Source organism: Paenibacillus melissococcoides (genome assembly GCA_944800085.1).
In the GTDB taxonomy this organism is placed as follows: Bacteria; Bacillota; Bacilli; order Paenibacillales; family Paenibacillaceae; genus Paenibacillus_B; species Paenibacillus_B melissococcoides.
In genome coordinates, this window is record CALYLO010000001.1 from 435,527 (window position 1) to 493,197 (window position 57,671).

Below are 57,671 nucleotides of genomic sequence, written 5' to 3' on the forward strand. Positions count from 1 at the left end.
TCCTTCTCATTCATCTGCTCCTGTCCGTCACTGGCATCCGGCTGCGGGCATCCCATCGGCACTTGCGCAAATGCGGGAGTCCGCATCGGAACCGAGAGGCCGGTTGCCGCCAGGCGTGCGGCATATGGCCGCCTTGCCCGGCAGAGCAGTCTTGCGCCAGCCGGCGGGCCGGCGCGATCCATTTCCGAACAAAATAAAAACTCCTCGGCGAAATGTAAATTCCGTCGGAGCTTTCAGTGAAACATATCACAGCTTCCGTAGTCACCTTCATTATACTCTTGCCTACCAGAAGGGGCAATACATGATGCGGGATAGCGGCGAACGGGGAATCGTTCTCTTGTAACGATGCGGCGGGATGGGTATACTTAATACTACAAGGAGGGATTAGAATGATTACAATCAGCGATCAGGCGGTTGAGAAAATAGAGGAAATGATAGCCCAGGAGGAGAATCCGGCTTTGTTCCTGCGCATCGGCGTGCATGCCGGCGGCTGCAGCGGCTTCTCTTACGGCATGGGGCTGGACGATCAGGAGAGCGCCGATGACGTGCATATGACGTTCGGCCAGGTGAAGGTCGTCGTCGACAAAGAGAGCATCCCTTTCTTGAACGGACTCGTTATTGATTACAAGGAGTCGGGAATGTCCGGCGGCTTCACGATCGACAACCCGAACGCCATCGCCACCTGCGGCTGCGGCGCGAGCTTCCGTACCGCTCTGGCGGAAGGCAAGGCGGAGAAGTGCGACGATTAAACGCAGTTGTGCGGTTTATCCAATCGGAGATCTGAACGGTTGCCTTGGCGTTAGCTGAACGTGAAGAAGCGAAAAGGGTGCGCTTCACACGGCGACGGTAAGCAATAACAACCCCGAGATTGTATTAGTAACAACCTTAATTTCGGTGTTTTAGTACTGTTAATCACGGCCTCTCTAGCGGTAGATTCGTTAAACACCGTTACGGGAGGTTTTTATTTGCTAAGTTAACGCTAATTTTTGCGTTAGAACACGGTAGTTATCGTTTGAGCAGATGGTGGAAGGATAATTCTAGTTTACTTCCGTCTGAAAAATAGGATATAATTGCCATGCAATAGAATGGCTTTATGGGCGGTCGGCTAGTCTCCCGGGAGGGAGGTGATGCCTGTGAGCGTATATGAAGCGCTATCCGTTATGTTCCAGTCTGGAATATGGATATTCGCGTTATTGATGTTCGTAATAACGCTGCTGATATACCTGCACACAAAGAAATAGACCGCCCTCCGGAAAAGGTTAACGGTCTATTCCTTTAATACTTGCCACAGCCACCGCCTTTGAAGCGGCTATTGCACTGGAGTCGTGTTACCGCACGGCTCCTTTTCTATTTATATGATAACATAGCGTTTTTTAAACGTCTACTTTATTTGGCACCTGTGCACATCCATGTCGCCTCCCGAGGGGGGCAGCGCCCGCTCGCGAGGTTTTTCGCTCAGATGAAGCAAAAAACCTCCAGCTCCCCGTGAAGAAGGCTGAAGGTTCTTCCGGGGCGGCGAGCTAGCGGACGGCGTTATGGCCGCCCCGGCTCCTTGAGCGTCTTGCCGAGCAGGACCATAAGCCAGATGATGGCGGCGCCCACAATCGCATGCCCCAGTCCGGCCATATGGTTCAGGCCGTTCATGTCCCGGCCGAGCACCTGCAGGATGCCGCGCGCCGCCATCGTCCCGATCGTAATCAGCATGCCCGCATTATACACATAGTACCACGCCGTGAATGAGCGGACCTCGTGGACGCGGAACTGGCGCGCCAGGATGAGGAGCACGAGGAAGAAAAGAAAGCCGAGCACGAGCAGATGGGTATGCAGCGGCTTCAGCATGGTATAGTCCGTAAACCCGTTATGCTTCGTGAACTCTCTGAAAAAAACACCGGCTGCCAGCCCGAGCACAGCATAAATAAATGATGTCACATACAGCTTTTTAATGGTGCAATCCCTCTCTCCATGTCATTTTGGGGAACGGCTTGCCGCCCGGCAGCAGCAAGCCGCCGGGCAGCGGCCGAGGCGGGAGCAAGCCGCCGGATCTCCCATCGCCTCTGCGTTCGCGTTATTGTGGCGGGAGGGCTGCAGGCTCTTCCCCAGATTGTCTTGTCTCGTCTCTACGAGACAGTGTACCTGCCTCATATGAACGGAATATGAACGGAAGGTAACAAATTCAGAGGATCCGATCCGCGCCGCCGCATGGATTGCTGCCTTCCTTCAAGGAAGCGGACGGGCCATGCATGCGCTAAGCGGAAGCGCCGGAAGGCTTGGCCGGCAGCAGCACGGTGAACGCCGTCCCTTCTCCGGCTGCGCTCGCGGCGCGAATCGATCCGCCGTGCAAATGGACGATGCGCTCGGCGATCGAGAGTCCGAGGCCGGTTCCGCTTTGCGAGCCTCGCTCCGGAGAGCTTGATTTATAGAAGCGGTCGAATATATAGGGAAGATCCTCGGCCGGGATTCCTTTGCCGGTATCGCGAATAACGACCTCGGCGCTTCCGTTCCCATTTATTCCACATTGTACATAAAGGCGTCCGCCCGTATCTGTAAACTTGATCGCATTGGCGAGCAGGTTCGTCCACACTTGATGAAGCAAGCCGGCATCGCCGGACATTTCCGTCTTCTCGAGTTCGAGATGGAGCTCCAGCTTCTTCTCCGACCATTGGGGATCCAGCGTAATCAACAGTTCCCGAAGCTGCTCGTCGAGCCGGAACGGCACCCGCTTGAGCGCCTCCTGGCCGCGGTCGAGCGACGCGAGCGTCAGGAGCTGCCGGCTTAGCCCGGACAAACGCTCGCTCTCCACCGCGATAATATGGAGATATTTGCGCTCCTCTTCCGGGGGGAGCGGGTGCTCAAGCAATTGGGCCGCGAGCCCATGAATCGATGTAAGCGGGGACTGGATCTCATGGGAGACGTTGGCGACGAACTGCTTCCGCATCGTGTCGGCCTGCTCGATGGATTGGGCCATGCGCGTGAAGCGGCGGGCCAGCTCCCCGATCTCGTCCTGGCGGTGGACGTCAAGCCGCGTCTCATATTGTCCGCGCTCCAGCTCGGTGGTTGCCTTCGCCAGCCGGTTGACCGGACGGACGATATACCGGGACTTGATGGCGATAAGCACGAGGCTGAATATGAAGGTGACGGCGAGCAGCACAGCGAGCAGCAGGCGGATCTCCTCCGTCTGCTGCACCATATCCGGGCGGATGAACAGCGCGTACCGGCCGTCCTGCGCCTCCAGCGGAAGACCGTAGCTGAACTCCAGCTTGTTCTCGAAAATATTCGGGATGAACCACCGCTGCTTGTTCTCCAGCAGGCCTTTGTAAACTTCGCCTTCAAGCACGCGCCGCACCGCTCCCTCCGGCAAGGTCGCCTCCTTGAAGGCGCGGCCGAACGCGGCGGCTTGCCCGTCCTCATCGAACAAATAGAGCTGGTACCCCATCCCGGAGAGATGCTCCATATAGGAGGCGAGCTTGTCCGGGGACGATTCCGCGGCGAAAAAGGAGAGGGAGCGCCCGATATCCTGCATCTTCTCCTCGTAATTTAGGTTAAGGGTATGGCCGTATGCCAGATTGGCCGTGAGGAGTCCGACCGCGAAGCTGAGGAGCACGATGACGATGGAACTGGTCACAATCGTCGCATATAATGATCTCATGCGCCGCGAACCTCCAGCTTGTAGCCGAGTCCCCGGATGGTGACGATGCGGAAGTCGTCCGTCGCCTCATGCAGCCGATCCCGCAGACGTTTAATATGGACATCGATCGTCCGGCTGTCGCCGGTGAAGTCGGCGCCCCAGATCTGAGCGAGAAGCTGGCCGCGGGTGAACAACCTTCCGGGATGGGCGGCCAACTGCGCCAGCAGCTCGAATTCCTTGCGGGGCAAGGTCCATTCCTGCCCGCCGGTCGTCACGATATAGCTCGCCCTGTCGATGATCGTATCATGGAAGCGTATCGTTGCGGCCGATACAAGCTGATAGCGCCGCAGGAGCGCCTTCATGCGGAACAGAAGCTCCTTCGGCTCGAACGGCTTGACCAGATAATCGTCGGTGCCGGCTTCATAGCCCGCCGCCTTATCCTCCAGCTCGCCGCGGGCCGTGAGCAGAATGACGGGAATATCGTAATGCCGGCGGATATCGGCGCAGAGCGTCCAGCCGTCCACGCCGGGCATCATCACATCGACAACGGCGATATGAACCGTTTCTTTTTCCAACAGAAGAGAAGCATCCAGGCCGTCAGCCGCCTCGATCACCTCATATTGCTCCCGTTCGAGAATCAAGCGCAGCAGGGCCCGAATATGCCGATCGTCGTCCGCGACAAGCACTCGAATGCGCATCCGTATGCACCACCTTGAATGTAATAAATGTAATAATTTTCACATAAACCGGAAACGACGGCTCTCCATATAGGAAATCCTTGGAACCGCGGATGGCGGCTTCCAAGGATCTCGTTGTTCGCTACAGAAACGTTTTGTCGATCATTATCGCAATCAAATAAAAGCAAAATAAGGAAAATAACCAGCATCCTGCCCCAAGCAAACGATGTTGCTTTTTCCAAAATTGAAAGCCGAGTGCCAATATTCCGGCATTGACCAGAACCAGCACCACGGACATGCCGACAATGGCAATCCAATACAGCACTTCAAATACGGCGGCCGTCGTCATGGAAAGTCGCTCCCATCTTCAATATTGCAATCCCTCTTCAACCTTATCCATACGATACCATCCCGCCTATACAATGACAAGACGACGAGGACGGTGAAATGTGTCGAATTGCAGCGCTCCGGAATTGTAAGGCGGAAGCGGGGAAGGCATGTCCCCAAAATAAGGCGCGTGCCGTGGACAATCATCCAAGAATGAGCGGGCGTCATTGAGTATGTATAAACTAGAAGCTCGTAGACGAAAGGGGATAGACGCATGGAAGGACGACAGTTAGCCAGCAAATGGCTGAAGACGGAAGCCTTGCTTGGAAATTCGCAGGTTGCGGATCATATCCCGGCCACGCGGATATACAACACTTCCAATTTGCATCAAATGCTGAACCAGTACGGATTTGTCGTCATCAAGCCGATCGTGGGCGGCGGCGGAACCGGCGTCATCAAAGTCACGATGGAAGGCGGCAATTATGCGTACACCTATATGGCAAAGACGCGCTCCTTTATCGAGTTCGATGCGATGGTCCGCTCGCTCTCCACGGTGAAGAAGAAGCGCAGCTATATTATTCAGCGCGGCATCCGGCTCGCCACGATTGGCGGACGGCCGATCGATTACCGGGTCAAATTCGTGAAAACGAGGGGGAGATGGATTTGCCGGGGCGTTGTCGGCAGATTGGCGCGGCACGGCCTCTTCGTGACGAATCTGTGCCGGGGCGGGACGCAGCTCGGCGGGGCGGAAGGGATTCGCCGCTCCTTGTCCGGCCGGCTGGTCGGAGCGAAAAGAAGAGAGATGCTGCGCCTTTCGCGGATGTGCACCCGAATATTGGAGGGGAAGTACCCTGGCATTAGCCAGCTCGGCTATGATTACGGGATCGACAAATCCGGACATATCTGGATCTTTGAAGTGAATACGCGCCCGCAATAGCGAGCATTCGCGATGCGGGCGGCTTCCGCGCTTGCCGCGAATAGAGTGATAGATTTCATTTGGGGTGAACGGGATTATGATTAAAGATTTTTATCCAAATTTCAGCAAAAATAGATGTGAATAAAGCTATCCACATCATCCCCAGTGATTCAAGTCCTTTTTCGACGGTTATCAACAAGTTAAACACATATCTTCCACAATTGGCTGTGGATAACGGAACGCTTGTTCCTGAGAAAACAACCATGATATGATGATGGGGCATTAAGGAAACTTTTAGGAAAGGTTGTGATTAGGATGGCTTTGCTCTCCGATGAATTGCTTATGGATTCCTATGAGCAGGCAATCAAGCTGGGACTAGATGATGACTTCATCGCGCTGCTGCTTGCCGAAATTCAGAAACGCCGCCTGCATCCGACCCTCTTCCACAAACCGGTGCGCAGATAGAATTGCCGGTTATTCGTGATCCTTACTCCCAAGACAGGCCATTGACGGTTGATGACGTATTACAGTGCTCACAATATAAGATATGCACACACAACCGGCTGCTAGAACGATCCTTGAGATGGAGCGGGAGCGTCTCATTGGCGTCCTCCACTTGGTTATAAGGAGAGTAAGGTCCATAATAATCTTCCAGTTTGCCGCTGTCGACGGCTGGGTTCAAACAGTTCGGACATTGAAAAAGCACGTGACTGGTTATGCCGTTGCATAGTGGACAAACATGAAACAAGGGTATCCTCCTCCGTTAGATACAGATTAGGAGTAGGATACCCTTTCTTTCCTTTTCTCATGACAAGCCGTTAATATTGCGCGATCTGCGCCATTCTGCGCCGCCAGGCCGGCCGCTTACATCTTCATGTTGCTGCTGTGGCCCGGGGACAGCTTGGCCGTCGGATCGATATACACCTTCGCGTTGTTCACCGCTGTCGGCGCTTCGCCGAATCCGACCGCAATCAATTTGAGCTTGCCGGGATATGTCGTAATATCGCCTGCCGCGAATATGCCCGGAATGTTGGTCTCCATCCGGGTGTCGACGACAATCGATCCGCCTTCAATGTTCAAGCCCCATTCGGCAATCGGCCCCAACGAGGATACGAATCCGAAGTTAACGATGACCGCATCGACATCGATATCCATCGAGCCCTTGCTCTTCGTATCGGTGATGGTCACCCGTTCCACGCGACCCGCGTCTCCATGCAGGGCGGTAATCTCCTTCGGCGTCAGCACTTGCACCTTCGAGCTCATCAATTGCTCGACGCTGTGCTCATGAGCGCGGAATTTGTCGCGGCGGTGAATCAAGGTCACCTGCTCCGCGATCGGCTCCAGCATCAAGGCCCAGTCTACGGCGGAATCGCCGCCGCCGCTGATCAGGACGCGCTGACCTTTGAACTGCTGCAGATCGCTGACGAAATAGTGCAGGTTCGACTTCTCGTACTGCGCGGCTTCCGGCAGTTCGAGCCGGCGCGGTTCGAAGGCGCCCACGCCCGCGGTGATGATCACGGCCTTGGCGTGGTGGACCTGCTTATCGGTCGTGATCGCGAAGAGGCGCTCATCGAGCTTCTCGACCTTAAGCACCTTCTCTTCCAAGCGCACATCGGGGTGGAAATGATCCATCTGCTGCTTGAGCTGATTGACCAGCTCCTGGGCCGTAACCTTCGGGAATCCGGCTACGTCGTAAATGTATTTCTCCGGGTACAGGGCTGCCAACTGTCCTCCCAATTGAGGCATGCTCTCGAGCAGCCGCACGGATGCTTGACGCATGCCGCCGTAGAAGGCGGCAAACATTCCGGCAGGACCGCCACCAATAATAAGAATATCTACAATATCTTGTTGTGAAGCTGGCTGTGAATCCAAGGCAGAGCACCTCCAAAATGACGATGTCAGACCACGTGATCATGGTCATTGTGCAATCCGGCACATTATCCATTATAAACCTAGTACGGAGAGAAGGAAACAATGCATTTGAAAATGTTTCAAGTCATGTCAGCGGTTTTCAAAAATAAAATGTGGTACAATATAGGAAAGAAGGAAGAAGACGAAAATATCGACCCATAAATTTACAGTTTAAAAAAACAAACATGTAAAACGCTTACATTTTGGATTCGGTAAAAATGATGCTGTCAATCGTCTGTGAAAATGTCACTTTAACTGTGCTATGAAAATGTCACTTGTGTGATCAGAGGTCAGCCTTACCAGGTGACCTCTGCATAGCTATTATGTTGCGAATACATTGCATCTTGGAACGAACTGTTTTTTGTGGTACGCTTATTTTTAGTGTTATCATACGTGGTTTTCCACGGATGATTCTGGGCGGGTTTGCGTGGCGACGCAGAACTCGCCTTTTTTGATCCAGACGTCTTGCGCTGTGGCTTCTGAGTTTCTTTGAGTGCCCAGGGCTGGCCTTGGTGCCACAACAATACATCCCCTGTTAACGTCTCCCGCACTTCAACCGTCGTTTTTGCATCCAGACGAAGGGAAGCAGGCTGGGCAAGGGTATAGCACTTTCCGTTGTACGAGAGGGTGTTTCCGGTCCCGAGTTGCCGATAATTGCGAAGCGTGAACACATGATTTAAATCGATAGACGGATCAAGCTTCAGGTAAGCCGAATCGGTCATTTTTGGCTCTATGGCAAATTTGTGATTGTGCTTCTGCAATAGGCTGGGCAGAGCCGCGTTCGCCTCTTCCAGCGTCTTGATGCCAAGAAGCCGCAGTTCGATCACCAAGCGATCCTGAAATGTTTGCCAGAGGCGTTCTACCCGTCCCTTGGCTTGCGGTGTAATTGCCTTGATGTGCTCAATATGCAAGTCAGCCATCGCTTTGCCGAAGTGGGAGAGCGGTTTGGTCTCCCCAGCGAGCTCTTGCTCGAGCGTCAGCTTTTCGTTAGGCGACCGGAAAATCGTATGCCGATCACTGTAAAGCCCAAGGGGAACCCCGTATTTTTCTATCCCTTGCTGCATGACTAGAGAGTAGGCCTCCCGGCATTCGTTCGGACGAAAGACGGCACCGACAACGGTACCTGTTGCATCGTCAATCGCAGCATGCAGCGTAAAGGATGAAGCCCGATCCTCCAACCATGCATAAGGAGTTGCGTCAATCTGCCACAGCATGCCGGCTTGCGGTTTGCGTTCCCGTGGCGGATGGGCTTTACTGCGACGCCGCTGCTTGGCTTGCTTGAGCCCACTAGCCAGAAGGATACGTCTCACGCTGGAAGCGCTCAGTGTCAACGATTCATGCTCCTCAAGAAGCTCTGCGAAGTGGCAGCAATTGCTTCCGTAATACTTGGCTGTGTACAGCTCAACGATTCGTTCCTTCACTTCATTGGGAAGGGCGTGATGAGGCTGTTTCCCCCGATTCTTGTGTATAAGTTCTTGTGCTCCTTTTCCGGATTGGTATTTCTTCTTTAGCCGAATGACTTGGCGTTCTGATAAACCCAGCGCTGCCGCTCCCTCCCTATTGGTCATCCGCCCATCTATGATTTTCTCCACAACGAGTACCTTCTTCATTTCTGCTTTCGTCAATGTCAATATCTCCTGTCCCATAGTGACATTATCTCAGAACAGTTATAGGGTGACATTATCACAGAAGAACAACATCGGTAAAAATGATGCTTGTATTTTAGCTGGAAACTCGATATCATTGCATGTGGATTGTATACAAAGTTCGATAAATTGTCGATGATGCAATTCATAGCGGCGCTTCTTTTTTACAACATTGCGCAGCACTAGTTTGTTTTTTTTTGTGGGGATTTTCACATTTCCACAACGACTTATTATAAATGGGCGTCGAAGCACAGCCGATTCTTTTCCTGCGGGTCCACAGAGTCGGCTCAAGTTGATTTACCCGACTGGAAGGAGCAAATTACGATGAGCAACATACCTAAAATCGTCATTTTAGGCGCGGGTTACGGTGGCATCATGGCAGCTCAGCGGCTGCAAAAAGAACTGAATTACAATGAAGCGGATGTAACGCTGGTCAACAAACATGACTACCATTACTTCACGACTCATTTGCATATGCCTGCTGCCGGTACAGACTCCTATGAGAATGCGCGCGTATCGATTTCGAAGCTGATCGACGAGTTCAAGATCGATTTCGTCAAATCGACCGTGAAAGAAATTCGCGTGCAAGACAAGAAGGTCATTTTGGAAGACGGAACGCTGTCCTTTGATTACTTGGTCATCGGCCTAGGCGGCGAGCCGGAGACATTTGGCATTCCGGGTCTGGGCGAGTATGCGTTCAGCATTCGCAGCATCAACTCGGTTCGCGTTATCCGCGAGCATATTGAGCATCAATTCGCTCTGTTCAAGCAGGACGAGAGCAAGAAGGAGCGCCTGAATTTCATCGTCGGCGGAGCGGGCTTCACCGGCATCGAGTTCGTAGGCGAATTGTCCGATCGCGTTCCGCAGCTGTGCAAGCAGTTCGATGTCGATCCGCAGCTGGTCCATATTTATAACATTGAAGCGGCGCCGACAGCGCTCCCGGGCTTCGACCCGGAACTTGTCGAATACGCGATGGACGTGCTGAAGAAGAAGGGCGTCACCTTCAAGCTGGCGACCGCCATCAAGGAATGCACGCCGGAAGGCGTCGTGCTCGCGACCGGCGAAGAGATCAAGGCGTCCACTGTCGTATGGACCGGGGGGATCCGCGGCAACCGTCTTATCGAGCAAGCCGGCTTCGAAGCGATGCGCGGCCGCGTGAAGGTCGATGAATATTTGAGAGCGCCCGGCCATGATAACATCTTTATTATCGGTGACAACTCGCTGATGATTAACCCGGCCAACGATCGTCCATACCCGCCGACGGCGCAAATGGCGATGCAGCAAGGTCCGGTATGCACAAGCAATATCGTTGCTTCCATTCGCAATCAACCGCTTAAGAAATTCGAGTTCCATAATAAAGGGACGGTAGCATCCCTGGGCAAAGGCGAAGCGATCGGGGTCGTCGGCTCGAAGAAGCTGAAAGGCTTCTGGGCGGCGCAGTTGAAAAAAGTGATCGACATTCGCTGGCTGTTCATCATCGGCGGCATTTCCTTGGCGCTTCGCAAAGGGAAGTTCTTCTAAGCGATGCGTCATTGCAGCGTGCAGGTGCGCGGGCTGCTGACCCGCCCCGAATTGGATCGCTACAACGCCTTGATGGAGGTTGGATCGTACCTGGAGCAGCAGAACCGCCACGATCTGGCCTATACAGTTCAAAAAGAAGTCGATCTGCTCATTCAACCGGCGATCGAACGGCTGAAGGAAAAAAGCCGCATGCGGGATCGCATGACGGCGGAATATTTGGCTTCTTTACAGGATGAAGAAGATTGATTCAAGATGGCACATCGTCGCCGCAGCTCGTTGCGGCGGCGTTTTTTTTGACTAGACATAAATATTTTTGATTGAACCTGATATAAAACAACTATTTTTTTGATGTTTATGGTCCGTGCTATAGTGTAACCAATCAACTGATGCCCGTGAGGTCATCCTGATCTGTTCGATTGCCCATGAGGCGGAAATCCAATTTGGAGGTGGAAGCGGTTTGCGTATCACATCAAATGAAAGCGGTGGCAACAACTTGTCGGGCCGCCTGGATCGGCTGCCTGTCAGTTCGCTTCACCGCAAGACGTTAGTGACGCTGGCCATCATTTATTTTTTTGAATATGCGGATTTGAATACGTTTTCTTTCGTCGCCCCGGTATTGAAAAAGGAGTGGGGGATGTCCGTCACGGAGATTGGGTGGATTACATCCAGCTCTTTTCTCGGGATGTTCATCGGTTCGGTATTCGGCGGATGGTTCGCGGACCGATACGGAAGAAAGCGGGCCATTATGATGATGACCTTATTTTTTTCCGTCTTCTCTATGCTGACGAGTGTGGCCTGGAATCCGGTCATCCTCGGAATCTTTCGCTTCTTGACCGGGATGGGAGTGTCCGCGGCTCTGATCAATTCGAGCTCGAGTTCGGAAGCTTCAGCGTATTCGCCTTCATCTCGCTGTGCTGGATCGGTTCGGCGCTTGCCTTGAGCTTCGGTCCCGCCACCAACCGGCGCAGCCTGGATGAATTCGAGAGCGGCGAAGAAGAGATCCAACCGTTCGAGCGCACCCGGGCGGTAACGGCGATGGCCAAGAACGATTGAGCAGGAAGCGAAGAGAAGATAGAGAGAGGCCACCCAGGTTTTGCTCTATCTTCTTTTTGGCGTTTCCAAGTCTCTGTTTTTCATAAAATCCACGAATTCCTTAATGAGCGTCAAATTAAGCGACTCTTTCCGGTAAATCATCCACGATTTCCGCTTCCATGGCTCGCCATGCTTTGAGGTCAAATTAATTTTGTATAAATCCTCCTGACCGCCGAGCACGATAGTCGGCAATATGGCATATCCGAGCCCGTTCAACACCATTTCCTTGCCGGTCTCCATCTTGTCTACCTCCATCGCGATGTTCGGAGGCAGCGAATACCGCTCCTTCCACCAGAGGTCCATCGTATTTTTCAGGGAAGGCTCCGTTTTATAATTGATTCGCGGGAGGCTGGGCAGGTCCTGAAGATGAATTTCATGCTTGGAGACGATGCAAATGTTCTCCTCCATCATTAAATGCTTCCCGTCCGGCCAATCATAATCGCCCCGAAGCATGCCGATATGGACATGCTGGCTGTAGACGGAATGAACGAGATTCGAGCTCCAGTCCGTCATGACCCTCACTTCCACGTCCGGGTATTGCTCCAGAAATTGCTTCAGAATGGAGGGGAGAATAGGTCGCAATACGCCTAAGCGAAGGATTCCCGTGACCTTGTTATCCATATTCCGCAAAAATTCTTTCGTCTGGCGAAGCTGCAGGCGCAAATCGATTATACCTTCGGCCAGGTCAGCCTTGACAAGAACGTCATCGATTATAAAGTCACTTGCGGCAATCTGACGGCGGCGGTCGGACTGTATGCCGCGGAAGAGGGCTACGTTGCCTTGACCGAACCAATCACGGAAGTGAAGATATACAATAGCAATATCGATAAAATAATTATCGCCGAAATTCCGGTGAAGAACGGGGCCATCCAATATGAAGGCCGGTTCAGTATCGTCGACTGCGTCAACACGATTGTCTTTGTCCGCGCGCGGGATGTCGGGCTTGCGGGCACGGAGCTTCGGGAGGGCATCAACGGCAATGCGGCGCTGCTGGACACGCTGGAGCAGGTTCGTGTCGGGGGCGGCATTCTCGCCGGGCTGATACAGCCGGATGAACCGGTCGGCACGGGAACCCATTCGCTCCCCAAGCTCGTCATCGTCGCGGAGCCGGCCGATTATATCACGTCGGCCAAGGAGATGATCCGAGCGGCGGACATCGATATTTTATCGCGCTATATTTCGATGGGAGGCCTTCATAAGGCGCATGCCGTCGGCGGGGCGTTGGCGCTTGCGGCCGCCTGCCAAATACCGGGGACATCCCCAACCGGTTGGCTGCCTCGTCCGGTTCGGCCGTGCGCATCAGCCACCCGTCAGGCACGATGTATGCGGAAGCCGCCGTCGCCCGGACCGCTTTGGATTGGCTTGTCACGCGGGCGGCATGCGGCAGAACCGCCCGCAGATTAATGGCCGGCGACGCCTATATTCCGGCCGCCCTGCTGGCATCCGCTAACTGAGCGGCTCATGGAACCGCAAAAAAACCGGGAAGCCCCTGTGGCTTCCCGGTCTGAATTTTCGTTCCCGGCTATATCACGCTACACCTTCAGCATCTCGTTCAGCTTCTCCGGTGTGAGTAAGTTTCCGACGTAGAAGGATCCGAACTCGCCGAAGCGGGCGCTCACTTCATCGAAGCGCATCTCGTAGACCAGCTTCTTGAATTGGAGCGCGTCGTCGCTGAACAGCGTAACGCCCCATTCCCAGTCGTCCAGGCCGACGGAGCCGGTAATGATCTGCTTCACCTTGCCGGCATAGCTGCGGCCGATCATGCCGTGGCTTCGCATCATGGCGCGCCGATCGTCCATCGACAGCATGTACCAGTTGTCGGAGAGATCGCGCTTCTTGTTCATCGGATAGAAGCAGATATGCTTGCTTTTCGGCAGCGTCGGCTTGAGGCGGGCTGCCACTTCCGGATTATCCATCGGATCGCCGGTCGCCCCCGGCTTCGCCATATAATTGCTAAGCTCGACAATGCTCACGTACGAATAAGTCGGAATCGTATATTGTGCGAAGGAGGTTTTGTTGAAGGCATGCTCCATCGCGTTCAATTCTTCCAAGGTCTCGCGCAGATGGAATTGAACGAGATCGGCCTTCTGCCCGACGATGCTGTATACAGCGGTGCTTCCCCGCTTCTCTTCTTCGGCCTGAGTCCAATCGGACCAGAGCGATTGCAGTTCGTCCAGCGCATGCGCCCGCTCCTCGTCATCCGCCTTGTTCCACTTCGTCCAGTCGATTAAGCGAAAATCATGGAGCGCATACCAGCCTTCCAATGTTAATGCGGCTTCATTCATGTCGTGAACCTCCAATGCTTTATTATATGAAGATGTCTTCATCATCGAACATGCACAAGGCCATTGTAGCTTATCTGTCAGCCCAGGAGCAACTTGGAGGTGATAAATGTCACTGAATGTTCGTTGATTTTTGGCTTCTGTGCCAGTACACTAATACTAATCAAGGCAAATTAGTGAATTTTGGATATGCGGCAGGCCGTCGGAGTATCCACGTGGAGATAGGTTACAGGGGGATGATGATAGACATGATGGGATGGATTATGGTCATCATTTTGATGATGCTGTTCTTCGTCATGATGTTCGGCATCGGGTTTATTTTGAACATGCTGATGAAGACGACCTGGTTCCCAATCGGATTTTATATCGTTATTGTGCTGCCGGCGACCATTTGGATGCTGTGGAAGAGCGAGATGTCCTTTATCGGCAATATCGGAAGCTACGGGCTTGTCGATTATTTGACGGCGTTGGCCGGACTGGCCGGAGCCTTCGTCAGCGGCAAGACGATCGACGTGCTTCGCAAGAGCGGATACAAAATGTTTTGATAAGCTGTGCTGGGCGTGGAACGGGTTCCGCGCCTTTTTGGATCGGCAATAGCGGCCTTTCCGGGCGAAGCGTCCAGGGCTTGCAGTCGCCCCTCAGGCCTTTAAGAAGCACGGATACCGCCGGATGTGGCGCAAATGGTAAGAATCCTGCAAAAGAGCAGTAATTTTTTTACTTATGGAGAAAAATTAAGGATATTACTGCAAAAGTGCAGGAATTCGCCTCTCTCATTCTAATAGAGTCCTTTGTCGGCCGAAATTCATGTAAATTTGCAGGAATCCCCAGTTCGAACATTCGCCTCGGTGACAATCCTGTATTATTGCAGTATTTTCCTAGAATCGCAACGACAAAAGTACGCGCCTACAGCGCCGCATTGTGCCAAACAACGAGTGAAATCCGCGGAAGGAAGCAGGAGCATTAATTTCTCGGACGGATTCTCTCTGAAAATTTTCCTCAAGTAGCTAATTCCACACCTGCAAACTTCAAACTACCTACCTCCGCAGCCGCAAACTTCAAAGTGCTATCTCCATACTACCTATTTTTCGCAGCCGCAAACTTCAAGTAAGTATCTCCAAACTAACTACCTCCTCAGTGGAAAACTTCAAAGCAGTAATCTCCAAAGAAGTTGTCTCCAAAGAAGTTTCTCCAAAGCAGTAATCCTCAAAGCAGTTATCTCCAAAGTACCCTATCTCAAATGCAGCAAACACCAATATCGTTAATCTCTAGGGCGGCAATCTTTAAAGCCGTTATCACTATAGCAGCAAGCTATAAAGCAGTAATTTTCAAAATCATGATCTTCAGAGTTGATCTCTTCTAGGTTGTTCTCTTCAAAGTCTTTCCCCTCATAGCCGTTCCTTTTCAACGTTGCTATCCCCAATGTCGTTATCCCCGTTATACCCAATATAGAATAGTATCCCTGTGTGTAGATATTTATCCTTGTAGCCAGCCCGCCAGGGTGTTTTAGTGGAATGTATAGAGCTTCTGGCAATATTTTGATCGGCGGCAACAGTAGCTCCGGCGGCCAGGAGGGAACGAAGTTGGAGGTGATGCAGCAAGATGAGGATGTTGGCCTTCCGGAAGGCTTGATTCATGTTGATATGAAAAGGAGGAATGTAAGGAAATGAGGGCAGCGAAACGCAAAGCACTGGTTTGTCTCTTCGTGATCGCCTTGCTCTGTTCCGTCTTCCCGGCAAGCGTCTTTGCGGCCCCTGCCTGGGCGCCGAATACCGCTTACCGGGCCGGCGATGTCGTCACCTACGGCGGCGCCGACTACAAGTGCATCCAGCCGCACACATCGCTGAATGGATGGGAGCCGCCGAACGCGCCGGCGCTGTGGACGCCGCATGCAGGCCCCGGACCGGACCCGGAGCCGGATACCGAGCCGCCGACAGCCCCGGCGAATCTGGCCGTGACGGGCTTCACGGCCACGTCCGTCTCGCTGAGCTGGAGCGCAGCGAGCGATAATGTCGGCGTCCCCGGCTACGAGGTATACCGGAACGGGGCGCTCGCGGGAACGACCGCGCTTACATCGTATACCGTGACGGGACTGACGCCGGACACGCCGTATTCGTTCACCGTGAAGGCGAAGGATGCGGCGGGGAACGCATCCGATCCGAGCGCGGCCGTGACCGTCACGACGGCGCCGGACGGGCCGGGGCCGAATCCGATTCCCGGCAAGCTGCTGATCGGCTACTGGCATAACTTCGACAACGGCTCGACCGCCTTGAAGCTGCGCGACGTATCGCCGCAGTATGACGTCATCCATGTCGCCTTCGCTGAGACGGCCGGGGGAGACCGCTCGACCTTGAGCTTCACGCCGTACAACGCCACGGTGGAGGAATTCCGTGCGGATGTCGCCTATTTGCACAGCCAGGGAAAGAAGGTGCTGATCTCCATCGGCGGGCAGAACGGCTCGGTCGAGCTTCACAGCAATCAGGACGTCCAAAATTTCGTGAATTCATTGGAAAACATCATCCGAACCTATGGCTTTGACGGACTGGACATCGATTTGGAGGGGGGCTCCGTCTCGCTGGGCGCGGGTGACACCGATTACCGCCATCCGACGACGCCGAAAATCGTCAACCTCATTGCCGCCGTCCGGCTGCTCAGCGATCGCGTCGGCCCGGATTTCATGCTGACGATGGCGCCGGAGATCGCCTGCGTCCAGGGCGGCATCGTCGCCTACGCCGGGCCATGGGGCGCTTACCTGCCTGTCATTCACGCGCTGCGCGACAAGCTGGATTTCATTCATGTCCAGCATTATAACGCCGGCGGCAACGAGGCGCTGGACGGCCGCGTCTATACGCAGGGGACGGCCGACTTCCAGGTGGCCATGGCGGAAATGCTGCTGCGCGGCTTCCCGATCGGACGCAACCCGAACAATCCGTTCCAGCCGCTGCGGGAAGATCAGGTCGCGATCGGCCTGCCTGCCGTGCCTAGCGCCGCGCCTTCGGGCGGCTACGCCTCGGGGGCGGATATCGCGAAGGCGCTCCGCTACATCGTGAAGGGGACCTCCTACGGCGGTGCGTATAAGCTGCAGCAAGCCGGGGGCTATCCGAACTTCCGCGGCGTGATGACATGGTCGGTCAATTGGGACGCCACGAGCGGCTACGCCTTTGCGAATCAGGTCCGGTCGGCCTTCAACGGATTAAGCGGCGCCGCCGGCCTCGCCGCTGGCCCGGAACAGGCGGTCCGCATCCTCTCGGCGCCGCCAGCCGAAGCGTTGGCAGCCGAAGCGCCACTTTCGGCAGTCGGCGAAGCGTCGCTACCAATAGTCGCCAAATCGCCGACCACTGCTGACGGAGCCCTTGCCGCGGCTGCCGCATGGGCTCCGGGGGTGAGCTACGCCGCCGACGATCTCGTCTCGTATCAAGGGAAGATATACCGCTGCCGGCAGCCGCATACGTCGCTGGCGGGCTGGGAGCCGCCTAACGTCCCGGCGCTGTGGAGCTACGTCCGCGAGGGAGAAGCGCCGGAAGATAACGAACCTCCCAGCGCTCCCGCCGATCTGCGGCTGATCGCCAAGACGGCGACCAGCGTGTCGCTCGCCTGGAGCCCGGCATCAGACAATATCGCGGTGACCGGATACGACGTATACCGGGATCAGACATTGGCCGCCGCGACGAGCCGCACAAGCGCGAATGTGACCGGGCTATCGCCGGAGACGACGTATTCCTTCACGGTGAAGGCGAAGGATGCGGCCGGCAATGTCTCCCCGCCCAGCGCCGCCTTGAGCGTGAAGACCTCCGCTGCCGGCGGGCCAGATATGCTGCCCGGCAAAGTATTGGTCGGCTACTGGCATAACTTCGTGAACGGAGCGGGCTTCCTTCCGCTGCGGGAGGTTTCGGACAATTTCGATGTCATCCATGTCGCATTTGCCGAACCGGCGGACAACAGCGGGAAGATCGAATTCACGCCTTACCAATATGCTGATGCCGACTTCAAGGAAGATGTCGCTTACTTGCAGAGTCTGGGCAAAAAAGTGACCCTCTCGATCGGCGGCCAGAACGGCCACGTCGAACTGACGACTCCCGCCGCCCGCGACCGGTTCGTGCAGTCGGTGATCGCGATTATCGAGAAATACGGCTTCGACGGATTGGACATTGATTTCGAAGGGCAATCGCTGTATTTGAACCAGGGGGACACAGATCTCGATCACCCGACGACACCGGCGGTTATCCATCTGATCGAGGCGCTGCGAACCATTCATGATCATTTCGGATCGGAGCTCCTGCTGACGATGGCGCCGGAGACGTTTTTCGTCCAGGTCGGGTATACGAATTACGGCGCCGGGCAATGGGGCGGCGATCGGCGCGCCGGGGCGTACCTGCCCGTCATCCACGCCTTGCGCGACATCATCGCTTGGGTACAGGTGCAGCATTATAATTCAGGACCGGTGACCGGTCTCGACGATCGGTTCTATTCGATGGGCGGCGCCGACTTCCATGTGGCGATGGCCGACATGCTGGTGACGGGCTTCCCGCTCGCCAAAGATCCGAACCGGGTCTTCCCGGGGCTGCGCCCGGACCAGGTCGTCATCGGCCTGCCGGCCGCCAGCCAGGCGGGCAACGGCTATACGCCCCCCGCAGAAGTGCACAAGGCGCTTGATTATCTCATCAAAGGCCGCTCGTTCGGGGGAAGCTATACTCTGCGGAATCCGTCCGGTTATCCTGAGCTGCGCGGCCTGATGACGTGGTCGATCAATTGGGACCGCTTCAATCAATTCGGGTTCTCCAATCCGCACCGCGCTTATTTGGACCCGTTGAAATAATCGTCCTTCGGCAGGGAAAGAGCCGGGGTGAAGGGGGCTTTTGACAGAAGGCGGCCGCATCGCATAAAATAATGATATGCCTGCCGCAGCGAGACGGGCGGGCCAACATTCGAAGGAAAGGGCAAGGTATACCGCCGATGAACAATTAATCCGAACTGAAGCGAATCATTTTGACGATATCGATTTCAAAATGTACGTTCAGAGAGGATAGATCTGCCTGCTGGCGGATTGTCACCGGCTATGTCTTGACCGAAATTCAAGGATATCATTGCTGCTGCGCGCTTCGGCGCAGTGAGCCCCTGCGCGGGTACGCGCGGCGGGCTGGCTATCCAGCGGCGCAGGCGCTGAGACATGCAACCGGCTTCGGCCGCTTGCGAAGGGACGCTGCCCTTGGGGCATGCGCCGTCTTGCGGCTTGCCGGCATCATGGCCGGCGGTCGGGCATCCTTGAGCATTGCCGTAGCATCTATCCTCTCTGGAATCCAGGGAGGTTTTTTTATGAACCAAAATAGACATTCGGAAGGCAGGCCATTGATCCCTGCCGGCAAGCTAATATTGGAGACGAGCGGACTGGCCGCCGAGGCCGGAGACCGCCGCCTGTTCACGATTCCGGAGACGCTGCGCGTCTATTCCGGCGAACGGATCGGACTGATCGGGGCAAACGGCGCTGGCAAGACGACGCTGATCCGGATATTGGCCGGGCTGCTGGAGCCCGCGCAAGGGAGTGTCCGGCAAATGGCGTCCTGCGCCTTCGTGCCCCAGCTCGACGATATTCGGGATGAAGTCTCGGCCGAGGCGACGCTTAGCGGGGGAGAACGGACGAGACGGCGGCTGGAACAGGCGCTGCAGGGCGGCGCCGAGCTGCTGCTGCTCGACGAGCCGACCAGCCATCTCGATATGGAGCAGATGAAGCGGATGGAAGACCGGCTGCTCGATTTCTCACGGACGGGCACGCTGCTGCTTATCTCGCATGACCGGACGCTCCTGAACCGGGTTTGCACGAAAATATGGGAGATGGAGAACGGGACCCTCCATATTTATGCCGGCGGCTACGACGATTACTGCGTAGAGAAGGAACGGCTGCGTACGGAGCGCCAGCGCGAGTATGACCAGTACATCGCGGAGCGGGACCGGCTGCAGGAGATGATCGTCCAGACGAGGGTCATGGCGCAGGGCGTCGGCACCCCGCGTCCGCGCAAAGGATTGACCAGCAAGGAGATTCGTTCTGCCCGGCCTCACTTCAACCGCAAGCAGGGGAAGATGGATAAGCGGGTCAAGGCGATGGAGACGCGGCTGGAGAAGCTGCCGCAGGTGGAGCGCCCGTTCGAGCTTCCGCCTGTCGCCTTCGATGCGGAATGCCATCGGCCGCTGCGAAGCAAGACCGCGCTTGAGGTCAAGGAGCTGCGGCTGTGCGCCGGGGAGCGGGAGTTAGTGCGGGACGGCAGCTTCCGCATCCGTCCGCAGATGAAGGTGGCCTTGCTCGGGCCGAACGGATCGGGGAAGACGACGCTGCTGCGGCTGCTGAAGCAGCGAAGCGAAGCGCCGGACGGCGGGCCGGAAGAGGGCGCTTCATCCGCTATGATCCGGTTCGCGCCGAATGCGCGTGTCGCCTATTTCGATCAGAAGCTGTACTCGCTTGACCTGCAGGAGAGCGCCTTGGCGAATGTGCAGAAGTCGAGCGCTTACGACCAGACCGCTATTAGCACGGCGCTGGCCCGGCTGCGGCTCCGCCGGGACGAGGCGTTGAAGCCGGTCTGGCAGCTAAGCGGCGGAGAGAAGGTCAAGACGCAGCTCGTCAAGCTGTTCCTGAGCGAAGCCAATGTGCTGCTGCTGGATGAGCCGACGAATTACCTCGACATCGAGGCGCGCGAGGAGTTGGAGCGGGTGCTGGCCGCCTATCCGGGGACACTTCTGTTCGCGACCCATGACCGGATGCTGCTGGAACGGACGGCCACGCATGTCCTCCGCATCAGCGGACAGTCGCTGGAGCTGCTGCCGATCGAGGCGCTGCATGCAGGCAAGGAGACGCCGCCGAAGCAGGACTCGCAAGCCGCTGGCCCGGCCCGGGAGGAAGCGGCCTGGACGAAAGAGCAGCGGATGAAGGTCGAGCTGGAATGGTCCGAGCTGCTGTCCCGGCTGTCCCAGCCGATTCGCCTTGATGAGGCGGAGAAGGAGCGGCTGGAGCGGCGTTATGCCGAACTGCTCGAGCTGCGCCGGGCGATGCGATGAACGGGACATCCCGAATCGGCTGCCGCGGCTGCGGCGGCCGGACCGGACTAGTGCACGGGGCGTCCGCCATAGCCGAACGCCGTATTTTTCCCCGGACGGTTCGTCCCCAAGTATGTTACAATAGGTGAACGTGACGTGCACGGATGAAAAGGAGAGAGTGTCATGCGAATGTCCAACATGCATCATTTTACAGAGCACCATCGGTATGTGGCTTACCGGGAATTCAGCCTCAGCGAGCTGGATCGGAAGATGCTGTCCCACGTCTATCAGCCGATGGTCGGAGCATTCGCGATTGGGTTATATCATTTATTGTATCAGCATGCCCCTGCGGACCGCGTCGGCTATTCGGGCGTCGATGCGCAGCGCCGGCTGTTCCTGCTGCTTGGGCTGGAGCCAAGCGAGAAGGGGCGGACCTACTTCGTCGAACAGACCTCGAAGCTGGAGGCGGTCGGATTGCTGCAGACGTCGCGGATGCTGCTTCCGGACATGGAAGAGTACATGTACGAGTACGAGCTTCAGCCTCCGCTGTCGCCTCATGAATTTTTCCGGACTCAGCATCTGACCCTGCTGCTGCGCGACTTCGTCGGCAAGTACGCCGTGCTGAATCTGAGGGAGCAATTCAGTACCGGCGAGCCGTTCGATGCGACGGTGAAGGAGGCGGAGCGGGAAAATATTTCGATTCCGTTCTATGAACTGTTCCGCCTGAACACGCAGGTGATTGATGTCGAGCTGGAGCAGGCGCTGGATGAAGTGGCGCCGAGCCGAGCGTCCGTCCGCCCTTCGGCGGTGACCGAGGAAGCGGAGGCGCCGGCCTTGAACTACGCCGACATTATTATCCGCTTCCCGAAGCAGTCGGTGAACCGGAGCTGCGTCGAACGGCTGCGCTATGACCGGGAAGGGCTCGGCGTCATCAATTATGTCGTCCGCAAGTTCGGGCTCACGCTGCAGGAGACGGTCCGGCTTCTCGATGAAGACGGCATATTTACGGAGGATGGCCGCATCGTCATCGATGAGCTGCAGCACCGGGCGCATCTTCACTTCCGCCAGAACAAGCGCCGCGGGGAATGGCAGGAGCGGGAGCAGCAGCGCATCGGCCATCTCGCGGAGGAAGCCGCGGCCCCGCAAGAGGAAGTCCCGGTCGAGATGGAGTTCTATGTCGACGTCCCGCCGCAGTTCAGCGGCAAATGCGATATTCACCAATACAATATGATGCTTCGCAACACGCCGTACACCCAACTGCTGGAGCGGTTTTTCCCGGGCGCGGTTCCGGACTCTTTTCTGGATATGTTCACCAAGATGGATATCAATTATAAGCTCCCGGATGAAGTCATTAACGTACTCATTCATTATTTGATGACCATGCTCGCGCAGGGGGCCGAGCAGCGGTTGAACCGCAACTTCGTCGAGGCGATTGTGTCCAATATGCTGGTGAAGCAGGTCCGCACCTACGAGCAAGCGGTAATGTATATCCGCCAGCAATCCCAGCTGCAGGAGCCGGGCGCGGCCCGCTCAGGCGGCAAACCTGCTTCGCAGCGCACGCGCAGCCGCTACGGGAAAACGGCGAAGCCAGCGATCCCGATCGTGACACGCTCGCAGGAGGCGTCTTCGTCGCTGTCGCAGGAGGAGATCGACGCCGCACGGGCGCTGGCCCGCAGATTGGACGGACAAGCTTAGGCCGGCAGGCGTGCTTGCAGGCTTCTACACGATGAATATCGAAGACAGAAGATAAGTCCAGCGGTATGATGTCAAGTCCCTGATTGATGAGAATTGGAAAATTTCCTTGGCGTGCAGCAGGATCAATCCCAAAAAAGGCATCACCAAACTAGACCCAGTCGAAAATTAAGTAAAATACCATAATTTAACTGGGAATTAGAGAAGAAAATTCATGAGCCAAGGCATTATTGCTCTGTCGGCTTCACCTTCCTTCTGGGCGTATAGAGTTGGTCGTTGCGTAGCAGCACATCGACCAGACGCACAAGTTTTCTTGCCGTTAAGACGAGGGCACGTTTGTGTTGATGCTTAGGGACTTCATTGAATTTCTTCCGGTAGTACTCACCGAATTCCGGGTCGCGGTTTTTTACCGAGTTGGCAGCTTCAACAAGGTAGTAGCGAAGGAATCGGTTGCCGGAACGAATGCGCTTTGTATCTTCCGCCTCGAAGGAGCCGGATTGGTGCTTGCGCCACGTCAGACCCGCATACTTGGCCAAGGCGGCTTGATCCGTGAAGCGGTCGATGTCGCCGATCTCGGCCAGGATGCCTGCGGCATAGACCCGATCAATGCCCGGAATGGAACGGAGGCACTGGCTGCTGGAAATGCCGTCTAAAATGCGCTCAATCGCCTTGTCGAGCTCTTTAAGCTGACTCTGGATGCTCCGGATCGACTGAATTGAGGTGCCCAGCACCAAATCAATGGAATCCTCGACAACCTTCGAGAGACGGTACGAGGCCCGAGCCGCCTTTTGAATACAGCGGGCGACGTGTTCGGGATCGGGGAAACGATTTCTCCCCTTGTCCTTGAGATAGTCAGCCAAACGGGCGACATCCATATTCGCCATCTCATCCAGACTATACTTTTCCGAGAGCATTTCCATGATGGCATGGCCGAACACGGAACTGTCCACCTCCGCGCGAAAAGCATTGCACTTGTAGAACAGATTTTGCAAAAAGTATTGCTTCTCGCGGGTAAGGTTGTGTACGAGATGGAATCGCATGCGAGTGAGCCGCTGCAAGGCGATGTACTGTTCCTGCATCACGATAGTCGTCGTGAGTCTGCCAAAACGCAGGCGGTCTGCAATGATCCAGGCATCGATGCGATCGGTTTTGTCCAGGTCGGCATAAGCGTCTTTGAATTTGTTAATCAGCTTCGGATTAATGGTGAACACCTTGGCATTCAATTGTTGAAGGGCCTCATCTTCATGCAAGTACATGGCTGGATGCCAGCTGTAGACGGATGTGGCTTCAAGCCCGATATGAACCTCAGAGCAGGCTGTCTTGACCGCAGCAGAAATGATGCGATCCCGCAAGTAAGAGGCGCCGTGCAGATTGTTGGTGGTCTTGAAGGTCTCCAGGGTGTCGCCATCCGATTTCATCAAACAGGCTTCCAGTTCTTCGGAACTGACGTCAATACCGACAAAAAGCTTCAAGAGAATTCCTCCTTTCTATAAGGGATTCAGGGAACGGACTCTCCGGACTGTCTCCGGCGCACTCGCCGATCAATCACCCTCGCATATGAGAACACGCTTCGGTTCATGAGCTGCCCCGACGCTGCTACAGTCGGGCATGAGTTGCCGAAGGGAACAGCCAGCGGGTAAGAAGTGCAAGCGAGTACCGGAGAAACAGACTTAAAAAGTAGATTGGACTACAGGAGGGAGACGAATTTCCCCGAATGGAACCCTAAGTTCCATTGTCCAGAGACATTCCGGAAAGTCCAGTCCCCATATTAATTTTCAATGTGCAAGCTGGAAATTTTGAAGGCATTCTATGTTCCTATAAAGGACTGGAAAAAGACTCAAAACTGCCTTCAGGAAATACTATACGAGGAGGGCTCCCGCATGGAATCGATAGGCGAACTGTTGAAGCAGCTGCCGCTTGGCAGCCGGCGCGCGCAAGCGGAGCAGAAAATGGCCGAGCTGATGAATCATCCGCTCGTCGCCGAATTCCGCAGCTCCCATCCCGAGCTGGACGAGCGCAGCCTTCGCATGAATATGAATAAATTGTACCAATACGTGAAGGAGGCGGGACATTGCAGCCAATGCCCGGGCCTGGAGCAGTGCCCGAACGATTTCCATGGGCATTACACCCGGCTGAGCGCCGAGACGGTCAACGGCCAGTCGTTCATCTATGACCGCAAAGTCCCGTGCCAGAAGTGGCTTGCGCATGAGCGCCAGCAGTCGATCCATAATCGCGTTCGTTCCTTTTATGTGGATGAGACGGCCCTCAAGCAGGGATATTCCGCCCGGGAGATGCTGGAGATCGACATGGAGCGGGTGCCGGCGGTCAAAAAGGTGATGGAATATGTGATGCAGGCGAAGGAATCCGGGCTGACGCCGCACGGATTGTACCTGGTCGGACCGTTCGGGACCGGGAAGACCTTCCTGATGAGCTATGTGCTGTACGAGCTGGCCCGCGCCGGTTATACCGGGGTCATCGTCTACATGCCGGAATTCGTCGAGGAGCTCAAATCGATGTTCCAGGAGCCGCAGAAGCTGCGGGAGACGATCGAGCTGATGAAGGAGACCGACCTGCTCGTCTTTGACGATATCGGAGCGGAGAATATGTCGGCCTGGGTGCGCGATCATGTGCTTGGCTCGATTTTGAACTACCGCATGAACCGGAAGCCGACCTTCTATACGTCGAATTATGACACGGACTCGCTGCTGAAGCATTTCAGCTACACGCGCGACGGGGAAGATATTTATAAGGCGGAACGCCTCATGGACCGGATTAAGCCGTTTACGGACATTGTCCATGTGAACGGGCGCAACAAACGCGGAATGTAAGACACGTGATGAGCGTGTCTTTTTTTTGAATTGACAACGCGGGTGCGTATAACGGTAAGGCTTCGAAGGCAGCAAAAAAAGCATGCACCGCTGCATGCTTTGTCCGCATTATGCCTCGCGCAGGAACGGGTTGAACGGTTCGGGCGCTTCCGCTTGACGCGGTTCCCGGCAGGCGGAAGCAATCCGGGCCTGCCCGCGGAACGTCGTATGGCGATTGGATGTTACGACATAATGAACTTCACAATCACCATGCCGAAGAAGACGACGAACATAAACCCGAACATGGCGTTGAACCCGAACAACACGTCTGAAAAATCATTTCTCGGCTCTTCGTTGACATGTTCGCGAGGATCCATCGTATTGGCTTCCATTGGCGCGTCCTCCCATCTGTCCGTCAAGTTGCAATGATTCGGATCACAACATAGACAGGTAGTAAAACCCATTTTTACGCCTCTAGTATATCTAACGGCGGCGGAACTGTAAAGTCCGGGCCTTCTTATCGTGTGACAAATTCCTAACAAAATGCACTGCCCTCCGATTTCACATAAAAGTCTGACTTGTGGTATACTTTACTTGTTGACTCAGCTATTCTGTTTTTCACGATAAAGGAGGTTCTCTAACATGGCTATCGTAAATGTGTCCGACCAGACGTTCAAGACCGAGGTAGAAGGTCAGCAGGGCGTCGTTTTGGTCGATTTTTGGGCGCCTTGGTGCGGCCCTTGCAAGAGATTGGCTCCGATTCTCGAAGAATTGGACGGAGAAGTGAGCGGTCAAGCCACGATCGCGAAGGTGAACGTGGATGAGAATCCGGAATCCGCTTCCCGCTTCGGCGTGATGAGCATTCCGACGATCATCGTGTTCAAGGACGGCCAGCCAGTGGACAAAGTGGTCGGCCTGAACTCCAAGGATGCGCTCAAAGGCTTGATTGGCAAGCATCAATAAGCATCCGTACGGACGAACATACGATAGAAGAAAAGCCTTCCTGATTCAGGGGGGCTTCTTTGCGTTGGGCAGGAGCGCGTCGTCCTGTTTTTTGATAAAATAGAGAAGTCATGCACCTTGCGCAGCGGCACGAGCCCGTGTGCAGGGGCAGCGGAGGAACAATGATGGTAAGGAGGGAGCTCGCGTGAGCGACTCGGACAAGAACCGCCCGAACTGGCGCGCAGAGCGGTGGAAGGCACGCTGGAATGAACGCTATGCCCCGGAACAGGAAGAAGAGCTGGATGCCGAAGCGTTGGCCGAACGCGCCCAGGCGCTGGAGCAGATTCACCATAAGCTCGCCTTGTTGCCCGATGCGCCAGGCTGCTATTTGATGAAAAACAGAGAGGGCACGATTATTTACGTCGGCAAGGCGAAGGTGCTTAAGAACCGTGTCCGCTCTTATTTCTCGGGCAGCCATGACGGCAAAACCCAACGACTCGTAGCGGAAATCCGCGATTTCGAATATATCGTCACCGGCAGCAATATGGAAGCCCTCATCTTGGAATGCAATCTTATTAAGAAGCATCACCCGCGTTACAACGTACTGCTGAAGGATGACAAGACATTTCCTTATATCAAAATAACGAATGAACGCCACCCGCGGCTTGAGGTGACGCGCCGGGTGCTGAAGGATAAGGCGAAATATTTCGGCCCTTATCCGAACGGCTTCGCCGCCCAGCAGACGAAGAAGCTGCTCGATCGCCTCTACCCGCTGCGCAAATGCTCCACCCTGCCGGACCGGGTCTGCTTGTACTATCACATCGGCCAATGCTTGGCGCCGTGCGAGTACGAGGTGACCGAGTCCGAATATGAAAACATGGTGCAGGAGATCACCAAGTTTCTCAGCGGGGGGCATGAAGAAATTAAACGCGAGCTGCAGCGGAAGATGGAGGAGGCGGCCGAGGAGCTGCAATTCGAACGGGCCAAGGAATACCGCGATCAACTGATGGCGATCGCGGCGATTATGGAGAAGCAGAACATCAATACATCCGATCAGGCCGATCGGGATGTGTTCGGGTTCGCGGTGGACAAAGGCTGGATGTGCGTACAGATTCTTTATATCCGTCAAGGAAAAATGATCGAGCGCCATACGACTCAATTTCCGTTCTACGGAGAGCCTTATGCCGACTTCATGTCCTTCGTGACGCAATATTACAGCGAGAATCCGGCGGTGCCGAAGGAGATTCTGCTTCCGGATCCGGACGGGATGGCTGCCCTGGCGGCAGACGCGGCCGCCGAAGCCGCTCCGGCAGCGGTGAAGGCCGGGCAAGAGCCGGACGGAGATGCCGATGACTCCTCCCGCAGTGCGGATGCGGGCCAAGCGGAGGACTCGGCAGAAGGAGAAGACGGGGAAAACAGGGCCAATCCGCAGGGGCTGGAGACTGTTCCGCATGCCGAAGAGAGCTTGGCGACGACAGAAGCGCTCCAGCAATGGCTGAAGGTGAAGGTCATACTGCCGAAGCGGGGGTTGAAGAAGCAGATGATCTCGATGGCGATGGAAAATGCGCGCGTCGCCCTGGACGAGAAGTTCAAGCTGGTCGAGCGGAACGAGGAGCGGACGCAGCGCGCTGCCCAACGGCTGGGGGATGCGCTCGGGATCGGGCCCCTTCGGCGGATCGAAGCCTTCGACAACTCCAATATCCAGGGGGCCGACCCGGTCTCCGCGATGGTCGTCTTCACCGACGGCAAGCCGGACAAGAAGGAATACCGGAAATACAAAGTGCGCACCGTCGTCGGACCGGATGATTACGAGACGATGCGCGAAGTCATCCGCCGCCGTTATGAACGGGTGCTGAAGGAGCAGCTCGACATGCCGGATCTCATTATCGTGGACGGCGGCCGCGGTCAGATGTCGGCGGCACTGGACGTGCTTGAGAATGAGCTTGGCCTCGACATCCCGGTATGCGGTCTTGTCAAGGACAACAAGCATAAGACGGCGCAGCTGATGGCCGGATTCCCGCCCGCCATCGTGCCGCTTGCGCGGGACAGCCAGGAGTTCTACCTGCTGCAGCGCATCCAGGAGGAGGTTCACCGCTTCGCGATCTCGTTCCACCGCGAACGGCGGGCCAAGTCGATGGTTACTTCGGCTCTCGATTCCATTCCGGGCATTGGCGAGAAGCGGCGGAAGCGGCTGCTCAAGCACTTCGGTTCCTTGAAGAAAATACGGGAAGCTTCGGTCGAGGATTTCCGGGAAATCGGGATCGGCGAGAAGCTGGCGAACACGATATTGGCCTCGCTCCGGCAAGAGAAGGAACTGAACGAAGCGGAGCCGGATACCCCGGACATGGAGGCTGCTGATGTGGGCAATGATGAATAAAATGAAACAAGCGAAGCTTTGCAGGCCGTTCCTGCAAAGCTTCTTTATTTATCGGGATGCTTCTGGTTCCAACGAACTTGCTTCCGCTTGGCTGTAGAACCGGGGCGGCTCGCCCCTTCTGGCGGGGGGGCGCAGCTCCTTATAAGCAATCTCCCCTCCGCTCAGAATCGAAGTTCTGCATACGATGATACCGGTTTGGGCAGTGCCGTTCGAACCTCATGGATATGACCAAGACAGCATGGGCTTTCACGTTTATAGACCGGTCTTCCGGGGAATGTTATGATGTTGGTCAAGGAATAAGCATTGAACCGGAAAAGGGGGTGTTGACGTGTCTTTCGACCGCGAGACGATTAGAACGAAGCTGCAAGCGCAGATCCAAGCGAACGGGCATATTATAGGCGTGGCGGCCGGCGCGGGCATCACCGCGAAATATGCGGTGAAGGGCGGAGCGGATTTCATTTTGGCCCTAAATTCAGGCCGGTTCCGGCAGATGGGATTGAGCTCGCTGGGAGGGCTGCTTCCCTTTTCGAACAGCAACGATCTCGTGATGGAATTCGGGTCAAGGGAAATTATCCCTATCGTCAGAGAGGTTCCTGTTATCTTCGGGCTTTGCGCGACGGATCCGACCATTGCGTTGGAGCCATATGTCGAATTGATCCGGGAGCAGGGTTTTTCTGGTATAAATAACTATCCGACCGTCGGATTAATGGGCGGTCTTTTTGGTGAGGCTTTGAAGGAAGAGGGGACTTGCTTCGACGCTGAAATCGAGGCGATCCGGACATCGCATCGGAAAGGCTTGTTCACGATCGCGTTCGTGTTCGAAGAAGATCAGGCGCGGCGTATGGCCGCTGCCGGAGCGGATATCGTGTGCGCGCATTTGGGCTTTACGAAGGGCGGCGTTCTCGGCGCGAAAAAAGTATTGTCGCTCAAAGCGGCGGCGGAGCTGGCAAGAGAGATTTTTAACGCCTGCGACGAGGTCAACCCCGGCGTCATGAAAATGGTCTACGGCGGACCGGTCAACACGCCTTCCGACGTGGAGTATATGTACGACAATACGGGAGCCGTAGGCTATTTGGGCGGCTCCTCCTTCGAGAGAATTCCTTCCGAAGCGGCGATTACGCAGACGGCCAGCGAGTTCAAGGAGGCGGGGCTGACCGAGCAGGACAAGCTCCTTCGCCATATGCTGGAGGGCGTGGCCAAGCATTATGATTATGTGCAGTTCGTGAAGGAGTATGTGGCCGCGAATTACATGAATGAGATTTCGTTTGCCGAACTCGCTATGGTAGCTCATATTTCGCGCACGCATTTAAGCTATTTGTTCAAAAAAGAAGTGGGGTGCACGTTCCCCGAATACTTGACGAGATTCCGAATCAACAAGGCCATGGAGTTCATGAAGCAGGACCATATCGAGCTGTCCGAGGTGTCGGCGCTCGCCGGATATAATGACTACGCCCATTTCAGCAAAACATTCAAGAAACTGACAGGGCTGTCCCCGCGAGAATATCGACGTCAGTACAAAAACACATAAACGCCGTACAAATTCACATGAATTGCCCCTTTGAAAGCTCTATACTTGAATTGTAAGCAGTTCAGCAATTCTTGAAATACTTCCACTTCACCGAGGAGGTTATGCCATTGAAAACAGTCGCGATAGTCGGAACATTTGATTCCAAAGGAACCGAGTTTTCTTTTGTCAGAGATATGCTTCAAGGTCTTGGGCTGAATACGCTTACGATTCATAGCGGGGTGTTCGAGCCTATGTTCGTCCCGGATGTCTCGAATGAGGAAGTGGCCAGGGAAGCTGGAGCGGATATTCGTGAAATCGCCTCCAAACGGGACCGATCGTTAGCAACGGAAGTACTCGCGAAGGGCATGGAGAAGCTGATTCCGAGACTGTACGCGGAAGGGAAATTCGATGGAATCATCTCCTTCGGCGGCAGCGGCGGCACATCGATCGTCACGCCCGGAATGAGAGCGCTCCCAATTGGCGTGCCGAAGATGATGGTGTCGACCGTCGCTTCCGGGAATGTCTCGCAATATGTCGGGACGAGCGATATTATGATGTATCCATCTATCGTCGACGTGTCGGGCCTGAACTCGATTTCGACCAAAATATTTACGAACGCGGCCCTGGCGATAGCCGGTATGCTGAAGTTCGAGGTGGAGCATGCCGTGGAGAAAAAACCGCTCATCGCCGCGACGATGTTCGGGCTGACAACGCCTTGCGTCAATCAAGCCCGCGAGTATCTGGAGGAACAAGGCTATGAAGTCGTCGTGTTCCATGCCACCGGCGCAGGCGGCAAGACGATGGAACGGTTGATCGAGTCTGAATTCTTCGATGGCGTGCTGGATATCACGACCACGGAATGGTGCGACGAGCTGGTCGGCGGCGTGCTCAATGCGGGACCGAACCGGCTTGAGGCGGCCGTCCGGGCGCGCGTGCCCCAAGTGGTATCGACCGGGGCATTGGACATGGTTAACTTCGGCCCGTTCGAGACGGTGCCGGAGAAGTTCGCGAATCGCAAGTTCTACAAGCATAATCCGACCGTCACGTTGATGAGAACGACCGTTGAGGAAAATAAAGAGCTGGGCAAGATTATCGCCGGGAAGTTGAATGAGGCTTCCGCCCCGACCGCGCTTATGCTGCCATTGAAGGGCGTATCCGGTCTGGATGTCGAAGGGCAGCCATTCTACGGGCCGGAAGAGGATCGAGCCTTGTTCGATACGCTGAGACAGGAGATTGACCGCCATGCCGTCGAGCTCATCGAACTGGATGCGGACATCAATGACAAGAGCTTCGCGCTGGCCGCGGCCCGCAAGCTGGTCGAACTGATGCGGAAGCACACACAAGAGGAGGATGCAAAATGAAACAAACTCGGCAGGAAATCATCAGCCAACTGAAAGCCCAAGTCGCCAAAGGCGACATGATCTTGGGCGCCGGAGCGGGAACGGGGATCTCCGCCAAGAGCGGCGAAGCGGGCGGCGTCGATTTGATAATCATTTACAACTCGGGAAGATATAGAATGGCCGGCCGGGGCTCGCTGGCGGGATTAATGCCTTACGGCGACGCCAACCAGATCGTCGTTGATATGGGGGCGGAAGTATTGCCGGTCGTGAAGCGCGCTCCGGTGCTGGCGGGCGTATGCGGCACCGATCCGTTCCGCATCATGGATGTGTTCCTGAAGCAGTTGAAGGAGCAAGGCTTCGCGGGCGTGCAGAATTTCCCGACCGTCGGCCTGATCGACGGCGTCTTCCGGGCGAATCTGGAAGAGACGGGCATGGGCTATGATCTCGAAGTGGACATGATTCGCAAAGCCCATGAGCTGGATATGCTCACGACGCCGTATGTGTTCGATGAGGAGCAGGCGATCAAGATGGCCAAGGCGGGCGCGGATATTTTGGTCGCGCATATGGGCTTGACGACCAAAGGGACGATCGGCGCGAAGACCGCGCTCTCCCTTGACGATTGCGCCAAAAAAATCCAGGCTATCGCCGACGCCGGCCGTTCGGTCAATCCGGATATTTTGGTCATCTGTCACGGCGGTCCGATTGCGGAGCCGGAGGATGCCCGCTATATTTTCGAGCATACGACCGGCATCGACGGATTTTTCGGCGCTTCGAGCATCGAGCGGTTCGCCGCCGAGGTTGGCATCCGCCAGCAAGCCGAAGCGTTCAAAAATGTAAAATTGAAATCGTAAATGCTGTTTTAAAAATAAGACGTGTACGGTTGAACCGCTTCAAGGCAGTTTCAAGCCGCACACGTCTTTTTTATTGCAGCCTTGCGCTATAACGATGGAGATGGCGCACGCCGTACACGATCAACGCCGGCAGGGCCAGATAGAATAGGCCGAGCCCGAGGCCGGCTGCCGTTCCCTCCAGCAGGTAAGAGATGCTCATCAGCACGTTGTCGAGCATGAGGTGGGCGAACATGGCGGTCCAGAAGCCATGGCGCAGCATGATCGCGAGGAACAGGAAGCCGATAATGAGCAGCTCCACCGGCCGTGAATAGTACGGGTAAATCGGATATGTCACATGGCCGAAAGCCCACACCAAGGTCGGGATAACGCCGGCTGCCCACGGGTTGCGAAGCCAGCGGTTCAGCAGGCCGGTTCCGAACCAGCGGAATACGCCCTCCTCTGAGATCGCCGCCATCCAGGCGAGAAGCGGATAGAGGGCCGGCACGGTCAGATTGAGCGGCGACAGGGAGGCATCGGTAGCCGACCAGGCGCCGAAGCCGGTCTCCAGCGTCAGGAAGATGACGCTCTGTACGCCGAGCAGCAAGCCCGCATACAGCGTCCCGAGACGGAAGGAGCCGGACAAGACGGCGCCAAATGACCGATCGCGCCAAGTGGGCAGCAGATCGGCCCGCCCCTCCTGTCTCCACAAATAAGAGCCCGACACAAGCGAAAAATAGAGGAACAGCCCCTGGGTGACCATAATGGCCCCTTGCAGCACGAGCGCGGCGGTAAGGTTCAGCTGCATGCGGGGCACTCCGAACTGTAAGACGATCACCCCGGGCATCATATTCCACATATGGAGGAGAGAGATGGCGCACGACAGGATGGACAACACGATCAGCGTGCCCGAGCCGAAGCGGATTCGCCGCCGGTAATAGATGCAGGCCCACAGGGCGAGCATGCTGAGCGCGATGGACATCCAGCGGTAGCCGAAGCGGTAGACGGAACCGGCTGTCTCGGTCTGAGCCTGGTCAAGTGCCTGATAGCCGGACGGAACGATCCAGACGGGATGCAGCGCCACGACGCGATCCGCGCGCATGCGGACAACCAGTTCGAGCCGGGCTGCGCCGATCTCGCCCTGCTTGACGGTATATCGCAGTTCATCCGGCCGGGAGGGATCCATGCTCTGGAGCACCAGCTTGGATGCGTCCCAGCCAAGCGCGTTCAGCTCGCGGGCCGCGATCGGCCGCGCCTTCTCTGCGGCGAGCGCGGGCGCCTCCGATTGCGGGCTCCCCGGTATGGCGGCCAATTCATAGCCGACCACGCTGCCGCTTGTCATATGTATGTCAACCTTCAAAATGTCGTTCCCGTTCGGTGTCGTGGCTTCGAGCAGGACTTGATAAACGTCTATCGGGGCCTGTCCGTCCCACGGAGCATAGCTGTAGGCCAGCCTTTCCCGGTTGATATAGCCCGAAGCGAGCCTGTCGTTCTTGTAGACGACCGTCGGCTCCTGTTCCGGCAGCATGATCCGGCTTCTCCACGGCTCGCCCCTCGCAAATTCAAGCGCCCGTTCGGCAGCCTGGCGCTTCGTCAGAAGCGCTCGCTCCTGCTCTGGCCCGGTCCGGTTCGCTTCCTGAAGCGAGGGAATAACAATCTGCAGGAGCACAAACACTATAAATCCAATGATCGAAGCCAGCAATAGGCGTTTCGTTACATGATGGGACACAGGCATAGCGCTACCTCCGTTAACAATTCCGTTGCTTTTCATTATTGTATCCACTCTCTTGGCGGAAAGTCCAGGCATGCAAATTATGGAAGAAACCAGCTACGCGCTGAAATCGTAAGCGTGAAAGACGCAGTGGGAGATTGGGATAGGTTGTAAGCGCTATTTGAAGTCTTTTTCCTGTATTTTTTGTTCATTTTGTGGCTGCATGGACTTTGTGCCCCTGTGATGAAACGTATATAATCTCGTTATGAATTGAATACGGCCGAATTTCGTGAATACGAAAGCGGGGGACCCGATCATTGGGGTGAATTTTGCACGATCCGCGTCATGGATCGAACGCAAATAGGGCGGCCTGAACGCGCCCGAATCCGTCAGCTAACCTCGTAGGCATTGAACGTCAGGATACCAGCGTTAGCATTGGATCTCCAGTGCTTTTTTTCGTGCTGAAAATGAGGTGAACTCGATGAAATCCATTAAAAAAGCATCCCGGTGGCAGCTCACCCCGCCGCGAATTCTGGTGATGGGGTTCGGGACGATTATTCTGATCGGGGCGCTGTTGCTGATGCTTCCGATAGCCAATGCGGACGGCCACCCTCTTCCCTTCATCGATGCGCTGTTCACAGCCACGTCGGCCACTTGCGTGACGGGGCTTGTCGTGGTGGACACGGGTACGCACTTCACCTTGTTCGGGCAAATCGTCATTATTACGCTGATCCAGGTCGGCGGACTCGGCTTCATGACGATGGCGACGCTGTTCGCTCTTGCCTTCCGCAAGCGTATTTCGTTGAAGGAACGGCTCATTTTGCAGGAAGCGCTGAATCAAGGCAGCATGGAGGGCATCGTTCGCCTGATTCGCAAGGTGCTGCTGTACGCGTTCACCATCGAAGGGGCGGCGGCGGTTCTGTTCACGCTGCGCTGGGCCTTTGACCTGCCGTTCGGCAAGGCGTTTTACTTCGGCATTTTTCACGCGATCTCGCTGTTCAATAACGCCGGGTTCGATCTGTTCGGCTCCGTATCGGGACCGTTCACCAGCCTGACCCTGTATGTGGGCGACCCGCTCGTCAATAATGTCGCGATGCTGCTGATCGTGCTGGGCGGACTCGGCTTCATCGTCCTGTCCGATGTGACGGAGTACCGGCGCACCCGCAGGCTGGCGCTGCATTCCAAGGTCGTGCTGACGATGACGGGCTTGCTCATCACATTGGGCGCCATCGTCATTCTCGTCTTCGAATTCACGAACCCGGCGACACTGGGCAGTCTGAACGGCTGGCAGAAGATGTGGGCGGCCCTCTTCCAATCGGTCAGCCCGCGTACTGCCGGAGCGAACACGATCGATATCGGAGCGATGCGCCAGGCGACGCAGTTCTTCCTCGTCGTGCTGATGTTCATCGGGGCGTCTCCCGGCTCGACGGGGGGCGGAATCAAGACAACGACGTTCGCCATTCTGATCGGCGCCGTCATCACGATGATTCGGGGGAAGGAGGACATCGTCATCTTCCGTCATCGGCTGGGCAAAGACCGCATCTTTAAGGCGGTCACGATCACGTTGATGGCCTTGTTCATGGTGATCGGGGTAACGATGGTATTGTCCACGACAGAGGATCATCCCTTTTTGATGATCTTGTTCGAGACGACCTCGGCCTTTGGCACCGTCGGTTTGACTGCGGGGTTAACGACCGATTTGACCGTGGTCGGCAAATTATTGATTTGTCTGATGATGTTCGCGGGGCGGCTCGGGCCGATTACGCTGGCCTATGCCTTAGGTCCGAAAAGCGAACGTGAGCTATACAAGCACCCGGAAGGCAAAATTACGATTGGGTAATGTCATTCCGGGGTTACCTATAGAAGAAGAGTAATGGGCGAAGGAGCAATACGAACATGGAGTTACAGCAATTTGCAGTCGTGGGGATGGGCAGATTCGGGTCGAGTCTGGCGCAGGAGCTGGTCGAGCTTGGCCATCAGGTGCTGGGGATCGACAAGGATGAAGAGGTTGTGTCGGAGATGAACAATGTCTTGACGCACGCCGTCGTTGCCGATGCGTCGGATGAGGATGTGCTTCGTTCGCTCGGGATCCGTAATTTCGATTGCGCGATTGTCGCGATCGGGAATGATCTGCAGACGAGCATTCTCGTCAGCATCCAAATGAAGGAGCTTGGCGTCAAAAAAGTGGTGGCCAAAGCCGTCTCTGAGCTGCACGGGCGCGTGCTGGAACGAATCGGCGTCGACCGGGTCATCTACCCGGAACGGGATATGGGGATCCGGGTCGCCCACCAGCTGGTGTCGCCGAACCTTCTGGATTATATCGAGCTGTCCAAGGATTACACGATTGCGGAGCTGAGTGTTCCCGGCAGCTTGAGCGGCAAGACGCTCAAGGATGTCAATCCGAGAGCCCGGTACGGCTGCAGCATCGTGGCGCTGCATAAGCCGAACGGCGTCATTATTGCTCCATCGGCCGAGGATGTCCTCCAGGACGAGGACGTCATGGTCGTCATCGGGACGAATGCCCAGATTGATCAATTCGAGGATCAGATCGGGAAGCGCAAGTAGATACGGCAAGCCCTCCGTGCCATTCCGGCGGAGGGCTTTGTTGTGTGCATGACGGGATTAGAACAGAATTTTGGTCATAATCAATAAGAGCAGGAAGTAGCCGCTAAGGCCGGCCAACACATAGACGAAGCGGTTGTTCCGGGACACTTGGGCCTGCTCCAGCGATTCATAGATGGTCATCATGACCGAGACGAGCCAGGCCAGGCCTGCGATGGAGAGCGCCAAGGAATAGAATGACAGCAGCGTGATGATTCCGGCGACCGCGTAGATAGGCCCGTAAGGCATCTGCATCGCGGCTAACTGCACGAAGAAGGTCTTGGCGTCAAGCTCCCGCCCGCCTTTCCAGCGGTTCACGAAGTAGAGCGAGCCGAAGAGGGCGGCCAAGGCGACGAGATGGAGGAACATGAGCTGCAGGAAATACGAAAACGGCAGGACCGTGCTGCCAAGCCCGAACGGCAGGGAGCCGAAAATAACCCTAACAAATTGGTTGAGGAACAGATAGCCGAAGAGCGCAAATCCGACCGCAGATACGGCAGCCCCGATCACGCCGTACCAATAATCGGATCCCGTCGTCATAAAGCTTGCGGCCTGCGGCTCCTTCATGAGACGGATGACGCGCGCCATATCGATTTTCGGCGCGGACGTCTTCGGCGAGCCGTAACCCGGAGCGGGCGGCTGCACAGGCTCCTGCATATGGCGGGCAGAGAGCGATTGTTCCGCCGCGGCGGCAGTCTCCCGCCGATCCGGCGAGGATGCCGGGCCTTCCTCTGGCGGCCGCCCGTCATGAACCCGGCACGTATGTACTTCGTGCTCCCGCAGCGGTTCGCCGCATCGATTGCATACTTTCATCTTATCTACCTCCTAGATTTCCCCCATCATGCATGAACATATCGGGTCTCGTTTCTCTCTATTTGCAACAAAATTAGATTCGACACATCCTTTTCTATTCCTGCTTCGATTGCACATTCCATCCGGAGGCGGCCCGGGCCGTTTCTTCAATGAACCGCCTTGCGGTCAGACTGAGGGCGGCCTGCTTCGCATAGACAAGCGACGTGATCCGCTCCGTCTGCACCAGCTCTTTCAGATGAATGGCGACGAGCCCGTTGTCGTCCAGCCATTCGGAGCGCAAGTATGATTGGGGGAGCAGCGCCGCCGCATGGCAGGGGGACAACAGGCGGACGATCGCTTCGAAGGAGTCGATCTCCATCCGGATGTCGGGCACGATGTGGTGGCGCCGGAACAGATCGTCGATCAGCTTGCGGTACCAGGTGCCTTTGGAGAACAGCAGCATCGGAAGCTCGTTCAGCCAGGTGATCGAGCCTGGATTGCCGGAGGCCAAGGCATGCTCCCGCGGCACGACCAGTTCCAAATGGTCGGAGAACAGGGGGAGGCAGACGAGGCTCGGATCTCGGATCGCGTCGGCGACCAATCCGACATCGACCTTTTGATCGCGGATGAAGGAGATGATCTCGTGCGTCTTGCCGGTTACGGTTTTCAATTGGGCTTCCGGATATTTTTCTACAAATAAAGAAACAAACAACGGCAGCGTCGTCTGCAGCGTCGTCAGGCTCGCCCCGATCGTCACGGAGGCATGGCCTTCGATTTTGTAATCCGCGATCGACTTCAAGAAATCAAGCTGACGGTTGCGAATGTCCAGCGCGAACTCATACGTAATCTGACCGACCCGGGTCAGCTCCAGCCGCTTGCCGTTCCGGATGAACAGATCGACGCCGAGCTCGCTCTCCAGCTTCGCGATCTGGCGCGAGAGGGCGGGCTGGGACAGATTGAGACGCTTGGACGCCTGATTCAAGGTGGACAATTCAACGACGGTAGCGAACGATTCCAGCAAATCGAGCATCGGACTTCCTCCTTAACGTCACGGAATAAACAGATAGGATTCCAGATAAATGAATTTGATATGCATAAAAGTTATTAAAATTATAAATACATTGCAATACCATTATAAGAGAAAAAGAGGTAACATGAGAAGTGTCACAACTTAGTCACAAGTATGGAGAGCGGTTACAACGGCATCACCCAAGAGATTCAGTCGCATGACATAATGTGGATCGCCTCTGATTTCGCAAAAATGACAAAATGTTGACGCTTTCGACAGGCACGGGTAAAATGAGGGTTGTTTCAATTACCAAAATCTACTGGTACGTACATGGAAAGGGGAAACGGCACGCTTATGAAACGAGGTTATTTTTACTTGCGGAAGTTGCATTCGCTTCTCGGGATTATCCCGCTCGGCTTCTTTCTTGTGGAGCATATGCTGACCAACTTCTCGGCATTTGACGGCGGGAAGGAAGCGTTTCAGAGCAGCGTCAAGATGTTGAATGATCTGCCGCTCATATTCTTTCTCGAGCTGTTCGGCATCTGGCTTCCGCTTCTGTATCACGGAGTGTATGGTCTCTATATCGCCTATACGGCGAAGAACAACGTAGGGAACTTCAACTACGGGCGGAACGTGGCATTTTTATGGCAGCGGATTACGGGAGTCATCACGTTTATTTTCGTCACCTGGCATGTGTTCGAGACGCGCTTCCAGATTACGCTCGGCAATGTAACCCATGAAGAGCTCGGCACCCATATGAACGGTATCGTGTCTCAGCCGCTCATGTTCGCCGTCTATATCATCGGGGTCATCGCCGCGTCGTACCATTTCACGAACGGCCTGTGGGCTTTCCTCGTCAGCTGGGGCATCACGATCGGCCCGCGCGCGCAGCAGGTGTCGGCCAAGATTTGCATGGGCTTGTTCGTGATTATGTCCGTCTTGTTCGTATTATCGCTGATCGGCTTCCGCAGCGAAGAGTTCCAGGCGGCTTCCGTTATGATGGATACAGTGAAATCGGTTATTGGTTAAGGGGGAGGACGCATAATGGCTAAACAGAAAATCATCGTCGTCGGCGGCGGTCTCGCCGGTCTGATGGCTGTCGTAAAAGCAGCGGAGGCAGGCGTGCACGTGGACCTGTTCTCTCTGGTTCCCGTCAAGCGGTCCCACTCCGTATGCGCCCAGGGCGGAATCAACGGGGCGGTCAACACGAAGGGGGAAGGCGACTCGCCATGGGAGCATTTTGACGATACGGTATACGGCGGGGACTTCCTCGCGAACCAGCCTCCGGTCAAGGCAATGTGCGAAGCGGCGCCGGGCATCATTCATTTGATGGACCGGATGGGGGTTATGTTCAGCCGCACGCCGGAAGGCCTGCTTGATTTCCGCCGCTTCGGCGGCACGCAGTATCACCGGACGGCATTCGCCGGAGCTACCACCGGCCAGCAGCTCCTGTATGCGCTTGACGAGCAGGTGCGACGTTGGGAGACCGCCGGCCTCGTCACCAAATATGAGCATTGGGAATTCCTGTCGGCCGTTATCGACGAAGATCAAGTATGCCGCGGCATCACGGCGCAGGATCTCCGCTCCATGGAGATCAAGTCGTTTGCGGCCGATGCGGTCATCCTTGCGACGGGCGGTCCCGGCATTATTTTCGGCAAGACGACGAACTCGGTCATCAATACCGGAACGGCAGCCAGCGCTGTCTATCAGCAGGGCGTCCGCTATGCGAACGGGGAATTCATTCAGATTCACCCGACCGCCATTCCGGGAGACGACAAGCTGCGGCTCATGTCCGAGTCGGCGCGCGGCGAAGGCGGACGGATCTGGACCTACAAGGACGGCAAGCCATGGTACTTCCTCGAAGAGAAGTATCCGGCCTACGGGAACCTCGTGCCGCGCGACATCGCGACTCGGGAAATTTTCCATGTCTGCGTCGATCTGAAGCTCGGCATCAACGGCGAGAACATGGTCTACCTCGATCTGTCGCACAAGGATCCGAAGGAGCTTGACGTCAAGCTCGGCGGCATTATCGAGATTTACGAGAAGTTCATGGGCGACGACCCGCGCAAAATTCCGATGAAAATCTTCCCGGCTGTCCACTATTCGATGGGCGGCATGTGGGTCGATTACAATCAGATGACGAATATTAAGGGCCTGTTCGCCGCAGGGGAATGCGAATACCAGTATCACGGGGCGAACCGTCTCGGCGCCAATTCCCTCCTGTCGGCCATTTTCGGCGGCATGGTCGCGGGGCCGAAGGCCGTGGAATATATCCGCGGACTGGATAAGTCCGTCGAGGATGTCTCCTCCAGCCTATTCGACCGCGAAGTCAAGCTGAGAGCGGATCGTTACGATAATCTGCTCAAGATGGACGGCAGCGAGAATGCCTATGTTCTCCATAAAGAGCTGGGCGAATGGATGACGAACAATATGACGGTCGTCCGCTACAATTCGAAGCTGGAAGACACCATCGTGAAGATTAAAGAGCTGAAGCAGCGTTATGGGAACATCAATATGTCGGATACGGCACGCTGGAACAACCAGGCCGCCAGCTTCACGCGCCAACTGTGGAACATGCTTGAGCTGGCCGAAGCGATGACGAAGAGCGCCTTGCTTCGCAATGAAAGCCGCGGCGCCCATTACAAGCCGGACTTCCCTGAGCGGAACGACCAGGATTTCCTCAAGACGACGATTGCCGCCTGGACGCCGGAAGGACCGGAGATCAGCTACGAAGAGGTAGACGTATCGCTTATTCAACCGCGGAAGCGCGATTATACGACGGATAAAAAAAGTAAAAAGAAAGGAGAATAACGATGGCGGAAGCAGTGGCATCATCCAAGAAGATCAAGTTCATTGTGACGCGTCAGGATTCGCCTGATGCGGCTCCTTATACCGAAGAGTTCGAAATTCCGTATCGCCCGAATATGAACGTCATCAGCGCCCTGATGGAGATTCAGCGGAATCCCGTCAACGCATCGGGCAAAGCGACGGCTCCGGTCTGCTGGGAGTCGAACTGCCTGGAAGAAGTATGCGGCGCCTGCTCGATGGTCATCAACGGCAAGCCGCGCCAAGCCTGCTCGGCCCTGATCGACAAGCTGGAGCAGCCGATTCGCATCGCTCCAATGAAGACGTTCCCGGTCGTGCGCGACCTGGTCATCAATCGGGAGCGGATGTTCCATGCGCTGAAGCGCGTCAAGGCCTGGATTCCGATTGACGGCACATATGATCTGGGGCCGGGACCCCGCATGGCGGAGACGAAGCGGCAGTGGGCGTATGAACTGTCGAAGTGCATGACTTGCGGCGTCTGTCTCGAAGCTTGCCCGAACGTGAATGACAAGACAAGCTTCATCGGACCGGCGCCGATATCGCAAGTCCGTCTGTTCAATGCGCATCCGACGGGCGAGATGAACAAGGATGAGCGCCTGGAGGCCCTCCTGGACGATGGCGGCATTGAAGGCTGCGGCAACTCGCAGAACTGCGTCCGCTCCTGTCCGAAGGAGATTCCATTGACGACCTCCATCGCGGAAATGAATAAAGACACGACCAAACTGATGTTCAAGCGCTGGTTCAAAATGTAACCAGAGCAGCGGCAGGCCATAGGGCGTCCCGGGAGCGGGGCGCTCTTTTTGATCATGGCCTCGGTATGCGGGACGTGATAGGGGGCCAACGCGAAATGCGGACTGTGATAGGCGGCCAACGCGAAATGCGGGTCGTGATAGGGGGCCAATGCGAAATGCGGACTGTGATCTTTTGTTAAGGCGAAATGCGGCTCTTGCTATGCTGTCAACGCGATATGTGGACCGTGATATGCTCTCATCCGCTCTGTAACTCGACTCGCTGGCGGATGCCGGTATTAAAGGCTAAAGGCGCGAACGATGAATCCTGCAAATCTGCAGGATTGTTCTCGTTTGGAAGCTGTTTTGGATGAAATTGATGCAAATCTACATCTTTTCCCCCCTCGCATTTCAAATCCAAGCCTATAAGCACAAAATTGATGCCTTTTTGCAGGAATCTCTTTTTCAAAATAGAGCTTCACCGGGAAAACTGCATTATTGCAGGATTGGCCCGGCAATTGCAGTATTAGCGCGGCAATTGCAGGGATGCGCGGAGCAATATGCTTCCGGCCGCAGCAATAATTTTGACGAATCGGTGAATTTTATATTTCCGAAGGCAGCAATTTCCTTTATAGTAATGGTAAATATATGCATCACCTCTACATCACCTTGAGTCTGGAACAGACAGGATACAGGAGGGATCTTCATTGCGTAAATCCTATGCGAACTGCGAAAGCGGCGCTACGGCGTGCTTCCGGATGTTCTTCCCGCACATTAAGGAAGCGGTCGATCAGTGGGATCCTATCGGCCTGCTGGCATTGGGCGCGCCATCTGACGAGTACGACAGCTTGTCCCTGCATATTACGCTGATGTATGCAAAGCGTCCGGAGCCGGACGGTATGGCTGTGCAATTGGAGCGATACATGGAGGAGCAATTCGGCCTCGGCCCGGCAGCTATGCCGCCAGAGCGGGGGGAAGCGTGGACGCGAAGCATTCGGACGTTTTGTCACCACTTACTTGAGGATGAATGGCTGTACGAGCGGTATGAGGATTGGCGGCTTCACCGCGGGACCTGTCATACGACCGAGGTATGCTGACGGCTGCGGGCCAACTGCTCGGAAGAAGAAGGAAGCACCCTGCCCTCCCGGCCGAATCCGAGTACCGGCATCGGGAAGGGCAGGGCTTGCATACCGCTGCCGCGGCTGTCCGGTCAGCGGAATAGCCTTTTGATGATATCCAGCCTCCGGGCGGCACCCGGATAGCGGAAGGAGAAATCAAAGGCGGTCGTCTGATAGAGGACGCTCTTCCGATGGCTGAACGTATGGAAGCTGTGAACGCCGTGATAGCTGCCGATTCCGCTCTCGCCGACCCCGCCGAACGGGAGATACGGCGTAGCCAGGTGCATAAGCGTATCATTGATGCAGCCGCCGCCGAAGGACAATCGCTGGACGACGCGCTGCTGCAAGCCCCGATCGGCCGTGAACAGATAGAGCGCGAGCGGCTTCGGCCGATCGAGGATCGCTTGCTCGGCTTCCTCGTAAGCATCGTACGTGAGAATCGGCAGGATCGGGCCGAATATTTCCTCCTGCATGACCGGCGATGACCAGTCCGCTTCCGTTAGGACGGTCGGGGCCATGCGGAGCCTCTTCCGGTCGGATTCGCCGCCGAAGGCGATGCGGCCGTTGTCCAGGAAGCCGCGGAGCCGCTCCCAGTGCCGCTCGCTGACGATGGAGGCGTACTCTTCGCTGTCGAGCGGCCGCGGCCCGAAGAATTGGCGGACCGCCTGTTCCAGCTCGCGGATGAGCTCATCGCGGCGGGTGTGATGGACGTATACATAGTCCGGCGCGACGCAGGTCTGCCCGGCATTCGTCCATTTGCCGAAGGCGATCCGCCTGGCCGCGAGCTTCATATCGGCGTCATGATGGACGATGCAGGGGCTCTTGCCGCCCAACTCCAGCGTGACCGGAATCAGGCGGGAGGCCGCCGCCTCCATGACCAGCTTGCCGACCGGGACGCTGCCCGTGAAGAAAATATAATCGAACGGCCATGCCAACAGCTCGCGGGCTGTCTCGGCGTCCCCCTGCACGACGGTGACATGGCCCGGATCGAACGTCTCCCGAACGAGCCGTTCCAGCACCGCGCCGGTGTGCGGCGTCAGTTCCGACGGCTTCAGCACCGCGGTGTTGCCAGCGGCCACAGCGCCGATAAGCGGGGCGAGGGCCAACTGGAACGGATAATTCCAGGGCGCGATGATGAGCGCGCTGCCGTACGGCTCGGGCACGATCATGCCCCGGCTTCCCAGATGGGTGAGGGCCGTCTTGGCGCGGCGCGGCTTCGCCCAGCGGCTGACACGACGCGCAGCAAGCCGCGCTTCCTCCAGCACGATGCCGATCTCGGTCATGTACGCTTCGGACGCGCTTTTCCCCAAGTCCTGCCGAAGCGCGGCGGTGATGTCCTGTTCCATCCCGCGCACGCGGTCGGCGAGGCGGGTTAGAGCTGCGCGCCGCTCCTTCACGTCACGGGTGCGCCCTTCGCGGTAATACGTTTTTTGCAGTTCCAACAGAGCCGGATCTGTCATGGATGACGCCTCCTCTTCCCAATCGCAATGCTTCATGACCTCATTACATCATATTTTATTGCGGTTTGCATTGAACTTCTTGCTGATTCATAATAAAAGTATCTAATTCAATGATATTCCGAGTTTTTTCTGTGCGATTACGTCACGACTATGGAACGCGGGAGAGGAATGTCATCTCACATCTTCGCTGCCCGATCCGAACCAAGTGCGCCAGCCAAGCCGCCGCCGATTCGCTTGTTCTGTCTTCCGGCATGGGCGCTGCTTACTTTGACAAGAGAAAGGCTATCATAACTCGGATTGCCCGCGCATAACACAGAACAAGACACCGACATTCATAGTCTAGAGAGGAGACAATAACATTATGCAATCCATCGCTATCATTTCAGATATACATGGGAATTTGCAGGCATTGGAAGCGGTGCTGCAGGATGTGGAGCGCCAAGGCGCCGACCGGATCTACTGTCTTGGCGATGTCGTCGGGAAGGGCCCGAATCCGGCAGAGGCTGTCGATCTCATATGGGAGCATTGCGATGTGATCGTGCGCGGCAATTGGGATGAACTTGTCCTGCGGATGGAAGAGGACATTCAATTCCGCTGGCATGCCGAACGGCTGGGCGAGAAGCGCCGGAGCATGCTGGCCGCGATGCCGTTCTCTCACGACTTCATCATGAGCGGCCGGCATATCCGTCTCGTCCATGCGTCTCCGCAGAGCGTCTATCATCGGGTACAGCCGTGGGATGCGGAGGAGAGAAGACTCGGCATGTTCGAATTCACCTCCTCCCTCAACGAGCCTCTTCATCCGTGCCAATCGCCGGATGTTGTCATATACGGGGATATTCATAATGCTTATTTGCAGCATCTTCATGGGCGTACGCTGGTCAACTGCGGCAGCGTGGGCAATCCGCTCGACATTACCCAGGCGTCCTATATTATGCTGCAAGGGAGCTTGGGCCAGGTGACGACAAGCGAATTTTCGATTCATTTTCACCGGGTGCCCTATGATATCGAACAGGCCGTCAGGGCTGCCCAGGAGGCGGATATCCCAGGCCTCCAGCCGTATGTGCGGGAGCTGCGCACCGGCGTGTACCGGGGGCTTCAGAGCGGAGAAGCATAGACTCGGAAGCGCGGCATGTTGTGTAGCGGTGGATACTATGTTCCGAATCGGAGAATTTTCAAAATTAACGCAAGTGTCCATTCGAATGCTGCGATATTATGATGAAGTCGGCCTGTTGAAGCCGGCCCGGGTTGACAAGCTTACAGGCTATCGGCTTTATTCCATCGACCAAATACAAGTCATACAGCAAATTATCCTTTTGCGGGACATGGAATTCAATGTTGCTGAAATCGCTTACGCCCTTGTCAACTGGGACGATTCCTTCATTATCGGCAGATTGGAGAATAAAAAGAAAGAAATACAAGGCCTTATACCCCAAGCATCGACGGGGTGTCAACCCCGCATGTGCCGGACTGGTGCGGCCACTGGCCGCAAAGCCTGGAGGAATCGGCCTCGTTCGATGGGGCCGATGAATTTCGCTGGAGCGGGAGTGAGGAGTGAGAGGACTCCATATCGGCCGTCCAAAACTACGAAAAGCGGTTCAAACATCAAATTTTCATCATTTGTTACACAACGGTAATATTTCTGTTAACGGAGGTTAATGTTGAGAGGGTATATTGATAACAAGACCCCCTTTTGATGAATATATATCCCTTGAGTCGGACCTGAATGTTCAGGTCCTCTTTTTTTGCCTTCTGGCTGACAGGCGCGGCCGGAAATCATCAAAAAGCCGCTCTATGCGAGCGGCACTTCATGTCTCTTCTTCTGCTTGTAGTAGACCCAGGACGTGAAGCCGAGCTCGAGGAGCCGCTTGCGAACTTGCTCCCATTCGTCGCCGACGCGGGATGGGATGTGGGCATCGGAGCCGAACGTGACATCGACGCCGTAGTAAAGGGCCCGCTCCAGAATATCATCGGACGGATACCAGCCGCCGCTCAGCTTCGTCTTGCCGGACGTATTGATTTCGATCGCCACGCCGCAATCGGCGATGACGGACAGCGTCTCATCGATTGCCTCGGCGGCAACGATATCCGAGAATTCCGGATAGTTGCCTTTCATCGCGTCGATGTGGCCGAGAATCTGGAACATGCCGGTGCGGGCCGAATCGCGGATGAGTTCATAATACGTAATCTTCTGGGCGACGCGCTCTTCCTCGGACAGCTTCTTCCACCGGTTTTTGTTGAAAATGCTGATCCCGTTCGTATAATGAACGGATCCGATAATATAATCGAACGGATACCGGTCGAGCATCTGCCGGTAGGTCTCCGCATGCGGAGGGAAATAGTCGGACTCGATGCCGAGCAGCACGTCGATGCGTCCTTCATATTCCCGCTTCAGCTCCAGCACTTCGTTCACGTAATTCTCGAAGTCGCTCTTGGCCATCGCGATATTGGGAAAAGCCTGATCTTCCTCTCTGCCGAAGTACGGAGTATGATCGGAAATGCCGATCACATCCAGCCCGTTCGCGATCCCCGCTTCGATATAATCGCGGATGTTTCCGTCCGCATGCCCGCAGCGGAAATGATGTGTATGCAAGTCGAATTTCATCTTCTCTTCCTCCTATTCTGACCCGATGAATTGTGTTTCCGGCATGCCTTTCAGGTCATTCAGGAACTGCTGCATCGCGGAATTCAAATATCGGCCCGTACGGTACATGACGCCGACCGGGTGGGCGATCTCCAACTCATGGATATGTACAATCTGAAGCGTTCCCCGCTTCAACTCGTTGCTTACGGACAGCTTCGAGATGATGGCCGCCCCAAGATTCAGCTCCACCATCCGCTTCACTTCCTCGCTGCTGTTCAATTCCATGACAATATGAGGCTGAATGCCGTGACGGCGGAACGTCTCATCCGCGAACCGGCGGCCGAGCGTGTCGGTGGACAGCATAATGAGAGGGATATCCCGCAGCAGATCCATCGTGCCGTGCTTATGCCTCGCGAGCGGATGGTTCGGATTGACCACCAGTTCGAACGTATCATAGTAGAGAACGGATGAGACAAGATTCGGATTCTGCTCATTCAAATACCCGATTCCGATATCCACGGTGCCGTTTTCGATTTGGCTCATGATTTGGGTGGAGGACATGGACAAGATGGTAGTCTTGATGAGCGGGAACTGATCCTGGAAATAGGAAAGCACCCGCGGGAGAATTTGAATGGCAATCGATGTCGTCGTTCCGAGCACGATATGTCCCTGCGGAATCTGCTGCAAATCGTTCAGCTTCTGCTTCAAATCATCGACGATTTGGAGTATGCGTTCGGCATGTTCAAGAAACAATCGGCCGCTGTCGGTCAACGTGACCGGCTGATTCCGATCAATGAGAATGGTTTTGAACTCATCTTCCAAGCTTTTGATTTGCGCGGATACGGCAGGCTGAGTCAGGTTCAGCAATTCGCCGGCTTTGCGGAAACTCATAGTCTTGGAAATCGTGATGAGCGTTTCCAATTGGCTCAAATTCATTGAAGCTCTCCTTTCCCGTGCAATGAGATGAATCATAATTGCCGTAATTATAAAAATATTTATCAATAATAACAGAGCAATAAATTTGTTTTGTCATTTAGATTATAGAGGAAGCGGCGGGCGGGAGCAATGTTTGCTCCTGTTTCCATGCTGGCGCAAGAAGGTATGTCCGAATTTTTCCCCATAACGCGCAATATGATTCCACCGGGAAATTTTGGCCGGAGAACGATCCGGCTTAGCGACCTCCTTGTTGAACCGGCTGTGACGGCAGGATCCAAAAAAGCCCGTTCCAGTCAACGGAACGGGCTGCTGCGGTCCAGGCTCAATGCAAGGCTGCGGCAGGCTGCAAGGTGATTTCGAACGCCCGCCCCCAAATGAAATCCGGGTTGTCGCAGTCCAGCGATACATGGGCATAGGCTGCCAGCGACCAGGATGAGCCGCGAATTTGACGTATATTATGCGCAGCCCCCGGGCAGCCCATCAAAAATGCGCGTTTGCCGGCAAGGGTGGCGGTATGCGTCTGCATGCGCGTGCGGAGCATCGCCAGAAGGAAGGCGTAATCGGCCGCCGTGTTGAAAAGGAGCATGTTTTGGTCGGCCATCGCCCCGATGTTGGAATACATGCATCGGTCTCTCGAATACGTGCGAATTTCGCCGATTGCGATTGCTTTATAATAATAGTCTTTCAAGAAACGCTTGAACAACAGCGAACCATGCGCATGAACGGCCCGGTCCAGGGCAGCCGGACGTCGCTCTGTAACGAGGAAGGCATATCGCGCTTGCCCCATGCCCAGCGCAATCCCGATCTTATTTCCCGCCGTGTTCCATGCGCTGTATCCGAGCAGGCATCCCGTATGCCGGCTGTCCAGCAGCGCTTCGGTCACCGCCGCGCTGGCCGGGCCTCGCCCGACGAAATCAATGGCGACCGTCGGAACGCGTTTCAACGCATTCGCCTCCATCCGGCTTACGGCAGCCGATACCTGCTCCGGCGCGGTAATGGCAATGATCTCGATGTCAGGGGAACAAGGGACAAGCTGGCCGCCGATGATATCGACGTGGCGGCGGATATTGTCATCCACATTCATATACTCGTAGGGGTTCGTGATGGTGGATCCGTCGGGCCCGTAATAGCGCACCGCGTAGCGCGGCTTGACCCCGCCGCGGTGCAATTGGTTCGCCATGCGGGCCATCAGCGCATGTCCCAACCCGTCCGCATCCGGAAGAATAATGGCGCGGTCGGGATTTTGGCCGCCGGCTCCGCTGCCGAGCCAGGCGTTGATGCGCCCTTCGGCGAACCGGATCTCGTTGAGCTGGACGCCCTGCGTATAAGCATCGTCAACGCCAATCGCCAGGAAGTCGATATAACCCGGACGGGCAAGCCGCTCCAGCACATAATAGTTCGTTTTGAATTTATGCCGCCGCGCGTTGTAGTACTGTTCCTTGTCGAAATGGACGGTGCTTCCGTAAGACCCGTCAGGGGACAAGTCATACCCTTCCAAAATATCGTCAAACTCGGCAAAGCTTCTCCGGGGCTGCTGCATGAGGCTCCGCGACTCCGTATACGCCTCGTAGGTCAGGCCATCCACGAACGTCGTCGTCGCCAAGCGCATAATCGTGTCGAGAACATAGACCGGCTTGCTCGGATACGATTGCTTTACGAGGCGAATCGCGTCCAGCAGCTTCGCCGCCGCGGGATCGTAATCGGGGTATATGCCGCCCCCATTCGCCCTTAACCGCCGGCTGCCGATTAATCCTCCATAGACCAGCATGTCCGTGGAGATAATGAATCCGTCAACCGCCCCGGCGTGACGGAGAATAAAGCGGCGAATGTTGTCCGGATGGCCGACGGCCGGGGAAGACGTGCTTTCCAGGATGCCGCCCGCCGCTGTTTTTTCCGAATCCAGCCGGTTCCGAATATCGCTCAGGCTAGGGGTGATGACGTTGAGACCCGCCGAACGCCCCTGCATAACGACATCATCCAGATTTACGGGCCGGTCGTCGAGCGGCACATACAGAACGTTTTTCATCCTTGATCAACTCCCTGTCATTGATAGGCTGGGCCCAATTCCATTTCCTTGGCTTATATGTGCTCATGCCTTCATCTATATAGGCAATGCGGGAGCAGGGAATACAACCCGCCGGGCAAAAAAAGGTGAGGCCGCCTGCCGGCTCAAACGCCGGTTCATTGCGAAAACTTAATATTTGAAACCGTTGACCCGCCAGCCTGCGATGCCTCACAATAAATGAAGACGCTCTCATCGGAGCGGAATAGGGAGAAGATAAGTTGAAACTAGGGGGACACGCAATGCGCACGAAAGAAGTTCGCAGCTGGATGATGTACGATTGGGCGAATTCCGCTTTTGCGACCACGATGCTGGCGGCGGTGCTGCCGATTTTTTATCAGTCCGTCGCCGCCTCGAATCTGCCCGGACATCAGGCGACCAGCTATTGGGCCTTCACGCAGACGGCAGGCATGATTCTCGTCGCGGTGCTCTCGCCGATACTGGGGGCGATGGCCGATCTGTCGCAGCGGAAGATGGCGTTCCTCCGCGTATTTGCCTGGATGGGAGCCTTGGCCTGCATGTTGATGGTGTTCGCGGGTGAAGGCGACTGGCTGTATGTATCGGTGCTGTTCGTCTTCGCTACGCTCGGTTTTTCCGGGGGCAATACATTCTATGACTCGCTCCTTCCGGATATCGCTCCGCCCGAAGCGCGGGACGAGATCTCCGCCAAAGGCTATATGTACGGTTATATCGGCGGCGGAGCCCTGCTGGCCGTCAATATCGCGATGCTGGAAATGTGGGAGACGTTCGGCTTCGCCAGCAAGGTCGCGGCGACCCAGGCGGTGTTCCTCACGGTGGGCGTATGGTGGCTTCTGTTCTCGCTGCCGCTGTTCCGCACGCTGCGTGACCCGGCCCGAACCGAACGGCGCTCGGCAATCTACTACACGAAGCACGGGTTTGGCCGTATTTTCTATACCTTGAAGCGGGTGAAGCATTATCCGGAGCTGTTGAAATATATTTTGTCCTTCTGGTTCTTCAATGACGGGATCTCGACGATCATCGCCATGTCGGCCATCTACGGCGCCGAGATCGGCATCGAGACGAGCCATCTTATTATTGCCCTGCTCATTACGCAATTCGTGGGCATTCCGTTCACGTTCCTGTTCGCGAAGTTCGCCCGACGTCTCGGCTCGAAGCGTTCGCTCTATATTTCGCTGAGCACGTATATCGTGATTGTGTTCCTTGGCTACTTTATGACGTCGGCGCTTCATTTTTATATTTTGGCCTTCCTCGTCGGCATGGTTCAAGGGGGAAGCCAGGCCGTGGCCCGCTCCGTCTTCAGCCAGATGGTGCCGCGCAGCCGGGCATCCGAGTTCTTCGGCTTCTTGAGCCTGTCCAGCAAAGTATCGGCCTCCATCGGTCCGGACGTATTCGGGATGGTCGGCCTGCTGACCGGCTCCACCCGCTTGGCGATCCTGTCGATTCTCGCGTTCTTCGTCATCGGCATTCTGCTCCTTGTCTTCGTCGATATCGAGAAGGGACGCAGAGAGGCGGAACAGGAAGAGAGCCTGTTCACGGGCGGCCCCGTCAATTCGGCCGGTCTCCCGGCGAATTGAGCCGGATCGGGCCGGGTGGCCATAGCGGGAAGGCAATATACTTGCGAGGAAAAAAGAGAAGGGCGTCATGCCGCGATGGCGGCAGACGCCCTTGGCGGCGTTCCTGAAGCCAGGCCCCACGCCCTGCCGGCGAGGCGGCAGCTTCGGACACCGGGAACTGGCGGGTGGCGGGATTACGCCCGGTTCGCTGTGTCTGTCCGTCTGCGGGAGAACAGCTTCACGATCTCCACGATCGGAATCATGGACAGCGATGCGGCGACAACGATAAGCCACTGCTCGCCGTTCAACGCCACGACACTGAACAGATCGCGCAGGAACGGAAGCGCGATGACAAGCACGATAAGCAGCCCGGACACGATTACGGCGAAATTTAATTTCCGGTTCGTGAACCATCCGATTTGGAAGAGCGACTGCTTGGCGGAACGGACATTGAACGCATGCGTAAGCTGGATCAAGCCCAGCGTGGCGAAGGCCATCGTAATGGCGACATCCTCGGAATAATGCGTATGCCCCCAGAAATAGGTGAGCAGCGTCAGCATGGCTTCGAGCAGCCCCTGATAGACCAGGTTGACGCCGATTCCGCCGGCGAAGATGCTGGCCGAGGCTTGGCGCGGCGCCTGCTTCATCAGGTCTTCCTCGGCCCGTTCGAAGCCGAGCGCCAGCGCGGGCAGCGTGTCGGTGACGAGATTAACCCATAAAATATGGATTGGAAAGAGAATTTTCCAGTTCAGCATCGTCGCCACGAACAGCGTGACGACTTCGCCGAGATTGGCAGACAGCAAATATTGAATCGTCTTGCGGATGTTGCTGTAGACCTTCCGCCCTTCCTCGACGGCGAGAACGATCGTCGAGAAGTTGTCGTCCGCCAGCACCATATCGGAAGCGCCCTTCGCCACATCGGTGCCGGTAATGCCCATTCCGACGCCGATATCGGCTGCCTTCAAGGCCGGAGCGTCATTTACTCCGTCTCCCGTCATGGCTACGATCTTGCCCTTCTTCTTCCACGCCTTCACGATCCGCACCTTATGCTCAGGCGACACGCGCGCATAGACGGAATATTGCTCGACCTTCGCCTCGAATTCTGCGTCATCGAGGCGGCTTAGCTCCGCTCCGGTCAGCACGGCGCCCTCCTTGTCGATGATGCCCAGTTCCTTCGCGATCGCGGCGGCCGTGTCCCCGTGATCGCCCGTAATCATCACCGGGCGAATGCCGGCCAGCTTGCAGATGCGCACCGCTTCCTTCACCTCTTCGCGCGGCGGATCGATCATGCCGACGAGGCCGGCGAAGACGAGATCGTTCTCGAGCCCATCTACCGTCAGGCTCTCCGGCACCCGCTCCGCATCCCGATAGGCGAGGGCCAGCACGCGCAGCGCCTTGTCGGCCATCGCTTTATTGGCGGCGGCGATGTTCCGGTGGTGCTCCTCTGTCATCGGCTCCACGCGGCCGTCCCGGAGGATATGGGTGCACCGGGCCGTCAGCACGTCAGGGGCGCCCTTCGTCATAATGCGGCATCGGCTCCCGTCCTCCCCGTTCTCTTCCGCGGGAAGCTGATGAACGGTCGTCATCCGCTTGCGGTCCGAGTCGAACGGCAGCTCGGCGATGCGCGGGAGGCGGCGTTCAGCCTCGCGTTTGTCGATGCCGTTCAACAGCGCATAGTCGATGAGCGCCGTCTCGGTCGGATCGCCGATCGCCCCGGCTGTCTGCCCGCCGCCGGCTTCCGCCAGCCGGGCGTCATTGCACAGCACCATCACTTGCATGAGCCGTTCGGCCGCGGGAGTCCGGATCCAATCATCTCCGGATGGGCGCAGGGTGTTGTCGGCGTAGATCTCCTTGACGGTCATCCGGTTCTGCGTCAATGTTCCCGTCTTGTCCGAGCAGATAATATCCGTGCTGCCGAGCGTCTCCACCGCAGGCAGCTTGCGGATAATCGCTTTGCGCCGGGCCATCGTCTGCACGCCAAGCGCCAAAATAATCGTGACGATGGCAGGCAAGCCTTCCGGAATGGCCGCAACCGCAAGCGAGATGGAGGTGAGCAGCATGTCGAACAGCTCTCTGCCTTCGATAAGACCGACGGTGAACATGACGAGCGCGACGGCGACGATAATGATGGTGAATGTTTTGCCCAGCTCGTTCAGCTTGCGCTGAAGCGGCGTAACCTCGTCCTCTTCCTGCGACAGATATCCCGCGATTGAACCGACCTCGGTGGCGCTGCCGGTGGCCGTCACGACACCGAGGCCGCGGCCGTAGGAGACTTGGCTCGTCATATACGCCATATTGATGCGATCCCCGATGACGAGATCGGCTTCGTCTAGCGGCTCCGTCCCTTTTTCGACCGGGACCGACTCTCCGGTCAATGCGGCCTCTTCGATCTTCAGCGAGGCGGATTCGATAATTCGCATATCGGCAGGCACGACATTGCCGGCCTCCAGCAGGACGATGTCGCCGGGGACAAGCTCCTCGGCCTTAATATCGAGCGCCTGCCCCTCGCGCATGACGCGGGCATGGGGAGTGGACATCTGCTTCAGCGCGCTCAACGCCTGCTCCGCCTTATGCTCCTGAATGACGCCAAGCACGGCGTTCAGAACGACGACAACGAGAATGATGATAGAGTCGGTCCATTCGCCCAACAGGCCGGAGACGATGGCGGCCGCAAGCAGGATGAGAATCATGACGTCCTTGAATTGGGCCAGCAGCTTCGCCAGCACGGACGGGCCGGCGGCTTCCTGAAGCAGATTGCGCCCGTATTGCTGCCGCCGCTGCTCCGCCTCCTGCCCGGTCAGGCCCTCCCGGCTCGAGCCAAGCCGCTGCAGGGCCGCTTCGGCGGTCATTGTATGAAAAGCGGCCGGTTGATTTTCGTGTTCCTTCTTCATGTTCCTCAGCTCCTATCAAGGCTAGTGTGAGAGAACATGCGGTAAAATATGTATGCGATCGCTCCTCATCTGCGGGCGGCGTCATACCATATCGGATCCTCAACGGTAATGGCCCGGTTCCGATCCAGCGGCAGCCCGGTCTCATAGGAGCGGTTGCCGATGGCTGCCGTCAACGCGGCATCGGCCTGGCGCGTGCCGCCGCTGTCGGCGCCCTCCGTCCTGCGGGCATGCCAATAGTTCTTGACGGCCTTCAGGGCGGCGGCCGCATCCGTCCGGGCGGCATCCCACATCTCCCATACCGTCGTCGCATAGCGCTCGCCGCTTCCCGTCGGGTCAAGCCATGGCCGGCGGGCAAGATTCATCACGTCGTAAGGCGGCGTCACCTTGCGGTAGACGAACGGATCGAGATGCTTGCCGGCGAGACGGCGCTTCATGCCGGTCGGATCATGGAATAGCTTCTGCGCGCGAATCATCGCCCGGTACGCATCGTTCCACGAAGTTGGCGCGACGTCCGCGGCCAGCTTCGGATAATAGGTCCGCGACAGCTCGGACAGATGGCGAATGATGTCAGCGGGCAAGATACTGCCTATATGAATCTCCTTCCATACGGGACTTTTCCATGAGGGAATGCCTCTCTTTTCCCGCAGCACATGCGTATCCATCAATACTTCGAAGCGCTGATGATCCCATTTCCGGAACCCGGAACGGGAGAACACGTACGGGTGCATATTCCGATCCAGCACATGATGAAGCAGGAAGCCGAGCGCGTATAAGCGGCTGTCCTCCCCGGCTATGAGGTCCGGGCTGGCCGCGCGGATCAGATCGGCAAGGAACGGGCCGCAGTGCTCATTATGCATCGCGCTTCCCAACTCGTTCATGACGCTCGCGGGCTGCCACGGGAAAAATTGATGGTAGAACAAAAAATCAGGCCCCTGGCAGCCGAGATTGAACAGCCGCCGGCACCGGTCCTCTTCAATGGAACGGCCAAGGCCCGCCGCGGCGAGCGCCTCCTGGCCGAACAGCAAATGCGTCCACACATTCGGCATTGATACGATCTCCTTTGTCAGTTCATCGTTAAGTTCAAGATGACGCTTTCTAGGCAAAGTTGTCAACCTTTTTGTATAATGGAAACCGTTGATATGTTCCGGGGTGCAGAAAAAGGAGGCGGCCTCGCGTACAAGCCTGGAAAAGGAGACGATGCATATGGGGCGGATCAGGCCCTTTGTCAGTCTGCAGTCGAAAATATTGCGATTTACCGTCTTGCTCGTCTGTATTCCCATACTCCTCATCGGTCTGTTCTCCTATTGGAAATCATCCGAGATCGTCGAGCAAAAAGTGTCTGCATCGGATCTGAATGCCGTGACCCAGGTCGGGTTGAATATTCAGTTCATGACGGATTATGTGCATGATACATCGCTATTCCTGATTCAATCGGATGAGGTGCGGCGCTTCCTGCTCAGCGGAACCCGGTCGCAGGATAATATCGCCAAAGAGCAGGCGGTTATGGAACGCTTTTTCCTGCACCTGATCAATATGAAAGATTTCATTCATTCCATCTATTTGCGAGGAGAGAACGGCATGATCTTCTCCACCTCGCCCGAAGCCGTCGGCTTGGACGGTCTGATGCTCGACGAGGTGAAGCGGCTGCGGGGGAAGCCGCTCTGGTTCGTGCAGAGGCGGGGCGGGCATGAGACGCTGTCCTTCATTCGCGAGATCCGGGATGTGAATAATGTCGGCCGCCGGCTGGGCATGGTTCAGATCAATATCGATCTGCCGTATGTGCGCGAGTTGATGAAGCAGCAGCGCATCGGCACGCTGGACAACTATTATTTGCTCAATGAAGAGGGTCTCGTGCTCGCCTCGACCGGGGACGCGCCTGTCTACTCCCGGCTCCCGGCGGCGCTCGACTACGATAATCAGGCCCAAGGCGGACACGGATACTATACGGTCGCGATGGGCGGTCAACGCTATCTGGTAACGTACGCCGGCATGGGCAAATCGGGATGGCAGATCGTCCATGCGGTGCCGCTGAATGAAGTGCTCCAGGAGAATAGCGCGATCCCGCAGTTGATGCTGTTGGCGATGGTGATCTCCTTCGTCCTGTGCGTCATTACGGCGCTTCTGTTCTCCCGCCGCATTATCCGCCCGATTCGGCAGCTCCGGAGCCTGATGCTGAAGGTCGAGCGGGGCCAGTTCCAGGGGCGGGTCGAAATCGGGAGCAACGACGAGATCACGCAGCTCGGACGCAGCTTCAACCGCATGAACGAGCGGCTGCATCAGATGATCAAGCTCGTCTATGAGGCGGAGCTGAACAAGAAGGAAGCGGAGCTCAAGGCGTTCCAGGCGCAGATTAACCCGCATTTTCTCTATAATACGCTCGATACGATCTACTGGATGATCCGCATGGAGAAGGCGTACGACACGGCTCAGCTTGTCGAGGCGCTCTCCAAGCTGTTCCGCCTCAGCCTGAACAGCGGGAAGGAACTGACGACGGTGCGGGATGAAGTGAATCACGTAACGAATTATATGATTATTCAACGCAAGCGGTATGAGGAACTAATCGATTTCGCGCTGGAGGTCGATGAAGAAGATACACTGAACGGAATGACGGTGAAGCTTATTTTGCAGCCGTTCGTGGAGAATGCGATTGTGCACGGCATCGAGAAGCTGGGCGAGCCGGGAACGATCCGCGTGCGCATCTTCCGGCGGGACGAGAAGCTCGTCTTCCGCATCGAGGATACCGGCACCGGGGTCGATATCGCGGAGATGGAACGGCTGATGCGCGAGAGCGGCGGCAATAACCGCGGGTTCGCGATCAAGAACGTGAACGACCGCATCCAGCTCTATTATGGTCAGGGGTACGGGGTAACCTTCATGAACAGGAAGGAAGGCGGAACGATCGCAGAGATCAT

48 protein-coding genes, 1 pseudogene and 1 riboswitch (1 of these 50 cut by a window edge) are annotated in these 57,671 nt (G+C 56.1%); of the genes and pseudogenes, 29 read left to right on the top strand and 20 right to left on the bottom strand.

Annotated features, from left to right (window positions below; genetic code table 11):
- Positions 1–389: 389 nt before the first annotated feature.
- Positions 390–749: a HesB/IscA family protein gene (locus OCY70_RS02105; RefSeq protein ID WP_213430825.1), complete on the top strand. Its 360-nt coding sequence runs from the start codon at positions 390–392 to the stop codon at positions 747–749.
- Between the two features lie 378 nt (positions 750–1,127).
- Positions 1,128–1,241 (top strand): putative holin-like toxin, encoded by a 114-nt coding sequence (locus OCY70_RS35975; protein ID WP_373871530.1) that lies wholly within the window; start codon positions 1,128–1,130, stop codon positions 1,239–1,241.
- Between the two features lie 292 nt (positions 1,242–1,533).
- Here the strand turns inward: OCY70_RS35975 and OCY70_RS02110 are convergent, their stop codons facing one another.
- From OCY70_RS02110 to OCY70_RS02125, 4 genes are all read right to left on the bottom strand, one after another.
- Positions 1,534–1,944, bottom strand: a complete 411-nt coding sequence (locus OCY70_RS02110; protein ID WP_213430831.1) for a DUF2871 domain-containing protein — start codon at positions 1,942–1,944, stop codon at positions 1,534–1,536.
- A 301-nt stretch (positions 1,945–2,245) separates the two neighbouring features.
- The gene (locus tag OCY70_RS02115; RefSeq protein WP_213430826.1) at positions 2,246–3,646 is read right to left on the bottom strand and encodes a sensor histidine kinase; all 1,401 of its coding nucleotides are present in this window, start codon (positions 3,644–3,646) and stop codon (positions 2,246–2,248) included.
- Positions 3,643–4,323 (bottom strand): response regulator transcription factor, encoded by a 681-nt coding sequence (locus tag OCY70_RS02120; RefSeq protein ID WP_213430827.1) that lies wholly within the window; start codon positions 4,321–4,323, stop codon positions 3,643–3,645. The genes OCY70_RS02115 and OCY70_RS02120 overlap by 4 nt, the downstream gene beginning before the upstream one ends.
- Positions 4,324–4,444: 121 nt before the next feature.
- Positions 4,445–4,651 carry a hypothetical protein gene (locus OCY70_RS02125; RefSeq protein WP_213430828.1) on the bottom strand — a complete coding sequence of 69 codons (207 nt, stop codon included), beginning with the start codon at positions 4,649–4,651 and terminating at the stop codon, positions 4,445–4,447.
- A gap of 252 nt (positions 4,652–4,903) precedes the next feature.
- On the opposite strand from OCY70_RS02125, the gene OCY70_RS02130 reads away from it, so the two are divergent.
- Positions 4,904–5,566: a YheC/YheD family protein gene (locus OCY70_RS02130; protein WP_213430829.1), complete on the top strand. Its 663-nt coding sequence runs from the start codon at positions 4,904–4,906 to the stop codon at positions 5,564–5,566.
- 294 nt (positions 5,567–5,860) lie between these two features.
- On the top strand, positions 5,861–6,010 hold the full coding sequence (sda, locus tag OCY70_RS02135; protein ID WP_006676062.1) for a sporulation histidine kinase inhibitor Sda: 150 nt from the start codon (positions 5,861–5,863) through the stop codon (positions 6,008–6,010).
- 399 nt (positions 6,011–6,409) lie between these two features.
- On the opposite strand, the gene OCY70_RS02140 is transcribed toward sda, so the two are convergent.
- Both OCY70_RS02140 and OCY70_RS02145 read right to left on the bottom strand, forming a co-directional pair.
- Entirely contained in the window at positions 6,410–7,417 is a 1,008-nt protein-coding gene (locus OCY70_RS02140; RefSeq protein ID WP_213430830.1) for an NAD(P)/FAD-dependent oxidoreductase, read from the bottom strand.
- A gap of 335 nt (positions 7,418–7,752) precedes the next feature.
- Complete coding sequence (locus tag OCY70_RS02145) at positions 7,753–9,081, bottom strand: ISNCY family transposase (protein ID WP_261944557.1); 1,329 nt, start codon at positions 9,079–9,081, stop codon at positions 7,753–7,755.
- Between the two features lie 345 nt (positions 9,082–9,426).
- Between OCY70_RS02145 and OCY70_RS02150 the strand changes: the two genes are divergently transcribed.
- The 3 genes from OCY70_RS02150 to OCY70_RS02160 all read left to right on the top strand — a co-directional run bounded on the left by OCY70_RS02150 (position 9,427) and on the right by OCY70_RS02160 (position 11,563).
- Positions 9,427–10,623, top strand: coding sequence for an NAD(P)/FAD-dependent oxidoreductase (locus OCY70_RS02150; protein ID WP_213430671.1), 1,197 nt, complete (start codon positions 9,427–9,429; stop codon positions 10,621–10,623).
- A 3-nt stretch (positions 10,624–10,626) separates the two neighbouring features.
- The gene (locus OCY70_RS02155) at positions 10,627–10,869 is read left to right on the top strand and encodes a hypothetical protein (protein WP_213430670.1); all 243 of its coding nucleotides are present in this window, start codon (positions 10,627–10,629) and stop codon (positions 10,867–10,869) included.
- Positions 10,870–11,080: 211 nt separating this feature from the next.
- On the top strand, positions 11,081–11,563 hold the full coding sequence (locus OCY70_RS02160) for an MFS transporter (RefSeq protein ID WP_249725548.1): 483 nt from the start codon (positions 11,081–11,083) through the stop codon (positions 11,561–11,563).
- 158 nt (positions 11,564–11,721) lie between these two features.
- On the opposite strand, the gene OCY70_RS02165 is transcribed toward OCY70_RS02160, so the two are convergent.
- A complete protein-coding gene (locus OCY70_RS02165; protein WP_249725550.1) occupies positions 11,722–12,336 on the bottom strand; it encodes a substrate-binding domain-containing protein in 615 nt (204 codons plus the stop codon).
- Positions 12,337–12,420: 84 nt separating this feature from the next.
- Between OCY70_RS02165 and OCY70_RS02170 the strand changes: the two are divergent.
- A pseudogene (locus OCY70_RS02170) lies at positions 12,421–13,169 on the top strand (PrpF domain-containing protein).
- 78 nt (positions 13,170–13,247) lie between these two features.
- On the opposite strand, the gene hemQ reads toward OCY70_RS02170, so the two are convergent.
- Positions 13,248–14,000 carry a hydrogen peroxide-dependent heme synthase gene (gene hemQ, locus OCY70_RS02175; protein ID WP_213430669.1) on the bottom strand — a complete coding sequence of 251 codons (753 nt, stop codon included), beginning with the start codon at positions 13,998–14,000 and terminating at the stop codon, positions 13,248–13,250.
- Between the two features lie 248 nt (positions 14,001–14,248).
- Here hemQ and OCY70_RS02180 point away from each other — a divergent pair, with 248 nt between their 5' ends.
- A complete protein-coding gene (locus OCY70_RS02180) occupies positions 14,249–14,542 on the top strand; it encodes a YuiB family protein (RefSeq protein WP_213430672.1) in 294 nt (97 codons plus the stop codon).
- Between the two features lie 713 nt (positions 14,543–15,255).
- Here OCY70_RS02180 and OCY70_RS02185 read toward each other — a convergent pair.
- On the bottom strand, positions 15,256–15,546 hold the full coding sequence (locus OCY70_RS02185; protein WP_213430668.1) for a hypothetical protein: 291 nt from the start codon (positions 15,544–15,546) through the stop codon (positions 15,256–15,258).
- Between the two features lie 114 nt (positions 15,547–15,660).
- Here OCY70_RS02185 and OCY70_RS02190 point away from each other — a divergent pair, with 114 nt between their 5' ends.
- The 3 genes from OCY70_RS02190 (at position 15,661) to OCY70_RS02200 (ending at position 22,712) form a co-directional block, all read left to right on the top strand.
- The gene (locus OCY70_RS02190) at positions 15,661–18,810 is read left to right on the top strand and encodes a chitinase (RefSeq protein WP_213430667.1); all 3,150 of its coding nucleotides are present in this window, start codon (positions 15,661–15,663) and stop codon (positions 18,808–18,810) included.
- A gap of 497 nt (positions 18,811–19,307) precedes the next feature.
- On the top strand, positions 19,308–21,038 hold the full coding sequence (abc-f, locus tag OCY70_RS02195; protein WP_261944558.1) for a ribosomal protection-like ABC-F family protein: 1,731 nt from the start codon (positions 19,308–19,310) through the stop codon (positions 21,036–21,038).
- A gap of 162 nt (positions 21,039–21,200) precedes the next feature.
- The gene (locus OCY70_RS02200; protein WP_213430665.1) at positions 21,201–22,712 is read left to right on the top strand and encodes a DnaD domain protein; all 1,512 of its coding nucleotides are present in this window, start codon (positions 21,201–21,203) and stop codon (positions 22,710–22,712) included.
- A 224-nt stretch (positions 22,713–22,936) separates the two neighbouring features.
- Here OCY70_RS02200 and OCY70_RS02205 read toward each other — a convergent pair whose 3' ends face one another.
- Positions 22,937–24,181 (bottom strand): IS110 family transposase, encoded by a 1,245-nt coding sequence (locus OCY70_RS02205; protein WP_261944499.1) that lies wholly within the window; start codon positions 24,179–24,181, stop codon positions 22,937–22,939.
- Between the two features lie 408 nt (positions 24,182–24,589).
- Between OCY70_RS02205 and dnaI the strand changes: the two genes are divergently transcribed.
- Positions 24,590–25,537: a primosomal protein DnaI gene (gene dnaI / locus OCY70_RS02210; RefSeq protein WP_213426126.1), complete on the top strand. Its 948-nt coding sequence runs from the start codon at positions 24,590–24,592 to the stop codon at positions 25,535–25,537.
- A gap of 221 nt (positions 25,538–25,758) precedes the next feature.
- Here the strand turns inward: dnaI and OCY70_RS02215 are convergent, their stop codons facing one another.
- Positions 25,759–25,908, bottom strand: coding sequence for a YqzM family protein (locus OCY70_RS02215; protein WP_087440790.1), 150 nt, complete (start codon positions 25,906–25,908; stop codon positions 25,759–25,761).
- A 250-nt stretch (positions 25,909–26,158) separates the two neighbouring features.
- On the opposite strand from OCY70_RS02215, the gene trxA reads away from it, so the two are divergent.
- The 5 genes from trxA to OCY70_RS02240 all read left to right on the top strand — a co-directional run bounded on the left by trxA (position 26,159) and on the right by OCY70_RS02240 (position 32,533).
- Entirely contained in the window at positions 26,159–26,479 is a 321-nt protein-coding gene (gene trxA / locus OCY70_RS02220) for a thioredoxin (protein WP_168180886.1), read from the top strand.
- A 184-nt stretch (positions 26,480–26,663) separates the two neighbouring features.
- On the top strand, positions 26,664–28,835 hold the full coding sequence (gene uvrC / locus OCY70_RS02225) for an excinuclease ABC subunit UvrC (protein ID WP_213426127.1): 2,172 nt from the start codon (positions 26,664–26,666) through the stop codon (positions 28,833–28,835).
- A gap of 328 nt (positions 28,836–29,163) precedes the next feature.
- Entirely contained in the window at positions 29,164–30,363 is a 1,200-nt protein-coding gene (locus tag OCY70_RS02230) for a phosphoenolpyruvate hydrolase family protein (RefSeq protein WP_213426128.1), read from the top strand.
- A 107-nt stretch (positions 30,364–30,470) separates the two neighbouring features.
- The gene (locus tag OCY70_RS02235) at positions 30,471–31,703 is read left to right on the top strand and encodes a Tm-1-like ATP-binding domain-containing protein (protein ID WP_213426129.1); all 1,233 of its coding nucleotides are present in this window, start codon (positions 30,471–30,473) and stop codon (positions 31,701–31,703) included.
- A complete protein-coding gene (locus OCY70_RS02240) occupies positions 31,700–32,533 on the top strand; it encodes a phosphoenolpyruvate hydrolase family protein (protein ID WP_213426130.1) in 834 nt (277 codons plus the stop codon). Before OCY70_RS02235 ends, OCY70_RS02240 begins: the two co-directional genes overlap by 4 nt.
- 70 nt (positions 32,534–32,603) lie before the next feature.
- Here OCY70_RS02240 and OCY70_RS02245 read toward each other — a convergent pair whose 3' ends face one another.
- Positions 32,604–34,244: a CPBP family intramembrane glutamic endopeptidase gene (locus tag OCY70_RS02245; protein ID WP_213426131.1), complete on the bottom strand. Its 1,641-nt coding sequence runs from the start codon at positions 34,242–34,244 to the stop codon at positions 32,604–32,606.
- A gap of 244 nt (positions 34,245–34,488) precedes the next feature.
- A riboswitch (cyclic di-AMP (ydaO/yuaA leader) is annotated at positions 34,489–34,643 on the top strand.
- 58 nt (positions 34,644–34,701) lie between these two features.
- On the opposite strand from OCY70_RS02245, the gene OCY70_RS02250 reads away from it, so the two are divergent.
- Together OCY70_RS02250 and OCY70_RS02255 are read left to right on the top strand one after the other, a co-directional pair.
- Positions 34,702–36,060 (top strand): TrkH family potassium uptake protein, encoded by a 1,359-nt coding sequence (locus tag OCY70_RS02250; RefSeq protein WP_213426132.1) that lies wholly within the window; start codon positions 34,702–34,704, stop codon positions 36,058–36,060.
- Positions 36,061–36,116: 56 nt separating this feature from the next.
- Entirely contained in the window at positions 36,117–36,785 is a 669-nt protein-coding gene (locus tag OCY70_RS02255) for a potassium channel family protein (RefSeq protein WP_213426133.1), read from the top strand.
- Positions 36,786–36,842: 57 nt separating this feature from the next.
- Here the strand turns inward: OCY70_RS02255 and OCY70_RS02260 are convergent, their stop codons facing one another.
- Together OCY70_RS02260 and OCY70_RS02265 are read right to left on the bottom strand one after the other, a co-directional pair.
- Positions 36,843–37,634 (bottom strand): hypothetical protein, encoded by a 792-nt coding sequence (locus OCY70_RS02260; RefSeq protein ID WP_213426134.1) that lies wholly within the window; start codon positions 37,632–37,634, stop codon positions 36,843–36,845.
- 94 nt (positions 37,635–37,728) lie between these two features.
- Positions 37,729–38,643 carry a LysR family transcriptional regulator gene (locus OCY70_RS02265; protein ID WP_213426135.1) on the bottom strand — a complete coding sequence of 305 codons (915 nt, stop codon included), beginning with the start codon at positions 38,641–38,643 and terminating at the stop codon, positions 37,729–37,731.
- Positions 38,644–38,976: 333 nt separating this feature from the next.
- Between OCY70_RS02265 and OCY70_RS02270 the strand changes: the two genes are divergently transcribed.
- The 5 genes from OCY70_RS02270 (at position 38,977) to OCY70_RS02290 (ending at position 43,273) form a co-directional block, all read left to right on the top strand.
- Positions 38,977–39,651 (top strand): succinate dehydrogenase cytochrome b558 subunit, encoded by a 675-nt coding sequence (locus OCY70_RS02270; RefSeq protein WP_213426136.1) that lies wholly within the window; start codon positions 38,977–38,979, stop codon positions 39,649–39,651.
- A gap of 15 nt (positions 39,652–39,666) precedes the next feature.
- On the top strand, positions 39,667–41,433 hold the full coding sequence (gene sdhA / locus OCY70_RS02275; RefSeq protein WP_213426137.1) for a succinate dehydrogenase flavoprotein subunit: 1,767 nt from the start codon (positions 39,667–39,669) through the stop codon (positions 41,431–41,433).
- Between the two features lie 2 nt (positions 41,434–41,435).
- Positions 41,436–42,200 carry a succinate dehydrogenase iron-sulfur subunit gene (gene sdhB, locus OCY70_RS02280; RefSeq protein ID WP_213426138.1) on the top strand — a complete coding sequence of 255 codons (765 nt, stop codon included), beginning with the start codon at positions 41,436–41,438 and terminating at the stop codon, positions 42,198–42,200.
- Between the two features lie 346 nt (positions 42,201–42,546).
- Positions 42,547–42,849: a hypothetical protein gene (locus OCY70_RS02285; protein WP_213426139.1), complete on the top strand. Its 303-nt coding sequence runs from the start codon at positions 42,547–42,549 to the stop codon at positions 42,847–42,849.
- Positions 42,850–42,883: 34 nt separating this feature from the next.
- Positions 42,884–43,273, top strand: coding sequence for a hypothetical protein (locus OCY70_RS02290; RefSeq protein WP_213426140.1), 390 nt, complete (start codon positions 42,884–42,886; stop codon positions 43,271–43,273).
- A 113-nt stretch (positions 43,274–43,386) separates the two neighbouring features.
- On the opposite strand, the gene OCY70_RS02295 is transcribed toward OCY70_RS02290, so the two are convergent.
- The gene (locus tag OCY70_RS02295) at positions 43,387–44,754 is read right to left on the bottom strand and encodes an aldehyde dehydrogenase (RefSeq protein ID WP_213426141.1); all 1,368 of its coding nucleotides are present in this window, start codon (positions 44,752–44,754) and stop codon (positions 43,387–43,389) included.
- A 361-nt stretch (positions 44,755–45,115) separates the two neighbouring features.
- On the opposite strand from OCY70_RS02295, the gene OCY70_RS02300 reads away from it, so the two are divergent.
- Positions 45,116–45,868 (top strand): metallophosphoesterase family protein, encoded by a 753-nt coding sequence (locus tag OCY70_RS02300; RefSeq protein WP_213426142.1) that lies wholly within the window; start codon positions 45,116–45,118, stop codon positions 45,866–45,868.
- 37 nt (positions 45,869–45,905) lie between these two features.
- On the top strand, positions 45,906–46,388 hold the full coding sequence (locus tag OCY70_RS02305) for a MerR family transcriptional regulator (protein ID WP_261944559.1): 483 nt from the start codon (positions 45,906–45,908) through the stop codon (positions 46,386–46,388).
- A 155-nt stretch (positions 46,389–46,543) separates the two neighbouring features.
- Here the strand turns inward: OCY70_RS02305 and OCY70_RS02310 are convergent, their stop codons facing one another.
- The 3 genes from OCY70_RS02310 to OCY70_RS02320 form a co-directional block, all read right to left on the bottom strand.
- Positions 46,544–47,356 (bottom strand): histidinol-phosphatase, encoded by an 813-nt coding sequence (locus OCY70_RS02310; RefSeq protein ID WP_213426143.1) that lies wholly within the window; start codon positions 47,354–47,356, stop codon positions 46,544–46,546.
- Positions 47,357–47,368: 12 nt separating this feature from the next.
- Positions 47,369–48,271: a LysR family transcriptional regulator gene (locus OCY70_RS02315; RefSeq protein ID WP_213426144.1), complete on the bottom strand. Its 903-nt coding sequence runs from the start codon at positions 48,269–48,271 to the stop codon at positions 47,369–47,371.
- Between the two features lie 322 nt (positions 48,272–48,593).
- A complete protein-coding gene (locus OCY70_RS02320) occupies positions 48,594–50,297 on the bottom strand; it encodes a DUF4127 family protein (protein ID WP_213426145.1) in 1,704 nt (567 codons plus the stop codon).
- A gap of 278 nt (positions 50,298–50,575) precedes the next feature.
- Between OCY70_RS02320 and OCY70_RS02325 the strand changes: the two genes are divergently transcribed.
- A complete protein-coding gene (locus OCY70_RS02325) occupies positions 50,576–51,889 on the top strand; it encodes an MFS transporter (protein WP_261944560.1) in 1,314 nt (437 codons plus the stop codon).
- A gap of 173 nt (positions 51,890–52,062) precedes the next feature.
- Here OCY70_RS02325 and OCY70_RS02330 read toward each other — a convergent pair whose 3' ends face one another.
- Both OCY70_RS02330 and OCY70_RS02335 read right to left on the bottom strand, forming a co-directional pair.
- Positions 52,063–54,717, bottom strand: coding sequence for a calcium-translocating P-type ATPase, SERCA-type (locus OCY70_RS02330; RefSeq protein ID WP_213426204.1), 2,655 nt, complete (start codon positions 54,715–54,717; stop codon positions 52,063–52,065).
- Between the two features lie 107 nt (positions 54,718–54,824).
- Positions 54,825–55,805, bottom strand: a complete 981-nt coding sequence (locus OCY70_RS02335; RefSeq protein ID WP_261944561.1) for a zinc dependent phospholipase C family protein — start codon at positions 55,803–55,805, stop codon at positions 54,825–54,827.
- Between the two features lie 157 nt (positions 55,806–55,962).
- Between OCY70_RS02335 and OCY70_RS02340 the strand changes: the two genes are divergently transcribed.
- Positions 55,963–57,671: the 5' portion of a sensor histidine kinase gene (locus OCY70_RS02340; RefSeq protein WP_213426148.1), read on the top strand. Its footprint extends 37 nt past the window's final position; only the first 1,709 of its 1,746 coding nucleotides appear in the window; its start codon is at positions 55,963–55,965; its stop codon lies off the right edge, out of view.

What these genes read in the sequence shown, in the direction of transcription:
- OCY70_RS02105 (WP_213430825.1), top strand. Translation starts at nt 390, where the DNA reads ATGATTACAATCAGCGATCAGGCGGTTGAGAAAATAGAGGAAATGATA.
- OCY70_RS35975 (WP_373871530.1), top strand. Translation starts at nt 1,128, where the DNA reads ATGCCTGTGAGCGTATATGAAGCGCTATCCGTTATGTTCCAGTCTGGA.
- OCY70_RS02115 (WP_213430826.1), bottom strand. Translation starts at nt 3,646, where the DNA reads ATGAGATCATTATATGCGACGATTGTGACCAGTTCCATCGTCATCGTG.
- OCY70_RS02120 (WP_213430827.1), bottom strand. Translation starts at nt 4,323, where the DNA reads ATGCGCATTCGAGTGCTTGTCGCGGACGACGATCGGCATATTCGGGCC.
- OCY70_RS02125 (WP_213430828.1), bottom strand. Translation starts at nt 4,651, where the DNA reads ATGACGACGGCCGCCGTATTTGAAGTGCTGTATTGGATTGCCATTGTC.
- OCY70_RS02130 (WP_213430829.1), top strand. Translation starts at nt 4,904, where the DNA reads ATGGAAGGACGACAGTTAGCCAGCAAATGGCTGAAGACGGAAGCCTTG.
- sda (WP_006676062.1), top strand. Translation starts at nt 5,861, where the DNA reads ATGGCTTTGCTCTCCGATGAATTGCTTATGGATTCCTATGAGCAGGCA.
- OCY70_RS02150 (WP_213430671.1), top strand. Translation starts at nt 9,427, where the DNA reads ATGAGCAACATACCTAAAATCGTCATTTTAGGCGCGGGTTACGGTGGC.
- OCY70_RS02155 (WP_213430670.1), top strand. Translation starts at nt 10,627, where the DNA reads ATGCGTCATTGCAGCGTGCAGGTGCGCGGGCTGCTGACCCGCCCCGAA.
- OCY70_RS02165 (WP_249725550.1), bottom strand. Translation starts at nt 12,336, where the DNA reads ATGGATAACAAGGTCACGGGAATCCTTCGCTTAGGCGTATTGCGACCT.
- hemQ (WP_213430669.1), bottom strand. Translation starts at nt 14,000, where the DNA reads ATGAATGAAGCCGCATTAACATTGGAAGGCTGGTATGCGCTCCATGAT.
- OCY70_RS02180 (WP_213430672.1), top strand. Translation starts at nt 14,249, where the DNA reads ATGGGATGGATTATGGTCATCATTTTGATGATGCTGTTCTTCGTCATG.
- OCY70_RS02190 (WP_213430667.1), top strand. Translation starts at nt 15,661, where the DNA reads ATGAGGGCAGCGAAACGCAAAGCACTGGTTTGTCTCTTCGTGATCGCC.
- abc-f (WP_261944558.1), top strand. Translation starts at nt 19,308, where the DNA reads ATGAACCAAAATAGACATTCGGAAGGCAGGCCATTGATCCCTGCCGGC.
- OCY70_RS02200 (WP_213430665.1), top strand. Translation starts at nt 21,201, where the DNA reads ATGCGAATGTCCAACATGCATCATTTTACAGAGCACCATCGGTATGTG.
- dnaI (WP_213426126.1), top strand. Translation starts at nt 24,590, where the DNA reads ATGGAATCGATAGGCGAACTGTTGAAGCAGCTGCCGCTTGGCAGCCGG.
- OCY70_RS02215 (WP_087440790.1), bottom strand. Translation starts at nt 25,908, where the DNA reads ATGGAAGCCAATACGATGGATCCTCGCGAACATGTCAACGAAGAGCCG.
- trxA (WP_168180886.1), top strand. Translation starts at nt 26,159, where the DNA reads ATGGCTATCGTAAATGTGTCCGACCAGACGTTCAAGACCGAGGTAGAA.
- OCY70_RS02240 (WP_213426130.1), top strand. Translation starts at nt 31,700, where the DNA reads ATGAAACAAACTCGGCAGGAAATCATCAGCCAACTGAAAGCCCAAGTC.
- OCY70_RS02245 (WP_213426131.1), bottom strand. Translation starts at nt 34,244, where the DNA reads ATGCCTGTGTCCCATCATGTAACGAAACGCCTATTGCTGGCTTCGATC.
- OCY70_RS02250 (WP_213426132.1), top strand. Translation starts at nt 34,702, where the DNA reads ATGAAATCCATTAAAAAAGCATCCCGGTGGCAGCTCACCCCGCCGCGA.
- OCY70_RS02255 (WP_213426133.1), top strand. Translation starts at nt 36,117, where the DNA reads ATGGAGTTACAGCAATTTGCAGTCGTGGGGATGGGCAGATTCGGGTCG.
- OCY70_RS02260 (WP_213426134.1), bottom strand. Translation starts at nt 37,634, where the DNA reads ATGAAAGTATGCAATCGATGCGGCGAACCGCTGCGGGAGCACGAAGTA.
- OCY70_RS02265 (WP_213426135.1), bottom strand. Translation starts at nt 38,643, where the DNA reads ATGCTCGATTTGCTGGAATCGTTCGCTACCGTCGTTGAATTGTCCACC.
- OCY70_RS02270 (WP_213426136.1), top strand. Translation starts at nt 38,977, where the DNA reads ATGAAACGAGGTTATTTTTACTTGCGGAAGTTGCATTCGCTTCTCGGG.
- sdhA (WP_213426137.1), top strand. Translation starts at nt 39,667, where the DNA reads ATGGCTAAACAGAAAATCATCGTCGTCGGCGGCGGTCTCGCCGGTCTG.
- sdhB (WP_213426138.1), top strand. Translation starts at nt 41,436, where the DNA reads ATGGCGGAAGCAGTGGCATCATCCAAGAAGATCAAGTTCATTGTGACG.
- OCY70_RS02285 (WP_213426139.1), top strand. Translation starts at nt 42,547, where the DNA reads ATGAAATTGATGCAAATCTACATCTTTTCCCCCCTCGCATTTCAAATC.
- OCY70_RS02295 (WP_213426141.1), bottom strand. Translation starts at nt 44,754, where the DNA reads ATGACAGATCCGGCTCTGTTGGAACTGCAAAAAACGTATTACCGCGAA.
- OCY70_RS02300 (WP_213426142.1), top strand. Translation starts at nt 45,116, where the DNA reads ATGCAATCCATCGCTATCATTTCAGATATACATGGGAATTTGCAGGCA.
- OCY70_RS02305 (WP_261944559.1), top strand. Translation starts at nt 45,906, where the DNA reads ATGTTCCGAATCGGAGAATTTTCAAAATTAACGCAAGTGTCCATTCGA.
- OCY70_RS02310 (WP_213426143.1), bottom strand. Translation starts at nt 47,356, where the DNA reads ATGAAATTCGACTTGCATACACATCATTTCCGCTGCGGGCATGCGGAC.
- OCY70_RS02315 (WP_213426144.1), bottom strand. Translation starts at nt 48,271, where the DNA reads ATGAATTTGAGCCAATTGGAAACGCTCATCACGATTTCCAAGACTATG.
- OCY70_RS02320 (WP_213426145.1), bottom strand. Translation starts at nt 50,297, where the DNA reads ATGAAAAACGTTCTGTATGTGCCGCTCGACGACCGGCCCGTAAATCTG.
- OCY70_RS02325 (WP_261944560.1), top strand. Translation starts at nt 50,576, where the DNA reads ATGCGCACGAAAGAAGTTCGCAGCTGGATGATGTACGATTGGGCGAAT.
- OCY70_RS02330 (WP_213426204.1), bottom strand. Translation starts at nt 54,717, where the DNA reads ATGACCGCCGAAGCGGCCCTGCAGCGGCTTGGCTCGAGCCGGGAGGGC.
- OCY70_RS02335 (WP_261944561.1), bottom strand. Translation starts at nt 55,805, where the DNA reads ATGCCGAATGTGTGGACGCATTTGCTGTTCGGCCAGGAGGCGCTCGCC.